Consider the following 57671-nt stretch of genomic DNA (forward strand, 5'->3'; position numbering starts at 1 on the left):
CGCCCGGTTACATTCCGAACCCGGAAGCTAAGCCTTTCAGCGCCGATGGTACTGCAGGGGGGACCCTGTGGGAGAGTAGGACGCCGCCGAACAATATTTCAGGACCCTTGGTCCCAGCGTTCATGCTGGGACCAAGGGTCCTTTTTGTTTTTCCGCTTTGTTTTGCCGAAGCGCGTCGGGCAGCCGACTGCGCGAGAATGACTGCAGTACCCGAAGACTAGGAGTCACGATGCCCACCAACTCTCCCGACGACCGTCCGGAGCGCGAGCCGCGCCGTCAGGACGGTGGCGACCGGGGCGGCTACCGCGGTGGTCGAGACGACCGTGGTCCGCGCCGCGACAACGACCGGGGCGGTTACGGCGGGCGTCGTGACGACAGTCGTGGTGGCTCCGCTGGTGGCGGCTACCCCCGCCGCGACGACCGCGGCGGTCGCCCCGCCGGCGGCGGCAGCTCGTTCGGCCGTCGTGATGACAGTCGTCCGGCTCCGCGTCGCGATGACGACCGCGGTGGCTCCTACGGCCGTCGTGATGACAGTCGTGGTGGGTCGTCCGGTGGCGGCTATGGCCGTCGTGACGACAACCGTGGCGGTGGCAGCTCGTACGGGCGTCGTGATGACAGTCGTCCGGCTCCGCGTCGCGACGATGACCGTGGTGGGTTCCGTCGTGATGACAGTCGTGGTGGGTCGTCCGGTGGCGGCTTTGGCCGTCGTGATGACAACCGCGGTGGCGGCGGCTCGTACGGGCGGCGTGACGATCGTCCGGCCACCCGTCGCGATGACGATCGTGGTGGGTTCCGTCGTGATGACAACCGCCCCGCCCCGCGCCGCGATGACGACCGCGGTGGGTTCCGTCGTGACGACAACCGTGGCGGCGGTGGCTTCCGTCGTGATGACAGTCGTCCGGCTCCGCGTCGCGATGACGACCGCGGTGGGTTCCGTCGTGACGACAGCCGTGGTGGGTCGTCCGGTGGCGGCTTTGGCCGTCGTGATGACAACCGCGGTGGCGGCAGCTCGTACGGCCGTCGTGACGATCGTCCGGCTCCGCGTCGCGACGATGACCGTGGTGGGTTCCGTCGTGATGACAGTCGTGGTGGGTCGTCCGGTGGCGGCTTTGGCCGTCGTGACGACAACCGCGGTGGCGGCAGCTCGTACGGCCGTCGTGACGACAGCCGTCCGGCTCCGCGTCGTGATGACGACCGTGGTGGGTTCCGTCGTGATGACAGTCGTGGTGGGTCGTCCGGTGGCGGCTTTGGCCGTCGTGACGACAACCGTGGCGGTGGCGGCTCGTACGGCCGTCGTGACGATCGTCCGGCCCCGCGTCGCGATGACGACCGTGGTGGCTTCCGTCGTGATGACAGTCGTCCGGCTCCCCGTCGCGATGACGACCGCGGTGGCTCCTACGGCCGTCGTGATGACAACCGTGGTGGCGGTGGCTCCTACGGGCGTCGTGATGACAGTCGTCCGGCCCCGCGTCGCGATGACGACCGCGGTGGGTTCCGTCGTGACGACAGCCGTCCGGCTCCCCGTCGCGATGACGACCGCGGTGGCTACCGGGGGCGTGACGACCGGGGTGACCGCGGTGGATACCGCGGGCGTGACGACCGGGGTGACCGTGGACGGGACGACCGCGGCGGCTACGGGCGTCGGGACGACCGGGACCGGGATCGTGACCGCGAGCCCATCAAGCGGCTCCCGATCGACGAGGACATCACCGGCGACGAGATCGACGCCGATGTACGCCAGGAGCTGATGAGCCTGCCCAAGGGTCTCGCGGAGGACGTCGCGAGCAACCTGGTCATGGTGGCGCGACTCATCGACGAGGACCCGGAGCAGGCCTACGCCTACTCCCGCATCGCGCTGCGGCTCGCCTCGCGCGTGGCCGCCGTTCGCGAGGCCGCAGGTTTCGCCGCGTACGCCACGCAGAAGTACTCGGAGGCGCTCGCGGAGTTCCGCGCCGCGCGGCGCATGACCGGCACGGTCGAGCTGTGGCCCGTCATGGCGGACTGCGAGCGTGGGCTCGGCCGTCCCGAGCGGGCGCTGGCCATGGCCGGCGAGCCCGAGGTGCAGAAGCTCGACAAGGCCGGGCAGGTGGAGATGCGCCTGGTAGCGGCCGGTGCGCGCCGGGACATGGGGCAGCTGGACGCCGCCATCGTGACCCTCCAGAGCCCCGAGCTCGCGTCGAACTCCGTACAGCCGTGGACCGCGCGACTTCGCTACGCCTACGCCGACGCGCTGCTGGCCGCCACGCGTGAGGACGAGGCCCGCGAGTGGTTCGCCAAGGCTCTTGAGGCGGACAAGGACGGTTCGACCGACGCCTCCGACCGGCTCGCGGAGCTGGACGGTGTCGACTTCGTCGACGCCATGGTCGACGACGAGGAGGACGGCGACCTCGACGCGCCGCGCGCCGACGTCGAGGACGAGCCCGACTTCGACGACGAGGGTGAGGAAGAGGACGACTTCGAGGGCGACGACACCGATGTCGTCCGCGCCGCGGAGATCGTCGACGCCGACCTCGTCGAGCCCGCGCCGGGCGAGGCCGAGGCCGCCCCGTCGACCGAGGCCGTTGCTCCGGCGGTCGAGTCCGTCGAGTCGGCAGAGCCGACTCCCTCGGGCGAGGCCGCTCCGGCGGGTGACGGCGAGAAGAACGCCTGACAGCTGTCGGTGTTTGTCAGCTGACCGCTGACCGCTGACCGCTGACCGCTGACCGCTGACCGTTGATTGCTGATAGTCGGCGGTCGGCGGCCAGCTGACGGCGGTCGGCCGTGGCCGTGGCCGTGCAAGAACAAGAGAGGCGGTGCCCCACTCGGGGCACCGCCTCTCTTTCGTTCCGCTCCCGCGTTCAGTTGACCGTCAGGCTGCGCAGGACCAGGCCCGTCGCCGGCTTCGGGCCGAAGGACGTCGACTTGCGGGGCATCGTCACGCCCTGGCGGGCCAGGTCCCGTACGACTTCCTCGCGTACCGGATGCATCAGGACCGCCGTCTTGTTGTGGCGCTCCGCCTGCTCGACCGCCGCCGCCGTGTCATGGATGTACGCGATGTCGTCGGGGGTGTCGGGCGTGTGCCAGATCTCGTCGAGCAGGGTCGAGTGCAGGACCGTCGCGTCCAGGGAGCGCCAGGCCTCGGGTCGGTCGGCGCGGATCGTGCGGGAGAGCAGGGCTTCGTCCGGGTGGTCCAGGAGGTGGAAGCGGCCGTCGCCCGCGAGGAGGAAGGCGTTGCCCTGCGGGGACGCCTCGGCGAGTGCCTCCAGGGCTTCGGCGAGCGGCACGTCGAGGGTGCGGACGCGGAACGCGCCGGACGCGGTGACCGCCGCGAGAGCCTTGGACACCGGGAGCCGGTGCAGGAGCCGGTGGATCGCGCGGACCCGCAGCGGATAGCGGGCCGTGTCCACCAGGAGGACGAGGCCGAAGTCCCAGGGTCCCGGCGACGTCTGTTCGTCGCGCAGCCGCAGATAGGTGGCCCACCGGTGGTGGCCGTCGGCGATCACCGCCTGGTGGGCCGCGAGGTCGGCCTGCGCCTCCGCGAGATCGGCCGGATCCGTGAGCGCCCAGAGCCGGTGGCGGAAACCGTCCTCCGTGGTGGTGCGCAGCAGCGGTTCGCGCAGGATGGTGCGGTCGATGACGGCGGTCGCGCCGGGCGGGGTGCTGCTGCCCTGGTACGTCAGGAGCAGCGGTTCGAGATGGGCGGCGGTGGTCCGCATGAGGGCCGCGCGGTCCTCGACGACGTGGGGCATCACGTCCTCGTGCGGCAGGACGATGCCCTCGGCGGGTTCGGAGAGGGCGAGCGCGCCGATCAGACCGCGCTGGAGGATGCCGTCGCCCTCCTGCTCGTACACGTAGAGGGCGGGCACCGGATCGGGCGCGAGGACGCCCTCGTCGAGCCAGTCGTCCAGGGTCAGGGCGGCCTTCTGGTTGCGGGCGGCCGGTGAGGACGCCTGCGGAAGGATCAGCCGGACGATGTTGTACGGGTCCGCCGACTCCAGGTGCAGCAGCCCGTCCGGGCGTACGACGACGTCGTACGGCGGCGAGGTCACCGCGGCGAGGCTGCCCACCCGCTCGGGAACGTAGCGCAGTCCGCGGAACGGCATCAGGCGCAGCCCGGGGTCCGCACGCCCAGTTGTGCTCATCTGTGCATCGTATGTGGGAGTCGGGTATGCGCGATGATCGGGGGCAGAGCACCGAAAGAGGAGTGGATGAGGATGAGCCAGACCGGCCGGATCATGACCAACGGCAGCGACCGGGCGCTGAGCGAGGCGTACGACACGGCGCTGCTGGATCTGGACGGGGTGGTGTATGCGGGCGGTGCGGCGATCGACCATGCCGTGGACGCGCTGGCCGAGGCGCGGGACGGCGGGATGCACCTCGCGTATGTGACGAACAACGCGCTGCGGACGCCGGACGCGGTGGCCGGGCATCTGACCGAGCTCGGGGTGCCCGCGGAGGCGGGGGATGTGATCACCTCGGCGCAAGCGGTGGCACGGCTGGTGTCCGATCAACTCCCGCAGGGATCAAAGGTGTTGCTCATCGGCGGTGAGGGGCTGCGGGTGGCTCTCGTCGAGCGCGGGCTCGTTCCGGTGGAGTCGGCGGACGACGATCCGGCCGCCGTCGTGCAGGGCTACGGTGGCCCGGACCTCGCGTGGTCGCGGTTCGCGGAGGCCTCCTACGCGGTGGCGCGTGGGGTGCCGTGGTTCGCCTCCAACACCGATCTGACCATTCCGAGCGGCCGGGGCATCGCGCCCGGCAACGGCGCCGCGGTGGAGGTGGTCCGCATCGCGACCGGGGCCGAGCCGCAGGTGGCGGGCAAGCCGCTGCCTCCGATGCACCGCGAGACGGTGCTGCGGACGGGCGCCAAGAAGCCGCTGGTGGTGGGCGACCGGCTGGACACGGACATCGAGGGCGCGTTCAACGGCAAGGTGGACTCGCTGCTGGTGCTGACCGGTGTGACGGACGGCGCGCAGCTCCTGGCCGCGCGGCCCGAGCACCGGCCCACCTACGTCGACGCCGATCTGCGCGGGCTGCTGACGGGGCAGCCCGAAGTGACCGGCGAGGACGGCCGGTTCGGGTGTGGTGGCTGGACCGCGTGCGTGCGGGACGGGGAGTTCGCGCTCGACGGGGACGGGGAGGCGCTGGACGGGCTGCGGGCGCTGTGCGCGGCCGCGTGGAGTCACGCCGGGGACGGGGTCTGTGACCTGGATGCGGCGAAGGTCCTGGAGCGACTGGGTCTTTGAGCCCGTAGCGCGGCGGCCGATTACGGGGAGCCGTCGCCGGCCGGGGCCGTCCCGCTGACGGGGGCACCATCGACAAAGTGCAGGGTAGGCTAACCTAACCTGCGTGTTGGTAGACAGCCCCTCTCAGCCGCGTGACGGAACCACGTCCGCGCCCCCGGCCCCGACCGCGAAGCGCCGCACCCTGCGCGCCGCGGGTCTGTTCGCATCCGTGGGCGTGCTCGCGCTCGTTGCCGTCGCCAGCATCGCGGTCGGCGCGAAACCCCTGCCGCTCGGTGATGTGTGGCACGGGCTCCTCCACTCCTCGGGCACCGCCGACGACGTGCTCATTCATGACGTACGAGTGCCGCGGACGCTGCTCGGGCTGCTGGTCGGGGCCGCGCTCGGGCTGGCCGGCGCGGTCATGCAGGCCCTCACCCGCAACCCGCTCGCCGAGCCCGGCATCCTCGGCGTCAACGCGGGAGCGGCCGCCGCGGTGGTGTCCGCCATCAGCTTCCTCGGGGTCAACTCCCTGACCGGATATGTGTGGTTCGCGTTCCTCGGCGCGGGTGTGGTGTCGACGGCGGTGTACCTCCTCGGTGGCAGCCGGGCGGCCACGCCCGTGCGGCTCGCGCTCGCCGGAACGGCCGCCAGCGCCGCGCTGTACGGCTACATCGACGCCGTACAGCTGACCGACTCCGCGGCCCTCAACCAGCTCCGGTTCTGGCAGGTCGGTTCGCTGGCCGCCGCGGACATGGCGACCGTCACCAAGGTCGCGCCGTTCATCCTGGTGGGAGTGGTCGTCGCGCTGCTGCTCGCACGGCCGCTGAACGCCATGGCCATGGGCGACGACACCGCCCGCGCGCTGGGCGCCCATCCGACCCGTACCCGCGTCCTGTCCATGGTCGTGATCACCCTGCTGTGCGGGGCCGCCACCGCCGCCTGCGGCCCAATCGTGTTCATCGGGCTCATGGTCCCGCACATCGTGCGCGCGATCACCGGTCCCGACCTGCGGTGGATCCTGCCGTACGCGGCCGTCCTCTCGCCCGTGCTGCTGCTCGGCTCCGACGTGGTCGGCCGGGTCGTCACGCGGCCCGCCGAGCTCCAGGTCGGCATCGTCACGGCGCTCATCGGCGGGCCTGTCTTCATCCATCTCGTACGGCGCAAGAGGATGGCCCAGCTGTGAAGGCGATACGCATCCCCGGCGGGCTCTCCTTCCGGGCCGAGCCGCGCGCGCTGGCGGTGGTCGGCGGGCTCGTGGTGCTGGCGCTCGCGGCGGCCGTGGTCCTGATCGGCACCGGCGACTTCACCATCGCGCCCGCCGATGTGATCAGCAGCCTGCTCGGCTCCGGCACGCCCGCGCAGGACTTCATCATCAACGAGCTGCGGCTGCCCCGTGTGCTCGTGGCGCTCCTGGTGGGTGCCTCGCTCGGCATCTCGGGGGCGCTGTTCCAGTCCATCTCCCGCAATCCGCTGGGCAGTCCGGACGTCATCGGCTTCGGCCAGGGGTCTTCGGTCGGCGCGCTCACCGTCATCGTGTTCTTCCACGGCGGCACGGTCGCCGTCTCCCTCGGGGCGCTCGTCGGCGGCCTCGCCACCGGCGTCGCCGTCTACCTCCTGGCGTGGAAGAAGGGCGTGCACGGCTACCGGCTCGTCCTCGTCGGCGTCGGCGCGGCCGCCATGCTCACCGCGTGCATCCACTACCTCCTCACCAAGTCCACCCTGGTGGACGCCACCCGCGCGATGGTCTGGCTCACCGGCTCCCTCGACGGGCGCGACTGGGCCCAGGTGTGGCCGCTGCTCGTGCTGTTCGTGGTGCTGCTTCCGGCGGTCCTCGTGTACGGGCGGCCGCTGCGGATGCTGGAGATGGGCGACGACGCGGCGTACGCGCTCGGCGTGCCGGTGCAGCGCACCCGTACCGTCCTGATGCTCTGTGCCGTGCTGCTCAACGCCTCGGCGACCGCGGCCGCCGGGCCCATCTCCTTCGTGGCGCTGACCGCGCCGCAGCTGGCCCGTCGGCTCACCCGGGCCACCGGGCCGAACATCCTCGCCTCGGCGTGCATGGGCGCGGCGCTCCTGGTCGTCGCCGACTGGGGTGCGCAGCGGCTGTTCGGCGAGAGCACGCTACCGGTGGGGGTCCTGACCGGCATGGTCGGCGGCGTCTACCTGCTGTGGCTCCTGGTCACCGAGCGCCGGGCGGGCCGGATATGAGCCGGCGTCCCGCGCCCGCCACCCCCCACTCCCTCACGCACAGCGGTTCTTCTGGCAGGAGTACGAGCATGCAGCGCCTCAGCGCGGAATCGGTCACCCTCGGCTACGACCAGCGGGTGATCGCCAAGGACCTGTCGGTCGAGATCCCGGACCGCTCCTTCACGGTGATCGTCGGGCCCAACGCCTGCGGCAAGTCCACGCTCCTTCGGGCCCTGTCCCGGATGCTCAAGCCGAGCGAGGGGCGGGTGCTGCTCGACGGGCAGGCCATTCACTCGCTGCCCGCGAAGAAGGTGGCGCGGACCCTCGGCCTGCTCCCGCAGTCGTCCATCGCCCCGGACGGGATCACGGTGGGCGACCTCGTGGCGCGCGGGCGCTATCCGCACCAGGGGCTGCTGCGGCAGTGGTCGCCCAAGGACGAGCGGATCGTCCAGGAGTCCATGGAGGCGACGGGGGTCGGCGGTCTGGGGGAGCGGTACGTCGACGAGTTGTCCGGCGGGCAGCGCCAGCGGGTCTGGATCGCCATGGCGCTGGCTCAGCAGACGCCGCTGCTGTTGCTCGACGAGCCGACGACGTTCCTGGACATCCAGCACCAGATCGAAGTGCTGGATCTCTGCGCGGAGCTGCACGCGGAGCAGGGGCGGACGTTGGTGGCCGTGCTCCACGATCTCAACCAGGCCGCGCGGTATGCCTCGCATCTCATCGCGATGCGGGACGGGGAGGTGGTGGCCGAGGGGGCGCCGGCCTCCGTGGTCACGGCGGAGTTGGTGGAGCGGGTGTTCGGGGTGCGGTGCCAGGTGATCCCGGATCCGGAGACGGGGACGCCGCTGGTGGTGCCGGCGGCGCCGCGGCGTTCCGCGCTGGTGGGCTGAGCCCGGCCTCCTGGTGGCCCGCCCCGGACCCCGTTCGCGCCTGGAGGGCGCTCGCCCTCAATCTCCCCCAAGGCCTTGAGGGCCAGGGGGACCAGGGGGACCAGGGGCCCCCATGACGGGCTGAAGCTGCACGGGCACCGGTACCGCCCAGGAGCGCGGGGAACTGCGCGGGCAACCACGCACGGCCGCAGGCGAACCGCAGCTCCCGGGGCCCGGTCAGAGCAGGGTGCGGAGACGGAGGAGGTCTCGGATGCCGGCCTCCAGGCGGACCCGGCCCGAGGCCCACGCCTTCGCGAAGTTGAGCTCGCCGGCGACCAGGGCGACCAGGTCGTCGCCCTTCATCGCCAGCCGGATCTGGGCCTTCGAGCGGGGCGGCCCCGGCTCCGCACCGAGGACCTCGATGCGCCCGTTTCGCAAGCGGCCCGGGAACGTGACGTCCAGGTCCGTGATGTGGCAGCTCAGCGAGCGGTCAAGGGCGGCCGCGGCCCGCACGTCACCGCGCGCGCCGGCCAGGTTGTCCGAAAGTTTGTCGAGTGCGCTGCGGCACTCCTCCATGGTCGCCATCGTGACCGACCGTACCCCAGGCCTTCGCGGTAGCGTCTTGGCATGAGCGACGCGATGCCGGACCCCGCTGCCGAACCCGAGGTGGAAGCCCGGACGGAACCCGAGGTGGAAGCCCGGACGGAACCCGAGGCAGAAGCCCGGACGGAATCCGAGGCGGGCGGGCCCGTTCCGCTGGGCGTGGCCCGTACGCCCAGCGGCGACCCCGACATCGACGCCCTCGTCGAGCGGCTCGGGGACGTGGATCACCTCGGTACGGACGGTCACCTGGAGGTGTACGAGGATGTACACCGAGGACTGCGCGACGCGCTGACCGCGCTGGACGCCGGCCAGGGGGGAACCTCCGGGCCGGTCCGGCCGTTGGCCGGGCAACGCCCCTGGCGGTCCGCCGGACCGCCGACGAACTACGACTACAGGAGCTGAACCGAACGTGGCAGGAGTGGCACGCCGCCGCCTCGACGCCGAGCTGGTGCGCCGGAAACTCGCGCGGTCGCGGGAGCACGCCGCCCAGCTGATCGCCGCGGGGCGGGTGAGCGTCGGCAAGACCGTCGCCACGAAGTCCGCCACGCAGGTCGAGACCGCTGCCGCCATCGTCGTCGTCGAGGACGACAGCGATCCGGACTATGTGTCGCGCGGCGGCCACAAGCTCGCCGGGGCGTTCGCGGCCTTCGTCCCGCAGGGCCTGAAGATCGAGGGCCGCCGGGCGCTCGACGCGGGCGCCTCCACGGGTGGCTTCACCGATGTGCTGCTGCGCGCCGGCGCCGGTCACGTGGTCGCCGTCGACGTCGGCTACGGACAGCTCGCCTGGTCCCTGCAGAGCGATGACCGGGTCACCGTGAAGGACCGTACGAACGTACGCGAGTTGACGCTGGACGACATCGACGGAGAGCCCGCCGACCTCGTCGTCGGCGACCTCTCCTTCATCGCGCTCGGGCTGGTCCTGCCCGCCCTGGTGCGCTGCTCGGCGCCCGACGCGGACCTGGTCCTCATGGTCAAGCCGCAGTTCGAGATCGGCAAGGAGCGGCTCGGCAGCGGCGGCGTCGTGCGCAGTCCCGAGCTGCGGGCCGAGACCGTGCGGACCGTGGCGGCCCAGGCGGCCGGGCTCGGCCTCGGCGTGGCCGGGGTGACCGCGAGCCCGCTGCCCGGGCCCTCCGGCAACGTCGAGTACTTTCTGTGGCTGCGGGCCGGGGCGCCCGCACTGGATCCCGCGGACGTGGAACGCGCAGTGGCGGAGGGACCTCGTTGAGCTCGTCGGAGAACACCTCGGAGATCACCCCGGAGGACGACCGGGAGAACCTCCCGGAGAACGGCACGGGAACGCGCACGGTGTTCCTGCTCGCGCACACCGGAAGACCCGCCGCCATCCGCAGTGCGGAGCTGGTCGTACGGGGGCTGCTGCGCAGCGGCCTCGGCGTACGGGTGCTGCGGGCGGAGGCGGCCGATCTGCCGCTGCCCGCCGAGGCGGACATCGTCGAGGACGCCACGCCCGAGTGCCTGGACGCCTGTGAGCTGCTCATCGTCCTAGGCGGCGACGGCACACTGCTGCGCGGCGCCGAGCTCGCGCGGGCGTCCGGCGTGCCGATGCTCGGGGTCAACCTGGGCCGGGTCGGCTTCCTCGCGGAGGCCGAGCGCGACGATCTGGACAAGGTCGTCGACCGGGTCGTGACCCGGGCCTACGAGGTCGAGGAGCGCATGACGCTCGACGTCGTCGTGCACAACAACGGCGATGTGCTGCACGAGGACTGGGCGCTCAACGAGGCCGCCGTCCAGAAGGTGTCGCCCGAGCGGATGCTGGAGGTCGTCCTGGAGATCGACGGCCGACCCGTCACCGGGTTCGGCTGCGACGGCATCGTGTGCGCCACCCCGACCGGCTCGACCGCGTACGCCTTCTCGGCCGGCGGGCCCGTGGTGTGGCCCGAGGTCGAGGCGCTGCTCATGGTGCCGATCAGCGCGCACGCCCTGTTCGCCAAGCCGCTGGTCACCTCGCCCGCCTCGGTCCTCGCGGTCGAGGTCCAGCCGGGCACCCCGCACGGCGTGCTGTGGTGCGACGGGCGCCGCACGGTCGAACTGCCGTCGGGCGCACGGGTGGAGGTGCGCCGCGGGGCCGTTCCGGTACGGCTCGCCCGGCTGCACCACGCCTCGTTCACCGACCGGCTCGTCGCCAAGTTCGCCCTGCCGGTGTCGGGTTGGCGCGGCGCGCCGCACTGACCGGTCCGCGCGCGGCGGGCCTCAGGACGTGGCCAGCGTCCTGATCGCCCGCCGGTGCAGCGCCGCGCGCACCGGGATGCCGGTGGCCAGCAGCGTCAGGGCCAGGGTGCCGCCGGTGACGGCGAGCGCGGCCGGCCACGGCAGGAACGGGATCCACGAGCCGAACGCGGCCACCAGCATCGGGGCGAGCGTCGCGAGCGCGACCGCCGCGCCGAGCACCAGGGCCGTGGCCGCGACGATGCCGGCCTCCCACGCGGCCATCGCGCGGACCTGGCGGGGCAGGGTGCCCACCACCCGGAGCAGGGCGATGTCCCGGCGCCGCTCGAAGGAGATCATCGCCAGGGTGTTGGCCGCCGCGATCGCGGCGAAGCCGGCGTACAGACCCGTACCGGAGTAGTCCAGCCAGACCTCGCCCGCGCTGCCCGCCGAGCCCGTGTGGTGGGCCGCCGTCGTACGCATGGCGATCTTGGTGAGGCCGAAGCCGGTGACCAGGACCAGCGGGAGGACGGCGGCCGCGAAGCGGCGCGGCTGCGAGCGGACGTTGAGCATCGCCAACCGCGCGCTGCCGCCGAACCGGCGGGCCGGTGCCGAGACGAGCCGGGCAGCCGGGCCCACCACCTTGGGGCCGAGCAGGCCCGTCCCGGCGCAGAACAGCAGCAGGACGAGGAACGAGGCCTGCGCGGCGTCGTCCGAGGACTGGTGGGCCAGCGCCAGCGACAGCGCGCCGCCGCCCGCGACCGCCAGCACGCCCAGCGGTGCCCGCACCTTCCCGAGCCCGCGCCGGCCCGCCGACGCCTCCGCCAGGGCCCGTGCCGGGCGCAGGACGGAGAAGCGCAGCGAGGCCAGGAACGCGGCGAGCCCCGAGGTGACCACGGCGACGGCCAGACAGACCGGCAGCGCCCACCAGGTGAAGCGGTACGGCACCTCGGCCGGGACCAGGCCGTGGTCGACGAGACCCGCGAACCAGACCCGGCTCAACAGGCCGCCGCCGAGCAGGAACCCGGCCCCCGCGGCCGGCACGGCGGCGGCGACCGCCTGGGCCACCACGGCCCGCCGCACCTGCCGGGGCCGGGCGCCGATGGCCCGTACCAGAGCGAACTCGCGGTGCTGCTGGGTTACCGCGGTGCCCATCGTCGAGGCGATCACGAAGATCGACATGTAGACGGAGCCGATGAGCATCACGACCGCCATGTCGCCTATGCCATGTGCCGACATCGCGGCGCGGGCCCGGGCGGAGAGGCCGTGTGCCGACGTGCTGAGGAGAAGGGTCATCGACGCGCTCACCACGGTCGCCGCGAACAGCGCCGCCACGAACGTGCCGACGAACGCCGGGCGGTGGCCGCGCAGGGCGGAACGGGCCAGTCCTGTACTCATGCGCCCAGGTTCGCGTCGGGGGTGATGCCGGGGCCATCCGGCGGGCCTCCCGATCCCGCTGGGGTTTTCCCCCGCACCGCCGGTCCGGGTACCACGAGGGGGCACCACGAGAGGTCCACGAGAGGGTGACGGTACGGGGGGCGTCGCACACAGGGCCCCGGACCTCGTAAGGTCGTGTCCGTGTTGGAGGAGATGCGGATACGGTCGCTCGGGGTCATCGACGACGCTGTCGTCGAGCTGTCACCCGGTTTCACCGCGGTGACCGGCGAGACGGGCGCCGGCAAGACCATGGTCGTCACCAGTCTGGGGCTGCTGCTCGGCGGGCGCGCCGACCCCGCCCTGGTGCGGATCGGCGCCAAGGCGGCGGTCGTCGAGGGCCGGATCGCGCTGCGCCCGGGCAGCTCCGCGGTGCTGCGGGCCGAGGAGGCCGGGGCCGAGCTGGACGAGGGCACGCTGCTCGTGAGCCGTACCGTTTCCGCCGAGGGCCGCTCACGCGCGTTCCTCGGCGGCCGGTCGGTGCCGGTCGGGCTGCTCGCCGAACTCGCCGACGAACTCGTCGCCGTGCACGGCCAGACCGACCAGCAGGGCCTGCTGCGCCCGGCCCGACAGCGCGAGGCGCTCGACCGGTACGCCGGTGACGCGGTCGCGGGCCCGCTCGCCAAGTACGCCGGGGCCTACCGGCGGCTGCGGGCCGTGGCCGTCGAGCTGGAGGAGCTGATCACGCGGGCGCGCGAGCGTGCCCAGGAGGCCGATCTGCTGCGGTTCGGTCTTGACGAGATCGCCGCCGTCGAGCCGCTGCCCGGCGAGGACGTCGAACTGGCGGCCGAGGCCGAACGGCTCGGGCACGCCGAGGCGCTCGCGTCGGCCGCCGCCCTGGCGCACTCGGCGCTCGCGGGGAACCCGGAGGACCCCGAGAGCGTGGACGGGGCGACCCTGGTGGCCGGTGCCCATCGGGCGCTGGAGAGCGTACGGTCGCACGACCCGGCGCTCGCGGCGCTCGCCGAACGCATCGGCGAGGTCGCGATCCTGCTCGGCGACGTGGCCGGTGAGCTTGCCGGGTACGCCGACGACCTGGACGCCGACCCGCTGCGGCTCGCCGCCGTGGAGGAGCGCCGGGCCGCCCTGACCGCTCTCACCCGCAAGTACGGCGAGGACATCACGGCCGTGCTCACCTGGGCGCAGGAGAGCGCGGAACGGCTGACCGAACTCGACGGAGACGACGACCGGATCGAGCAGCTGACCGCCGAGCGGGACGGGCTGCGCGGTGAACTGTCGGTCCTGGCACAGGAGTTGACGGATGCCCGCACCGAGGCCGCGGCCCGGTTCGCCGAGGCCGTCACCGCCGAACTCGCCTCCCTCGCGATGCCGCACGCGCGCGTCTCGTTCGCGGTCGGCCAGAGCGAGGACCCCGAGGGCGTGGAGGTGGGCGGGCGGACCGTGGCCTACGGGCCGACCGGCGCCGACGAGGTGGAGCTGCTGCTCGCCCCGCACCCGGGCGCCCCGGCCCGGCCCATCGCCAAGGGTGCCTCCGGAGGTGAGCTGTCGCGGGTGATGCTCGCCGTGGAGGTCGTCTTCGCGGGCACGGACCCGGTGCCGACCTACCTCTTCGACGAGGTCGACGCGGGCGTCGGCGGCAAGGCGGCGGTCGAGATCGGCCGCCGGCTCGCCAAGCTCGCCAAGTCCGCGCAGGTCGTGGTGGTGACGCATCTGCCGCAGGTGGCCGCGTTCGCCGATCGTCAGCTCCTGGTCGAGAAGACCAACGACGGCAGCGTCACACGCTCCGGCGTCACCGTCCTGGAGGGCGAGGACCGGGTGCGCGAGCTGTCGCGGATGCTGGCCGGCCAGGAGGACTCGGAGACGGCCCGGGCCCACGCGGAGGAGCTGCTCGCCACCGCGCGCGCGGACGGATAGCGCCCGGTTCGGGTCGCCCCTCGGCCCCTCGGGGGTGCCCCGGTGGCCGAACTGGCTTCCGGGGTCGGGGTGTTGGGGCGGTCGTCCCGCGTTCCGGCCCCGCCGTCGCATCGCCCGGGAGCTCCGAAGTTCACCCGTGGGGGTGTTTCCGGTGCGGTGATCCTCCCGGCGCGACACGGGAGGAACCCCCGGACGGCGCCGGAACGTCCGTACGGGCTGGCATCCTTGGCCGGGCAACACCGACCTCCACCCGCCGACTCGGCCGCCCCGGGAGCCTGTTCACGTGTCACAGCTGCGTACGGTGCAAGTGCTGGGCGGGGGCAGTGCGGGCAGCAGCGCGCATGTCAGGTCGCTCGCGGCCGGTCTGGTCGCCCGGGGCGTGCGCGTCACCGTCTGCGCCCCCGCGGAACTGGAGCGGGAGTACGACTTCCTCGCGGCGGGGGCCCGGTTCGTGGCGGTCTCGCGGCGCGGCGACCCGGCGGCCGTCGGCGCGCTGCGGGCCGCCTGCGCGGACGCGGACGTGGTGCACGCGCACGGGCTGCACGCGGCCGTCCGCGCCGCCCTCGCGCTGCGCGGCCGCCGCGGTGTCCCGCTGGTCGTCACCTGGCACACCCGCGCGCACGCCGAAGGCGCCCGCGGCCATGTCCTGCGGCTCCTGGAGCGCAGGGTCGCGCGGGCCGCCGCGGTGGTCCTCGCCACCTGTTCCGACCTCGTCGACCTGGCCCGCGGCCACGGCGCGCGCGACGCCCGGCTCGCCCCGGTCACGGTCCCCGCGCCCCGCCTCACCCCGGGCCTCGCCGACGGCAAGGCCCGGGCCGAACTCGGCGCCGTGGAACGGCCGTTGCTGATGGCGGTGGGCAGCCTGGTCGCCCACCGCGGCTACGAGGTGCTCCTGGACGCCGCCCGCACCTGGCGCGACCTCGACCCGGCGCCGCTGCTCGTCATCGCGGGGGAGGGGCCCGGCCGCGCCGGGCTCCAGCACCGCATCGAGGCGGAGGCCCTGCCGGTGCGCCTGGTCGGGCGGCGCGACGACATCACCGAGCTGCTCCGCGCCGCCGATGTCGCGGTGCTGCCCAGCCGCTGGGAGGCGCGCTCGCTGCTCGCGCAGGAGGCGCTGCGCCTGGGCGTGCCGCTGGTGGCGACGGCGGTGGGCGGGGTGCCCGAGCTGGTGGGGGACGCGGCGCTGCTCGTGCCGTACGGGAGCGCCGGGGCGCTGGCGGAGGCGGTGGTGGGCCTCCTCGACGACCCGGGGGCGCGCCGGGCGCTGGCCGAGGCGGGGCGGGTGCAGGCCGGGACCTGGCCCACGGAGGACGAGACGGTGGCCCAAGTCCTCGCCGTGTACGACGAGTTGGCCGGCGCCTGAGCCGGCCGGTACCCTCCGGGCGGGTGCCCGGGCGATGACCTTCGCTGCCGGGCGTCCCGATACGCTCCCGCCGGCTACTGACCGGCCGCGTGCCGGCGGGCCCGCAGGGCGAGGGAGAGCGCGAGGACCGTCTGCGGGTCGTCCAGGTCGGTGCCCAGGAGGTCCGCTATGCGGGCCAGGCGGTTGTACAGGGTCTGCCGGTTGAGGTGGAGCTCGCGGGCGGTCTCCGCCTTGCGGCCCGCGTGCGCGAGGTACGTCTCCAGGGTGGGCAGCAGCGGCGGCCGCGAGGCGCGGTCGTGCGCCTGGAGCGGGCCGATCGCCCGCTCCACGAACGCCGCGAGGTCGGGGTGTTCGCGCAGCCGCCACAGCAGGAGGTCGATGTCCAGGCGCCGGGCGTCGTACCAGGGCCGCTCCGGCAGGCCCTGGGCCGCGGCGGCCGTCTCGGCCGCGTGCCGCAGCCCGGCCCCGGCCGCCGCCCAGCCGCCCGCCATCCCGACCACGACCACCGGCTGGGTCCCGGCCCGCGCGCCCATGAGCCCGGCCCGCTCGACGCCGGCCCGCAGCGCGGCCGCGACCCGGTCGGCGACCGCGGTGCGCTCCGACTCCGAGCGGAGCCCGAGCAGCAGCGGCACCCGGCCCTCGACGGGGCGCACGCCGAGCAGGACCGGCACGCCGACCGAGGACAGCTCTTCGAGGACCGCCCGGGCGAGGACGGCCCAGTTGCCGGTCGGGGCGAGTTCCGAGGCGAGACGCATCACGACCGGCAGGAGCGGACCCTCGCCGGGCTTGAAGCCGAGCACCTTGGCCTGTGCCGGGGCGTCCTCGGGGGTGATGCGGCTCTCGGCGAGGTCGGTGAGGAAGTCGCCGCGCCCGCGCGCGGCCAGCTCCTCCTCCTGGCGGGCCTGCATGAGGACGACCGCGAGGATGCCCGCCGCCCGCTCGGCCGCCATCCGGTGCACCGGGAGCAGCGGCGGGCCGACCGCGAGCAGTGCGAGCCGGGCCCGTACCGCGCCCACGCCGTGGCCGCCGCCCGGCACGTCCACCAGGACCGCGCCGGCCGGCGGCCCCGACGCCCGGGCCTCGCGCTGGCCGCGCAGCCCCTCCCAGACCTGGAGCGGGTCGGCCGCCGCCTCGCCCGTATCGCACGCGGCGGCGTACAGGAGCTGGCCGTCGGGGGTTTCGAGGAAGACCGGGTTGGCGGTGAAGTCGGCCAGGATGCCGAGGACTTGGGGGATTCCGCCGCCGCCGAGCAGCGCGCCCGTGCAGCGCCGGTGGACTTCCTCGGCGCGCTGGAGGAGGGCGTAGTGGCCGTTGACGATCTCGGTGTGGATCTCTTCGGTCACCGTCACGAACGGCACCTCGCGGTGCAGCTGGACCAGCGGGAGCCCGGCCGCCCGAGCGGTCTCCACCAGGGTGGCCGGCAGGCGGGCGAAGCGCGGGCCGAGCTCCACGACGAGGGCCGCGATGCCCCGGTCCGCCAGCCGGCGCACGAAGGCGCGCTGCTCGGCGGGGCGGGTGCCGAGGCCGAGGCCGGTGGTCAGGAGCAGCTCGCCGCCCTTGAGCAGCGAGGCGATGTTGGGCACCTCGCCGGCGTGCACCCAGCGGACCGTGCGCTGGAGCCGCTCGGCGCCGGCGACGACCTCCGGGAGACCGCCGCGCAGGCCCGGCAGCTCCAGGGCCCGCTGCACGGTGATCCCGCCCTGCGTGTCCACTGCGCCCACCTCTCGTCCCGCGGTACCCGGGGCCGGACCCCGGGACGACACCGCATGCGGCGGACGCTACCTGCGGTTACGCCCCGAAATCCGCCCCTTGTGGCATACGTCACGCGGGGCGGACCGGACCCGTCAGCCGCCGTACGCGCCGGACCCGTCAGCCGCCGTACGCGCCGGACGCCGTCAGCCGCAGGGCGGTGTCGATCAGCGGGACGTGGCTGAAGGCCTGCGGGAAGTTGCCGACCTGGCGCTGCAGGTGCGGGTCCCACTCCTCGGCGAGCAGTCCGAGGTCGTTGCGCAGGGCGAGCAGCTTCTCGAAGAGCTTGCGGGCCTCGTCGACCCGGCCGATCATCGCGAGGTCGTCCGCCATCCAGAACGAGCAGGCCAGGAAGGCCCCTTCCTCGCCGAGCAGGCCGTCCAGGTTGTCCGAGTCGCCGCCCGTCGTCGGGTAGCGCAGGATGAACCCGTCCGGCGTGGACAGCTCGCGCTGGATCGCCTCGATCGTGCCGATCACCCGCTTGTCGTCCGGCGGCAGGAAGCCCATCTGCGGGATGAGCAGCAAGGACGCGTCCAGCTCTTGGGAGCCGTAGGACTGCGTGAAGGTGTTGCGTTCCTTGTCGTAGCCCTTCTCGCAGACGTCCCGGTGGATGTCGTCGCGCAGCTCGCGCCACTTGTCGAGCGGTCCGTCCGCGTCCCCGGACTCGATGAGCTTGATCGTGCGGTCCACGGCCACCCAGGCCATCACCTTGGAGTGCACGAAGTGGCGGCGCGGGCCGCGCACCTCCCAGATGCCCTCGTCCGGCTGGTCCCAGTGGCTCTCCAGGTAGCGGATCAGCTTCAGCTGGAGCAGCGACGCGTAGTCGTTGCGGGCCAGGCCCGTCATGTGCGCCAGGTGCAGCGCCTCGGTGACCTCGCCGTACACATCGAGCTGGAGCTGGTGCGCGGCGCCGTTCCCGGCCCGTACCGGGGTCGAGTTCTCGTACCCGGGCAGCCAGTCCAGCTCGGTCTCGCCGAGCTCGCGCTCCCCGGCGATCCCGTACATGATCTGGAGGTTCTCCGGGTCGCCCGCCACCGAGCGCAGCAGCCACTCGCGCCAGGCGCGGGCCTCCTCGCGGTAGCCGGTGCGCAGCAGCGAGGACAGGGTGATCGCCGCGTCCCGCAGCCAGGTGTAGCGGTAGTCCCAGTTGCGCTCGCCGCCGATGTGCTCGGGCAGCGACATGGTGGGGGCGGCCACGATGCCGCCGGTCGGCGCGTAGGTGAGCGCCTTGAGGGTGATCAGGGAGCGGACCACGGCCTCGCGGTAGGGCCCGTGGTAGGTGCAGTGGTCCACCCACTCGCGCCAGAACTCCTCGGTCGCCTCAAGGGACGCCTCGGGCTCGGGCAGCGCCGGCGGCTTCTGGTGCGAGGGCTGCCAGCTGATGGTGAAGGCGACGCGCTCGCCCGGCGAGACGGTGAAGTCGGAGTACGTCGTGAGGTTCTTGCCGTACGTCTCGGCCTCGGTGTCCAGCCAGACCGAGTCGGGGCCCGCGACGGCCACCGTGCGCGAGTCGACCTTGTGCACCCAGGGGGTGATCCGCCCGTAACTGAACCGCATGCGCAGCATGGAGCGCATCGGGACCCGGCCGCTGACGCCCTCCACGATGCGGATCAGCTGCGGGGCGCCGTCACGCGGCGGCATGAAGTCGGTCACCCGGACCGTGCCGCGCGGGGTGTCCCACTCCGATTCCAGGATGAGTGAGTCGCCCCGGTAGCGGCGCCGGTCGGCCGGCGGGGGCGGATCGTCGGTGCCGTGTGCCGGCCCGACCCGCCAGAAGCCGTGTTCCTCGGTGCCGAGCAGTCCGGCGAAGACGGCGTGCGAGTCGAAGCGGGGCAGGCAGAGCCAGTCCGCGGTGCCGTCCCGGCAGACCAGTGCGGCGGTCTGCATGTCTCCGATGAGTGCGTAATCCTCGATGCGCCCGGCCACGTGCAATCTCCAGTCGAACGGCCACGTCCGCCCCCTGGGGGCGCTTACAGCGACAGCGGTCAAGGGTTCGCCAACGAGCGCATGTTCCGGGTGACGGGCTGGGTGGTGCCGTGCTACCAGGCGGCTCGGCAAGCGAGTGTCCGAGCAGGATACGACGCACCTTGGTGATCCGCTTAAGCCTTCCTCGAACGCCACTGAGCCGAACGAGTGAGGCTCGCACTCAGGGCTGACCAGCGGCATACAGAGCGTGGCCGGGCGCGGTCTCCCGTTGTCGCTGATACCCTGGTAGCCCGTGGCCGGGTGCTGAAAAAAGCCCCGAACCGCAGCGACGGCACCCTCCGGAATCTCGCACAAGATCCACACAGGGTGACCGGTACGCACTCCAGACAGCGACCACGGGAGCCCCCTCTTGGCCATGCAGCCCACGGCTTTGCGAAACAGCGCAGCCACGACGACCAAGCACATCTTCGTCACCGGGGGTGTCGCCTCTTCCCTCGGCAAGGGTCTGACTGCCTCCAGCCTGGGTGCGCTCCTCAAGGCGCGGGGCCTTCGGGTCACGATGCAGAAGCTCGACCCGTACCTGAACGTCGACCCCGGCACGATGAACCCGTTCCAGCACGGTGAGGTGTTCGTCACCAACGACGGCGCCGAGACCGACCTGGACATCGGCCACTACGAGCGCTTCCTGGACGTGGACCTGGACGGGTCCGCCAACGTGACGACCGGCCAGGTCTACTCGCAGGTCATCGCCAAGGAGCGGCGCGGCGAGTACCTGGGCGACACCGTCCAGGTCATCCCGCACATCACCAACGAGATCAAGCACCGCATCCGCCGGATGGCGACCGACGACGTCGACGTCGTCATCACGGAGGTCGGCGGCACGGTCGGCGACATCGAGTCGCTGCCGTTCCTGGAGACCGTCCGCCAGGTCCGCCACGAGGTCGGCCGCGACAACGTCTTCGTCGTGCACATCTCGCTGCTGCCCTACATCGGCCCCTCGGGCGAGCTGAAGACCAAGCCGACCCAGCACTCGGTCGCCGCCCTGCGCAACATCGGCATCCAGCCCGACGCGATCGTGCTGCGCGCCGACCGCGAGGTGCCGCTGTCCATCAAGCGCAAGATCTCGCTGATGTGCGACGTGGACGAGGCGGCCGTGGTCGCCGCCATCGACGCCAAGTCGATCTACGACATCCCCAAGGTGCTGCACACCGAGGGCCTGGACGCCTATGTCGTCCGCAAGCTGGACCTGCCGTTCCGGGACGTGGACTGGACGCAGTGGGACGACCTGCTCGACCGGGTCCACAACCCGCTGCACGAGGTCACCGTCGCGCTGGTCGGCAAGTACATCGACCTGCCCGACGCCTACCTCTCGATCACCGAGGCCATGCGGGCCGGCGGTTTCGCCAACAAGGCCCGGGTCAAGGTCAAGTGGGTCACCTCGGACGACTGCAAGACCCCGGCCGGCGCCAAGAAGCACCTCGGTGACGTGGACGCGATCCTGGTCCCCGGCGGCTTCGGCGACCGCGGTGTGAACGGCAAGATCGGTGCGATCCAGTACGCCCGCGAGAACAAGGTGCCGCTGCTCGGCATCTGCCTGGGCCTCCAGTGCATCGTCATCGAGGCCGCCCGCAACCTGGCCGGCATCCCGGACGCCAACTCCACCGAGTTCGACGCCGCCACCGCCCACCCCGTCATCTCGACGATGGAGGAGCAGCTGGCCTACGTCGAGGGCGCGGGCGACCTGGGCGGCACGATGCGGCTCGGCCTGTACCCGGCCAAGCTCGCCGAGGGCTCGATCGTCCGTGAGGTCTACGACGACCAGCCCTACGTCGAGGAGCGCCACCGCCACCGCTACGAGGTGAACAACACCTACCGCGCGGAGCTGGAGAAGAAGGCGGGCCTCGTCTTCTCGGGCACCTCCCCGGACAACAAGCTCGTCGAGTACGTCGAGTACCCGCGCGAGGTGCACCCCTACCTGGTCGCCACGCAGGCGCACCCGGAGCTGCGCTCGCGCCCCACGCGCCCGCACCCGCTCTTCGCGGGCCTGGTCAAGGCCGCCGTGGAGCGCAAGACGGGCAAGCCCGTCAAGTAGTCGCGCATCGTCGCGCGCGCGTTAACGTTGCCGGGGTACGGGGTCCTCACCAGGGCCCGGTACCCCGGTTTCTGTTGTTGCGCGCGCACTGTGGGAGGACGCCGACATGGCCATCGAGGACACCGCCGAACAGTGGCAGGTCGTGGCGAGTACCACTCCCTTCACCGGCCACAAGACGAGCGTCCGCACCGACGACGTCGTGATGCCCGACGGCGCGGTCCACCAGCGCGACTACCAGGTCCACCCCGGCTCGGTGGCGATCTGCGCCCTCGACGACGAGGGCCGGGTCCTGGTGCTGCGCCAGTACCGCCACCCGGTGCGCCACAAGCTCTGGGAGATCCCGGCCGGGCTCCTGGACGTGCCCGGCGAGAACCCGCTGCACGCCGCCCAGCGCGAGCTGTACGAGGAGGCGCACGTCAAGGCCGAGCAGTGGCACGTCCTGACCGACGTGTACACCTCGCCCGGCGGCAGCGACGAAGCCGTACGCATCTTCCTGGCCCGCGATCTGTCCGAGGCGGACGGCGAGCGCTTCGAGGTCTCCGAGGAGGAGGCCGACATGGAGCTGGCCCGCGTCCCGCTCGACGAACTCGTGCGCGGCGCCCTCGCGGGGGAGCTGCACAACACCTGCCTGGTGATCGGCGCGCTCGCGCTCTCGGCCGTTCTGCGGGGCGACGGCGTGGACGCGCTGCGCCCGGCCGACGCGCCCTGGCCGGCCCGGCCCTTCGAGGTGTGACCCGGCTCTTCGAGGTGTGACCCGGCTCTTCGAGGAGTGACCCTGCCCTTCGAGGCGTGAGCGGGACCAGCGCCTTCGAGGGGTGGGACACGGCCTTCGACGCGTGGGCTCAGCCGTGTCTTCGGTCACATCCGATCGCACCCGGTCCCGTCCGATCTGAAAATCCGCTGATCCGATCGGGCGACATCCCCGCCGCGCTCCACCCAAACGGTCACGAAGCGTGAACTACGCTCGGACTGCCCGTGCGGAGACCCGCACGGTCCCCAGGTGCTCAGGCGGACGGAGCGTGGCCCGTGACGGATCAGGCGGTGGACGTGGGTGGCGCTGCCGCCGGGCAGTGCGTGGACCAATTCCTGGGCAGGCAGCGGGAGTTGAAGGAGCTCCGGGCCGACATCGAGCGGGCCGGACTTGACACTCTGTCAGGAAAGAAGTCGCCCCGGGCCAGGGTCCTGCTGATCGCGGGCCGCCCCGGATCGGGACGCAGCGCACTCGCCGACGAACTGGCCCGCACGGTGGCCGCCGACTACCCCGACGGGGTGCTGCGCGCCGCGCTCACCGAGCCCGGCGGCGCCCGGGTCCCCGTCGACCGGGTCGCCCGCGACCTGCTGGACGCCCTGGACGTCCCGGCGCCGCCGGGGGCCGGCGAGGACGAGCTGACCCAGCTGGTCCGCGGGGCGTTCGCGGGCCGCCGGGCGGTCGTGCTGCTCGACGACGCGGCCGATGCCGAACAGGTCGGCCCGCTGCTTCCCGACACCTCCCGGTGCCTGATCGTGGCGACCGCCCGGGGCCCGCTCACCGGGATCCCCGACGTCCGCCCCTGCACCCTCGGCGGCCTCGACGTGAAGTCGGCCGTCGAACTCCTGGAGGGCTACACCGGATCGGTGCGCGTCACGGTCGACCCGCGCGCCGCCGAGACCCTCGTCGAGGTCTGCGGGGGACAGCCCGCCGCCCTCGTCCTGGTCGGCGGCTGGCTCGCGGCCCGCCCCAAGGCCGCCGTCGCCGACGTGGCCAAGCAGTTGCGCGCCATGGGCGACGACGAGGACGAAGTCCCGGACGCCACAAGGCCGTTGGCCCGTTCCTTCCGGCTGGTGTACGAGTCCCTCTCGCAGCCGGCCGCCCGGATACTGCGACTGCTCGCGCTCGCTCCCGCCGGGATCGCCGACGCGCACACCGCCTCCGCGCTGGCCGGCTGCTCGGTCTCGGGCGCCCAGACCGCGCTCGCCGACTTCGTGCGGTACGGGCTGCTGCGCCGCGACCCCGGAGTCCCCGAGCAGTACCGGGTGCCGGGCGCGCTCGCGCCGCTGTTCCGGGCGCTCTGCGAGCGGGTCGACCGGCCCGGCGAGGTGCAGCTGGCCCGCGCCCGCATGCTGGAGCGGACGGTACGGCTGCTCCAGTCCTGCCGCGCGGTCACCGAGCCCGAAGGCTCGCCCGCCCGCCGGAAGCTCGCCGGCCTTCCGCGCGCCCTGCGCTTCCCCAGCGCCGCCGTCGCGGACGCCTGGCTCAGCACTCGCCGGCCCGCGCTGCTCGCCTCGGCCCGGCTCGCCGTCGCGGACGGCGAGCTCGACACGCTGGCCCGCCGCCTGGTGGCCGCCCTGGTCCGCGCGCTCGCCGCCCACCGGGGTGCCGAGGCCGCCGCCCCCGAGCTGTACGGCCTGCACCAGCTGGTCCTGGACGTCGCCGAGCGCCGCGAGCTGCACCGCGAGAAGGCCGCGGCCCTGCTCAACCTGGGCGACCTGGACGCCGGCACCGGGCGCACGGCCGAGGCGCTGGCCCGCTACCGGCTCGCCCTGGACGCCGGACGGGCCGCGAACGACCCGTACGCGACCGGCCGCGCGATGGAATCCGTAGGCGGCGCCCACCAGGAGCTGGGGGACTGGCAGCGTGCCTCCGACTGGTACGGGCGCGCGCTGTCCCAGCGGCTCGCACGCGGCGAGCGCCCCGACGAGGCCCGGCTGTACGGGCGGCTCGCCACCGTGCACACGTACGCGGGCCGCTACGGCGAGGCGCTGCGCTGCTGGCGCGCGGCGGTGGCCGGATACCGGCGGCTCGGCGATCTCCCAAGCCAGGCAAGGGCGTTGAGCGAGGCGGCCCGGGTCCAGGAGTACGCCGGGCGCCCCGAGGAGTCGCTGCGAACCTGCCGCGAGGCCGTGGAGCTGGCCCGCACGGCCGGTGATCTGCGACTCCAGGCCGCGCTCCAGCTCAGGCTGGCCGACACCCTCGACCGGCTCGGCGACCCCGCGGCCGCGCGATTGCACCGCGCGACGGCCGACCGGCTTCTGGAAGATGAGGCCACAGCCCCGGGGGACCTGCGAAATCCGTAGCGCTTCAGCCAAAGATTGAAGCTTTGTAAGGGTAGACAGCGAGAAAACCTTCATTAGACTGGCTCTGCCGCAACGTCCTGCGGTACCTCCCGGTGTGCCGTCGTGCTTCCGGGTATGTATGGCATTGCCCCCCTTTTTTCCCTGAGCCAAGGACCGTGATCGACGTGAAGGTCGGTATCCCCCGCGAGGTCAAGAACAACGAGTTCCGGGTGGCCATCACCCCCGCCGGCGTGCACGAGCTGGTGCGCCACGGCCACCAGGTCTTCGTCGAGCAGAACGCCGGCGTCGGCTCGTCGATCACGGACGCCGAGTACGTCTCCGCCGGCGCGGAGATCCTCGGCAGCGCCGACGAGGTCTGGGCCACCGCCGACCTGCTGCTGAAGGTCAAGGAGCCGATCGCGGAGGAGTACCACCGCCTCCGCAAGGACCAGACGCTCTTCACCTACCTGCACCTCGCCGCCTCCCGCGAGTGCACGGACGCCCTCCTGGAGTCCGGCACCACCGCGATCGCGTACGAGACGGTCGAGACGGCCAACCGCCAGCTGCCGCTGCTCGCCCCGATGTCCGAGGTCGCGGGCCGGCTGGCCCCGCAGGTCGGCGCCTACCACCTGATGCGCTCGGCCGGCGGCCGCGGCGTGCTGCCCGGTGGCGTCCCCGGCACCCACGCCGGCAAGGCGGTCGTCATCGGCGGCGGCGTCTCCGGCTGGAACGCGGCGCAGATCGCCGTCGGCATGGGCTTCCACGTGACCCTGCTCGACAAGGACATCAACAAGCTCCGCGAGGCCGACAAGATCTTCGGCACCAAGGTGCAGACGATCGTCTCCAACGCCTACGAGCTGGAGAAGGCCGTCATCGAGGCCGACCTCGTCATCGGCGCGGTGCTCATCCCCGGCGCCAAGGCCCCGAAGCTGGTCACCAACGAGCTCGTCGCCAAGATGAAGCCCGGAAGTGTTCTTGTCGACATTGCGATCGACCAGGGCGGCTGCTTCGAGGACTCGCGTCCGACCACCCACGCCGAGCCGACCTTCATGGTCCACAACTCGGTCTTCTACTGCGTCGCCAACATGCCGGGCGCCGTGCCGAACACCTCCACCTACGCCCTCACCAACGCCACGCTGCCCTACATCGTGTCGCTGGCGAACAACGGCTGGGCCGAGGCGCTGCGCCGCGACGCCGCCCTCGCCCTGGGCCTCAACACCCATGACGGCCAGGTCGTTTACGGCCCCGTCGCCGAGGCGCACGGCCTGGAGCAGGTCGACCTGCACACGCTCATCGGCTAGTCAAAAGCCGGTTCGTCAACCCGGACCGTCAACCTCGTACATCCGGCCGGACCTTGTCGACCAAGGTCCGGCCGGATGTGTGTCGCGACACTTCCGCCCCCCTGCGCCGGGCTTGCTCAACTCGCCTCGAACGTAACCCTTTAACCGTTTCGCGCACTGGTGAAACGTGTGCCTGAGTGCCTGTACGCCCTTGACAGAGGGGTGTTCGGTTGCCGACACATCGGGCCGGGTCCGGCGGATTGTGTTGCTGCGGACCGGTGACACGCCATAGAGTCGCCAACCGTCGGCATGGTGCCACGCTGACCTATCGATAAAGTTTCCTGGTCACGTCCAAGGAGGTAAGACGACTTGTGAATGAGTCGACATTTACTCCCGGAGGTGGTCAGTCTGGATTCCCTGCGGGGACGTCCGTACGGGGCCAGAGCCCTTCGGGGCCCGAGGCTGTCGGCTCCGTCGCGGTCCGCACCTTCGAAACCACCCAGCACATGACGACAGCCCCACGGATGATGGACGGCCTACACGTGAACGCCACGGCCGGCAACGAGAGCGGCCGGGACACCGCCGCTCTCGCCGACTTTGACGAGGTGCCCCAGGGGCACTTCTACGACCCCGACGCCGAGTACGAGCCCGACCCCGAGTACGCGGCCACCCTCGCCCCCGACGCCGCCCGCCAGCGCCGCGAGCGGATCGGCCCGACCGGACGGCCGCTGCCGTACTTCCCGATCCCGGGTCCGCTGACCGACCACGGTCCCGCGAAGATCATCGCGATGTGCAACCAGAAGGGCGGCGTGGGCAAGACCACGTCGACCATCAACCTGGGTGCCGCGCTCGCGGAGTACGGACGGCGCGTGCTGCTCGTCGACTTCGACCCGCAGGGAGCCCTGTCGGTCGGCCTCGGCGTGAACCCGATGGAACTCGACCTCACCGTCTACAACCTGCTCATGGAGCGGGGCATGTCGGCCGACGAGGTGCTGCTCAAGACCGCGGTCCCCAACATGGACCTGCTGCCGAGCAACATCGACCTGTCCGCCGCCGAGGTGCAGTTGGTGAGCGAGGTCGCGCGCGAGTCCACGCTCCAGCGGGCGCTCAAGCCGCTGATGCAGGACTACGACTACATCGTGATCGACTGTCAGCCCTCGCTCGGCCTGCTCACCGTGAACGCCCTGACGGCGGCTCACAAGGTGATCGTGCCGCTGGAGTGCGAGTTCTTCGCGCTGCGCGGTGTCGCGCTGCTCACCGAGACGATCGAGAAGGTCCAGGAACGCCTCAACCCCGACCTGGAGTTGGACGGCATCCTCGCCACGATGTACGACTCCCGCACGGTGCACAGCCGTGAGGTCCTGGCCCGTGTGGTCGAGGCCTTCGACGACCACGTCTACCACACGGTCATCGGCCGGACCGTGCGCTTCCCGGAGACCACGGTCGCCGGTGAGCCGATCACGACGTACGCCTCCAACTCCGTCGGCGCGGCCGCCTACCGTCAGCTCGCCAGGGAGGTGCTCGCCCGGTGTCACGCCGAGTGAGTCTGCCCGGGGCCGACGAACTGTTCCGTACGACCGGGGGGATGGCGCTCTCGCCGTCCGCCCCGCGCAGGGGGGCCAACGGCGAGGCACGGGTGCCGGCCCCGGCGGGCGAGAGCGACTCCGTCGCCGCCGAGCCCGCCGAGGCGGAGCACACCGCCGCGGACGAGGACTCCGGCTCCGGAGAGCCGCGCAGCCGGGGTGCCGCGGAGGAGGCCGCCAAGGCCCGTCGGGCACCGGCCCAGGGCTCCGGCACGGGGTCCGGCTCCGGTTCCGGCACCGCGCAGCAGCGGCGCCGCCAGCGGGCGGCCAACCGGCGGCCCAGCGGGCGGGAGCGGCACGACGAGAAGATCACGGTGTACGTCTCCGCCGAGGAGCTCATGGACCTGGAGCACGCGCGCCTGGTCCTGCGCGGAGAGCACGGGCTCGCGGTCGACCGCGGGCGGATCGTCCGCGAGGCGGTCGCGGTCGTCCTCGCCGACCTGGAGTCGCGGGGCGACGCGAGCATTCTCGTGCGGCGTCTTCGGGGGCGGTAGCCGTTAGCCTGCGGCGGAGCCCTCTCGCCCCGCCCGCCCGCCCTTTCCTCCCCTGGACCACCCTTGTCGACTGCTGACGAACCCCCCGTCTCCGCTGCGCGTGCGGCGCGGCGTGCGCTGGGGCGGGGGCCGGGGGGGACTTCCCCCACCCCGCCCCTTCCCGAGCCCCTCCGGGGGGTGGATCCGGGTGCGGGTGCGGGTGAGCGGGTGGAGCCGGGGCCCGCGGCGGGGCCACTGATGAGGACAGCGCCCCCCGGCCCCCGTTCCCCGAACTCCCCCGAGGACTTCGTCCAGGAGGGACCTCCAGAAGCTGGATTTGCGCCCCCCGAAGCCGAAGCCGGATCCGAAGCCGGAGCCGGAGCCGGATCCGAAGCCGGATCCGAGCCCGAGCCCGAGGCCGAAGCCGAGCCCGAGGCCGGCGGTGACCCCGAGCCCGGTGACGGGCGGTTCACCGTTCGGTTGGCCAACTTCGAGGGGCCCTTCGACCTTCTCCTCCAGCTCATCTCCAAGCACAAGATGGACGTCACCGAGGTCGCCCTCTCCAAGGTGACCGACGAGTTCATGGCGCACATCCGGGGCATGGGGCCGGACTGGGACCTGGACCAGACCACCGAGTTCCTCGTCGTCGCGGCCACTCTGCTCGACCTCAAGGCGGCCCGGCTGCTGCCCGCCGCCGAGGTGGAGGACGAGGCCGACCTCGCGCTCCTGGAGGCCCGGGACCTGCTGTTCGCGCGACTGCTCCAGTACCGGGCGTACAAGCGGATCGCGGACATCTTCAGCGAGCGGCTCGACACCGAGGCGCGCCGGTATCCGCGCACCGTCGGCCTGGAGGCGCACCTCGCCGAGCTGCTGCCCGACGTCGTCATCAGCATCGGCGCCGAGGGCTTCGCGAAGCTGGCCGTCAAGGCCATGCAGCCCAGGGCCAAGCCGCAGGTGTACGTCGATCACATCCACGCCCCGCTCGTCTCGGTGCGGGAGCAGGCCGAGATCGTGGTGGCCCGGCTGCGGGAGGCGGGCGAGGCCAGCTTCCGGGTGCTCGCCGAGGACGCCCCGGACACCCTGACCGTGGTGGCCCGGTTCCTGGCCCTCCTGGAGCTGTACCGCGAGAAGGCCGTCGCCCTGGACCAGGACGAGGCGCTGGGGGAGCTGATGGTGCGCTGGAGCGGGGGCGAGGGCGACGGGGTGCCGACGGTGACCGACGAGTTCGACCGGGTCGTGACGGAGGAGAAGGCGTGAGTGAGGGCGTGAGCGAGGGCCCGCGGGAAGAGCTGGAGCTGAAACCGGCCCTGGAAGCCGTCCTCATGGTCGTCGACGAGCCCGCCACCGAGGAACACCTCGCCAAGGTTCTGGAGCGGCCCAGACGGGCCGTGGCGGACGCCCTGCGGGAGCTGGCGGACGAGTACACCGTCCAGGGCCGCGGGTTCGAGCTGAGGCTGGTGGCGGGCGGCTGGCGGTTCTACAGCCGGGCCGCCTACGCGGACGCCGTCGAGGGCTTCGTCCTGGACGGCCAGCACGCCCGGCTCACCCAGGCGGCCCTGGAGACCCTGGCGGTGGTCGCCTACCGCCAGCCGGTGAGCCGCTCGCGGGTCTCCGCGGTGCGCGGAGTCAACTGCGACGGGGTCATGCGGACCCTGCTCCAGCGGGGTCTGGTCGACGAGGCGGGCACGGAACCCGAAACAGGTGCGATCCTGTACAGGACGACGAACTACTTTCTGGAGCGGATGGGCCTGCGCGGCCTGGACGAGCTCCCGGAGCTGGCGCCCTTCCTCCCCGAGGCGGACGCCATCGAGGCCGAGACGCTGGAGGGTGTTCCGTCGTTCGATCCGGACGCGCCTGACGCCCCGGAGACCCCCGCAGACGACAAGACGGAAATGTGATGCGAAGCAGCAGCGGCAGGAACAGCAGCGGAAACAACGGCGGGAGCCGTGGTGGCAACAGCGGCGGCCGCGGCAGCAGCAGTGGTGGCGGCCGGGGCGGTTCCGGCGGTGGCCGGGACGGCCAGCGCCAGGGCGGCGGCCCGCGCCAGAGCGGCAGCGGCAAGCAGCGGCCCCCGCGCCCCGAGGAGCGCACCTACGACGTGGGCAACGACGCCCCCCGCAGCGGCCGCGGGGCCGCCGCGCGCGGCGGCGCCAAGGGCGGCCCCAAGTCGCCGCAGGGCGGCACCCCGGTGCGCCGCGGCCCGCACGGCCAGCGCCTGGGCCAGGCCCGCCCGCGCGAGCTCGACGCCAAGATCGAGCAGCGCAACCGCGACCGGTACGCGGACAAGCCGGACGTGAAGACGCCCAAGACCTTCCCGGGTGCCGAGCAGGAGGGCGAGCGGCTCCAGAAGGTCCTCGCCCGGGCCGGCATGGGTTCGCGCCGCGCCTGCGAGGAGCTGATCGAGCAGGCCCGCGTCGAGGTCAACGGCGAGATCGTGCTCGAACAGGGCAAGCGCGTCGACCCCGAGAAGGACGAGATCAAGGTGGACGGCCTGACCGTCGCCACCCAGTCGTACCTGTTCTTCGCGCTCAACAAGCCGGCCGGCGTCGTCTCCACCATGGAGGACCCGGACGGCCGTCAGTGCCTCGGTGACTACGTCACCAACCGCGAGACCCGGCTCTTCCACGTCGGCCGGCTCGACACCGAGACCGAGGGCATCATCCTGCTCACCAACCACGGCGAGCTGGCCCACCGTCTCACCCACCCCAAGTACGGCGTGAAGAAGACCTACCTGGCCGCCATCACGGGCCCGCTGCCGCGCGAGATCGGCAAGCGGCTCAAGGAGGGCATCCAGCTGGAGGACGGATACGCGCGGGCCGACGCCTTCCGGGTCGTCCAGCAGACCGGCAAGAACTACCTCGTCGAGATCGAGCTGCACGAGGGCCGCAAGCACATCGTGCGCCGCATGATGGCCGAGGCGGGCTTCCCGGTGGAGAAGCTGGTCCGCGTCGCCTTCGGCCCGATCGGGCTCGGCGACCAGAAGTCCGGCTGGCTGCGCCGCCTCACCAACACCGAGGTCGGCATGCTGATGCGCGAGGTCGACCTCTAGGCGTCCCGCACACCCGGCGAAGAGCCCGGTTCCCCCGTCTCGCGGGGGAGCCGGGCTCTTTTCTCGTGTGCGCCCCCCGAGGCCCCGTGCGCCCCCGAAGGCCTGCGCGCCCGCCGGAACGGCCTTGTGCACCCGGCCCGAACGCCTTTATAGTCACAGTGACCATTAAGGGGGTACGGCGATGAGCATCACCGGGACCGGGGCCCTCGGCTCCGCCGGGTACGGCCCGCGGACCTGGGCCCACGGGGGTGGACCAGGTCCGGGCGCCGGCCCGGCGCGGCTCGCGGGGCGACGATGACCGCGAACGGCCCCCGGCCCCAGGAGCGGGGAGCCCGGGGCACCGTCCCCGCGGGATACGACCCGCACGCCTTCGAGCCGTTCGCCGTTACCGTCGACCTCGCGGTCTTCACCGTGCGCGAGGGCGTCCTGCACGCCCTGCTCATCCGGCGCGGCCAGGAGCCGTACGCGGGGGCGTGGGCGCTGCCCGGCGGATTCGTGCTGCCGCGCGAGTCCACCGAGCTCGCGGCCCGGCGCGAACTGGCCGAGGAGACCGGCCTGCCCGACGACCTGGTGGCCGGGCTCCATCTGGAACAGCTGCGCACCTACAGCGACCCGGACCGCGACCCGAGGATGCGGGTCGTGTCGGTGGCGTACACCGCGCTCGTGCCCGACCTGCCCGAACCGCACGGCGGCGGCGACGCGGCGCACGCCGAGTGGGTCGCCTTCGGCAGCTACGGACAACTCGCCTTCGACCACGCCGAGATCCTCGCCGACGCCCGTGAACGCATCGGCGCCAAGCTCGAATACACCTGCCTGGCCACGTCGTTCTGCCCGCCCGAGTTCACCCTCGGCGAGCTCCAGCAGGTGTACGAGACGGTCTGGGGCACCGTCCTCGACCGCCCCAACTTCCGCCGCAAGGTCCTTGCCACGCCCGGCTTCGTCGAGCAGGTGGCAGGCGCCTCACGGCTGACCGGTGGCCGGGGCAAGCCGGCCGCGCTCCACCGGGCGGGTCCGGCGACCGCGCTGCACCCGCCCCTTCTGCGCCCGGAGGGACGACAGACATGAACCGTGCTGCCCAACAGACGGCGACCGGCGCCTTGATCGGTCTCGCGCTGGGGGACGCCCTCGGCTTCCCCACCGAGTTCAACGACGTACCCGCGATCCTCGCCAAGTGCGGGCCGTGGCGCGAGATGGCGCTGCCGACCCCGGCGATCGTCACCGACGACACCCAGATGACGCTCGCGCTCGGCCGGGGCATCCGTACCGCCATGGACCGTGGACTGCTCGGCCCCGAGCGGCTCGAAGGGCCGCTCCGCGCCGAGTTCGTCGACTGGTACCACTCGCCCGAGAACAACCGGGCCCCCGGCCGGACCTGCCTGGTGGCCTGCGCCAAGCTGGACAGCGGGCTGCCCTGGCGGCAGGCCAGCCAGCACGACTCCAAGGGCTGCGGTGCCAACATGCGGGTCGCGCCCGTCGGCCTGGTACCGGGCCTGAGCGAGGAACAGCGGGCGGGCGCCGCCCAGTTGCAGTCCGCGCTCACCCACGGCCACCCCACCGCGCTCGCCGCGTCCGACCTCACCGCGCGTGCGGTGTTCCTGCTCGCCCAGGGCGCCGACCCGACGGGCCTGGTCGGCCAGCTGCGCTCGTACGCCTATGAGAACCGCACCCGCTACCACGACCGCTGGCTCGGCGACCTGTGGACGCACGCGCAGGACCCGACGCCCGGCCACTTCATCGCGCGCGGCTGGGACGAGTGCCTGGACGTCCTCGACCGGGTGCTCAAGGCGCTGCGCGACCCCTCGCCCGAGACCGATCCCTGCCTGGAGACCGGCGACGGCTGGATCGCCGAAGAGGCCTTCGCGACCGCCCTGTTGTGCTTCCTGCTCTTCCCGGACGAGCCGCTCACCGCACTGCGCCGGGCCGCCTGCACCCAGGGCGACTCGGACTCCATAGCCTGCCTGGCCGGGGCGTTCGCGGGCGCCCACCTGGGGGCCGCCGCCTGGCCCAAGGAGTGGGCCGAGCGCATCGAGTACCGCAGCGAACTCCTGACCCTGGGGGCGCTCTGGGACGCTTGAGCCATGATCGACCTGGATACCACCGACCTCGCGCCCGTGATCGCCGAACAGCCCGACCCGCTGCTGTTCGCCACGGTCTCGGGCGCCCACCTCTACGGCTTCCCCTCCCGGGACTCCGACATCGACCTGCGCGGCGTCCACATCCTGCCCACCGAGGCCCTGGTGGGCCTGCGCGAGCCGGAGGAGACACGGTCGAGGATGTGGGTGGACGACGGGGTCGAGATGGATCTCGTCACGCACGACCTGCGCAAGTTCGTCCGCCTGATGCTGCGCCGCAACGGTTACGTCCTGGAGCAGCTGCTCTCGCCGCTGGTCGTGCACACGACGGACGCGCACGCCGAGCTCGTCGCGCTCGCCCCGTCGGTGCTGACCTCGCACCACGCCCACCACTACCGGGGGTTCGCCACCACGCAGTGGCGTCTGTTCGAGAAGACCGGTGAACTCAAGCCGCTGCTCTACGCGTTCAGGGTGCTGCTCACCGGGATCCACCTCATGCGCAGCGGGCAGGTGCGGGCCGACCTGACGGCGCTCGTCGAAGAGGTGGCCGCGCCCGGCTATCTGCCCGAGCTGATCGCCGCCAAGGCGGAGGCCGAGCACGGCGCCGCGAGCGGGCCCGGCCGGGAGCGCCTCGCCGCCGACATCGAGGCGCTGCACGCGGTCCTCGACGAGGCGCAGGCCGCCTCGCTACTGCCCGGGGCCGCCGCCGGGCACGACGCGCTGCACGACTTCGTCGTACGCGTCCGCCTTCAGGGCTGACGCCCGGCGCACCCGGTACAGGAAGTCGGCGACCCGGGCCCGGTCGGGCCCGGCCGGCAGGGGAGAGGCGGACGCCGCCTCGTCGGACTCGGCGGCGAGGCGGGCCATCCAGGACTCCACCTCCGGCCAGGAGACCTCGCCGCGCCTGACCGCGAGGAGCCGTTCGCGCTCGGCACCGACGTCGATGGTGAGCACGCCCGTGCGCAGCAGATCGCGGCAGCTCGTCAGCAGCCGCAGCAGATGCATGGCGTGCTTCCAGCGGGGCGCGCCGTGCTGGCGTACGTCGGCGTCGAGCTTTTTGCGCTGGCCGAGCGCGTAGCGCGCGAAGGTCTCGTGGGCCCGGCGGGACAGGAACGCCCCACGCAGGGAGAGGAGTTCACGCCCGGTGTCGTCGAGCTGCTCGACCAGCGGGGAGTGCAGGCATTCCAGGATGTTCGGATTGGCACGCAGGGCCAGCTCGCAAAAGCGCTCCAGCTCCCAGCTGAACTGTTCGTCGGCAGGACCCTCGATGTGGGTCGGGGGCTTCTCGAAGCGCCAGAACAGCCGGGTCGGCGCGAGGTAGATCCCGCGTACGTCGGTGTCGCTGCCCTCGGTCGCGAGGCCGAAGGCGCGCGAGCCCACGACGCAGGAGTACACGGTGTGGTCTGCGATCAGCTCCTCGGGCGTCATGGCGGTCAGTGTGGCCGGTCAGGGCAGCAGGATCGAATCCTTATCGACGGTGATCCGCCGGGCCGGCAGCGGGCGCGTGGCCGGGCCGTTGGCCACCGAGGCGTCCGCGATCCGGTACTTGCTGCCGTGGCAGGGGCAGTCGATGGTGCCGTCCGCGACGGTGGAGACCGTGCAGCCCTGGTGGGTGCAGATCGCCGAGAAGCCCTTGAAGGTGCCGGCCGTGGGCTGGGTCACGACGACCTTCTGCTCCGCGAAGATCTTGCCGCCGCCGATCGGGATGTCCGAGACCTTGGCGAGGACCTGGCCGGCCTGCGCGGGCGGGCTCGACTGACCGGAGGCCGCAGGCTGGCTCGACGCGCCCGGGGTGGCGGACGCGCTGCCGCTCGGGGCGCTGGGGGTTGGGGTCGGCGACGAACTGCCGCCACCACCGGAGTTCGAGCAGCCGGCGAGGGCCGCCGCCCCCGCCGCCGCCACGAGTACCGTCCTGCGGCTGTTGACTGCGTCCACCCTGTGCTCCTCAGGTCGTCGTCACGCCGGACGCGGAACCGTCACGCCGTACGTGAAGTCGTCGGGCCGGGCGTCCGGACGACGCGCGGCCAGGAGCATCCTGGCGCCCCAGGGTCCCGGGACGAAGCACCGACGGGTCGCATGTCCCCCGTGCCGGAGCGCGCCCGGGGCGCACCGGGTTCGAGCGGTGTCACCTGCGGGGCGTACCGGGCCCGAGGCGTGTCACGTCCGGGGCGCGAGGCCCAGGGCGCGGCCCTCGGCGTCCCGGCGCACATCGAGCACCGCCGTCACGGCCGCCCGCTCGACGGGCCCGTACACATGGGGGAACAGCACGTCGCCCGTGCCCTCCCAGCGGACCTCGGCCGCCAGCGCCGACTCCTCGACGCACAGCACTACGAGCGGGCCCGGCACATCCCGGTAGCGGGCGTCGGCGACGGCCAGGGCCGAGGCCTCGTCGGCCGAGCAGTGCACGAAGCCCTCGGCGGCGAGCGAGGGCGGGCGGTAGGGGTGTCCGGGCCGGGCCGACCACTCGACCAGGGGAACCACATGCAGGATCATCCGTCGGTTCTACACCGGGCCCGCCCCCAGCGCGCCCGGCAGGGGGCGGTTCCCCCAGGTGGCGGAGGTGTCCCCGCCGGGTGAGATTGGCCCTGTTCTCCTGCGGACCCCCATCCGAAAGGCACGACAATGGCGGGAAATGACCTGGGCAGCCTTCTGGGCGGCCTCCTCGGCGGCAGCGGCAGCGGAGCCTCGGGCTCCGGCGGCGCCGGGAACATCCTCGGCGCGCTGCTCGGCGCCCTCGGCGGCAGTGGCAGCGGCGGCCAGAGCAACGGCGGCAACCCGCTCGGCGGCCTCATGGACGCGCTCACCAAGTCCGGGCTCGTAGACCAGGCCAAGTCCTGGGTCGGCAACGGCGACAACCAGCCGGTGAGCGGCGCCCAGATCGCCGAGGCGCTGCCGAACGACGCGCTCCAGCAGGCCGCACAGCAGGCGGGAGTCTCCCCGGAGGAGGCGGCGAACCAGATCGCGCAGCACCTGCCGGAGGCCGTCGACAAGCTGACCCCGGGCGGCGAGCTGCCGCAGGCGGGCACCTCCCTGGAGGACCTGATCAAGCAGCAGAACCTGTAACGAGCACCGCACGCGGCGGCCGTCCTCGTCCGGAGGGCGGCCGCCGCGTACGTCCGCCGTCGGCGCTGACTACGCTGAACGGGAACGAAGACCAAGGCTAGGAGCACGTCGTGGCGGTACGAGCGGTCCGGGGGGCAGTCCAGCTGGAGCGGGACGAGGCCGGACACATGGACGAGCAGGTCGGCGCGCTGCTCACCGAGATCCTGGAGCGCAACGGCCTCACGCCGGACGACCTCATCAGCATCTGGTTCACCGCCACCCCCGATCTGCACAGCGACTTCCCGGCCGCCGCCGCGCGCGGCCTCGGCATCACCGACGTACCCCTGATCTGCGCGCAGGAGCTCGACATAGCCGGGGCCATGCCCCGCGTGGTGCGGATCCTCGCGCACGTCGAGACCTATCTCGACCGCTCCGAGATCGCCCATGTCTACCTCGGCTCCGCCGCCGCCCTGCGCAAGGACATCGCCCAGTGAGAACCGCCCTCGTCATCGGTACCGGACTCATCGGGACCTCCGCCGCCCTGGCCCTCAGCGGCCGGGGCGTCACCGTTCACCTCGCCGACCACGACCCGGGCCAGGCCCGCACCGCCGCGGCCCTCGGCGCCGGCACCGACGAGGCTCCCGAGGGGCGGGTCGACCTCGCCGTCGTCGCCGTGCCGCCCGCGCACGTCGCCGCGACCCTGGCCGGGGCGATCCGCGGCGGCGTGGCCCGCGCGTACATCGACGTGGCCAGCGTCAAGGGCGGGCCGCGCCGCGAGCTGCTCGCGCTCGGCTGCGACCTGGGCTCCTACATCGGCACGCACCCCATGGCGGGCAAGGAGCGCTCCGGCCCGCTCGCGGCCACCGCCGACCTCTTCGAGGGCCGGCCCTGGGTGCTCACGCCGACCCGGGACACCGACACCGAGGTGCTCAACCTGGCACTCGAACTCGTCGCGCTGTGCCGGGCCGTGCCGGTCGTCATGGACGCCGACGCCCACGACCGGGCCGTCGCGCTCGTCTCGCACACCCCGCAGCTGGTCTCCTCCATGGTCGCCGCCCGCCTCGAAGAGGCCGACGAGACGGCGGTACGGCTGTGCGGCCAGGGCATCCGGGACGTGACGCGCATCGCTGCCTCCGACCCCCGGATGTGGGTGGAGATCCTCTCCGCCAACCCGGGCCCGGTCGCCGACGTGCTGTCCGGGATCGCCGCCGACCTCGACGAGACCGTGCGCGCGCTGCGCTCGATGGAGTCCGCCGACGAGGACAAGCGGCGCGGCGGCGCGGCCGGCATCGAGGACGTGCTGCGGCGCGGCAACGCGGGCCGGGTCCGGGTGCCCGGCAAGCACGGGGCGGCGCCCGCCACGTACGAGATCGTCGCCGTGCTGCTCAGCGACGAGCCGGGCGGCCTCGCGCGGCTGTTCGCGGACGCGGGCCGGGCCGGGGTCAACATCGAGGACGTCCGCATCGAGCACGCCACCGGCCAGCAGGCGGGCCTGGTCCAGCTGATGGTCGAGCCTGCCTCGGCCCCGGGGCTGACCGCGGCGCTGCGGGAGCAGGGTTGGTCGATCCGGCAGTGACGGCGATCCGGGAGTGACGGCGATCCGGGAGTGACGCGGTCGTTCCGACCGGGCGGGACGGGGGGCTCGCACGAGCCAGTAACCTTGTGGGGGGCGGATTTGCGCCCCGAGCATCCCCGCCCCGTACCAGGAAGGTGTCCGTCACCGTGGAAACCGCCGCCCGGACCGCTCCGGCAGCAGTGATTGTCGCCATCGACGGCCCCTCCGGCACCGGCAAGTCCAGCACTTCCAAGGCCGTGGCCGCCAAGCTGGGCCTGAGCTACCTGGACACCGGCGCCCAGTACCGGGCGATCACCTGGTGGATGATCGGCAACGGGATCGACATCGACGACCCGGCGGAGATCGCCGTCGCGGCCGCCAAGCCCGTGATCGTCTCCGGCACGGACCCGTCCGCGCCGACGATCACGGTCGACGGCGAGGACGCCTCGGGCCCGATCCGCAGCCAGGAGGTCACCTCCAGGGTCAGCGCGGTCAGCGCGGTCCCCGAGGTGCGGGCCCTGATCACCCAGCTCCAGCGCGACATCGCGGCGGCCGCCGTGCTCGGCATCGTGGTCGAGGGCCGTGACATCGGCACCACCGTGCTGCCCGACGCCGACCTGAAGGTGTTCCTCACCGCGTCCCCCGAGGCGCGCGCCGCCCGCCGCAGCGGCGAGGTCAAGGGCTCCGACGTGGCGGCCACCAGGGAAGCCCTGATCAAGCGGGACGCGGCCGACTCCGGCCGCAAGACGTCCCCGCTGGCCAAGGCGGACGACGCGGTCGAGGTGGACACCACCGAGCTCACCCTGGACCAGGTCATCGAGTGCGTCGTCACCCTCGTCGAGGAGAAGCGGGCCGCCAAGTGACAGCAGTTCCTGTCTCCGGGCGGGGCGCGGAGATCGGGCGCCGCATCGGTGTCGGCCTGATGTACGGCCTGTGGCGGCCGCGCGTGCTGGGCTCCTGGCGGGTTCCGGCGGCCGGCCCGGTGATCCTCGCCGTGAACCACTCGCACAACATCGACGGACCCATGGTCATGGGCACCGCCCCGCGCGGCACCCACTTCCTGATCAAGAAGGAAGCCTTCGTCGGGCCGCTCGGCCCGTTCCTCGAAGGCATCGGCCAGCTCAAGGTGGACCGGGCGGTCGCCGACCGCACCGCGATCACCGACGCGCTCGCCGTGCTCGACGGCGGCGGCGTCCTCGGGATCTTCCCGGAGGGCACCCGGGGCGACGGCGACTTCGCCTCGCTGCGGGCGGGCCTCGCCTACTTCGCCGTACGGTCGGGGGCGCCGATCGTGCCGGTGGCGGTCCTGGGAAGCACCGAGCGCCGCGGCCGGTTGATAAAGGCGCTGCCGCCGCTGCGCAGCCGGGTGGACGTCGTGTTCGGCGACCCCTTCGAAGCGGGCGACGGCAGCGGCAGACGCACCCGCAAAGCCCTGGACGAGTCCACCGTCCGCATCCAGGACCGGCTCACCGGCCACCTGGAGACCGCCAGGCGCCTGACCGGGCGCTAGGCCAGACTTTCAGTAGTGGACCGCTCGATCGCGATCCACCGATCACCACGATGAACGAGGTACGGACTTCATGAACGACCAGCACGAACACGGAGCGCTCGGCGACGCCGAGTACGCGGAGTTCATGGAGCTCGCCGCCGAAGAGGGCTTCGACGTCGAGGACGTCGAGGAGGCCCTCGGCGAAGCGGGCCACGGCCCGCTGCCGGCCCTCGCCGTCGTCGGCCGCCCCAACGTCGGCAAGTCGACCCTGGTGAACCGCATCATCGGCCGCCGCGAGGCCGTGGTCCAGGACAAGCCCGGCGTCACCCGCGACCGCGTGACCTACGAGGCCGAGTGGGCGGGCCGGCGCTTCAAGGTCGTCGACACCGGCGGTTGGGAGCAGGACGTCCTCGGTCTCGACGCCTCCGTCGCCGCCCAGGCCGAGTACGCCATCGAGGCCGCCGACGCCGTGGTCTTCGTCGTCGACGCCACCGTGGGCGCCACCGACACCGACGAGGCCGTCGTCCGGCTCCTCCGCCGGGCCGGCAAGCCCGTCGTGCTCGCCGCCAACAAGGTCGACGGCATGTCCGGCGAGTCCGACGCCGCCGCCCTGTGGTCGCTCGGTCTCGGCGAGCCCTTCCCGATCTCGGCGCTGCACGGCCGCGGCACCGGCGACCTGCTCGACGAGATCCTCAAGGCCCTGCCCGAGGCCCCGCCGCAGCGCTTCGGCACCTCGGTGGGCGGCCCCCGCCGCATCGCCCTCATCGGCCGTCCGAACGTGGGCAAGTCCTCGCTCCTGAACCAGGTGGCCAAGGAGGACCGGGTCGTCGTCAACGCCCAGTCCGGCACCACCCGCGACCCGGTCGACGAGCTCATCGAACTCGGCGGCATCACCTGGAAGTTCGTCGACACGGCCGGCATCCGCCGCCGCGTCCACCTCCAGGAGGGCGCCGACTACTACGCCTCGCTGCGTACCGCCGCCGCCGTCGAGAAGGCGGAGGTCGCGGTCGTCCTCATCGACACCAGCGAGTCGATCTCCGTACAGGACCAGCGCATCATCACGATGGCCGTGGACGCCGGGCGCGCGCTCGTCATCGCGTACAACAAGTGGGACACCCTCGACGAGGAGCGGCGCTACTACCTGGAGCGCGAGATCGAGACCGAGATGCAGCAGGTCGCCTGGGCGCCCCGGGTCAACGTCTCCGCGCTGACCGGCCGCCACATGGAGAAGCTGGTCCCGGCGATCGAGACCGCGCTGGCGGGCTGGGAGACCCGCGTCCCCACCGGGCGCCTCAACGCCTTCCTCGGCGAGCTCGTGGCCGGCCACCCGCACCCGATCCGCGGCGGCAAGCAGCCGCGCATCCTGTTCGGCACCCAGGCGGGCACCAAGCCGCCGCGGTTCGTCCTCTTCGCCTCCGGCTTCATCGAGGCCGGCTACCGGCGCTTCATCGAGCGCCGGCTGCGCGAGGAGTTCGGCTTCGAGGGGACCCCGATCCACATCTCGGTGCGGGTGCGCGAGAAGCGCGGACGCAACCCCAAGAAGTAACTCCCAGCCGGGAGCCGGGAGCCGGAAGCCGGAAGCCGGGAGTCCGTGGGGGAGCAACTCCCTTGCGGAAGCGGGTTCAGAGCCCCCTGCGGGGGCCGGGCGGCAGAGCCGCCGGGAGCTGGTGCTGCCCGGCGTACTGCCGCCCGTTCGCGTTCATCGCGGGGTGCACATGCCAGTTCCCGGCGTAGGTGGCCGGGAAGTGCTGGGTCTGGTGGCCCGTCTGGTACCCGGTGCGGGTGCCGTGTGTCCCCGTCCCGAACCCGCCGATGACGCCGAACCCGGTGAAGCCGAGATCCTCCTCGCCGGACCGGTCACCGGGCAGGGCGCGGAAGGACCGGAGGTACTCCGAGTACAGCGCGTCGTAGATCGGCGTGGGGGAGTGGGCTCCCGAGGCCTCGCCCGAGGGGCGCATGGCGGGGATCTGGGACTGGTACGGCTGGCGCGAAGGGTCGTATGTGTGCACGTATGTGCCAACGACCCCGTACGCCCGGGGATGCGGGGTGTTCCGGCTTATCGGTAGCGCGCCGCCCGGCGCCCCACGCCCCTTCCGCGCCCGCCCCGGACCTGCCGGGACGGGCGCGCGGGAACCGTCAGGTGCCGGCCAGCGGCATGGCCGCGGCCACCAGCCGGCCGTTGGCGGCAGCCTTCTCCAGCGCGTCCCTGAGCAGGTCCTCGCGCGGCTGCTGGCCGATCATGCCGACCGGGGCCGCGAAGACCAGGACGCGCTGGGACTTGTTGGCGGCGGCGCGCCAGCCCTCCGTCACCTGGAGCGGCTGGTGGGCCTGCCACCACGACACCGAGCCGCTGCCGCCGCCGGTCCCGGGCTGAAGGACGGCGTGCAGCTGGCCCATGGCGAGCAGCACGGACCAGCCCGGCAGCACGGCGGGCAGCCGGCCCATGTCGGTCACCGGGGCGAAGCCCTGCTCGATGAGGAGCGGCAGGAATTCATCGGTGCTGCCGCCCGAGCCGGCCCGGGCGATCGGACCGGTCGGCTCGACGACGAGCGCCGGATGCAGATCGCCCTCGATCAGGACCAGGCCGCTGGTGATGCCGAGCACGGCCTGCTCGGGCGAACCGCCGACCACCGCCGGGTCCTCGCCGGTGATGGAACGTACGGCGCCCTGGAGCTGCTCCTCGGCGACCTGGACGACCTGGGAGGGGATGCAGCTGGCGTGGGCGAAGGCGAGCACGGCCGTTTCCTCGCCGACGAACAGGACGGTGCTGGTGCGCTCCTGCTCGGAGTCGCCCGGCGTGCGGCAGGAGGTGCAGTCGTAGCTGCCCGGGGCGTTCTCGCCGGCGAGCAGCCGCTCGGCTTCTTCGTCGCCGATCTCGGCGCGGACGTCCTCACTGACGTCGAGCATGCGCGGCACGGGTGGCTCCTAGGAACTGAGTGGATGCGCCGGGCGGTTCCCGGCTTCTCTCGTACAAACGACAACGGGTGATCTGTGGCCGGAGTCACGCGCGACGCCGGACGGAATCGAACCGCCGCCAGCGGAGGGTGAATTCGCCCCCGGAACCCCTCACTCCCTGTCAACGGATGCGGGGGACACGGAAGTTGGGGCGGTGAGCTGACTCACAGATCACTTCACCGACAGGTCGACAAATCCTGAAATCGAGTGATTCAGTGGGTGACCGGAAAGCGCCGCTACTGCCGGTAACGGGCAACTGGCCTTGCCGGACGGGCCGTTGGTTGATGCCGGAGCCCGCAAGTCCCTAGATTCCAGCGCCGTGTGCATCGAGCACCGCCCGGGAACGCCCGCCGGCCGCACAGCCAGCACGACCTTCCGGCGGGCGGGGCAGCACGGATCGAGGTGCCGGACGCGCCGAGAGCCGGACCGCCCAGGGGGACCCCGGGTCCTTCGAGAGGGATTTCATGTCCGTTGGTACCAGTGGTTCCAGCTCCTCACGCAGGCGTGGCACGGCAGCGTTGATCGGAGCCGCGATCGCGGCCCCGGTCGCCCTGGCCGGCGTCACCACCGGCCCGGCCGCCGCGGCGGACGCGGGTGTGTGGGACCGCATCGCGCAGTGCGAGAGCGGCGGAAACTGGCACATCAACACCGGGAACGGCTACTACGGCGGGCTCCAGTTCGACGCCGGGACCTGGCGGGCGCACGGCGGCGGGGCCTACGCCGCCACCGCCGACCGGGCCAGCCGGGCCGAGCAGATCGCCGTGGCCACCAAGGTCAAGGACGCGCAGGGCTGGGGGGCCTGGCCGGTCTGCTCGCGCCGGGCGGGCGCGTCCGGCAGCGCCCCCGGGGCGGGAGCACCGGCCCGCCCGAAGAAGCAGGCCGAGCGCCCCCGCCAGGTGGCGCCGAAGCCGTACAAGGCGCCGGCGCCGCAGCAGCGGGCGAAGGCCGAGCAGCGGTCCGTCGCGCCGTTGCGCGCCGAGCGCGCCTCCGCCGGCTCCTACACGGTCCGGGGCGGGGACACCCTGTCCGCCATCGCCGCGGCCCACGGCGTGGGATGGGAGGCGCTGTACGCGGCCAACCGGGCCGTCATCGGAGCCGACCCGGATCTCATCCTGCCCGGCCAGCAGCTGCGGATCTGACGGGCCGGGGCCCCGTCCGGCCGCCCGGCCGGGGCCCCGTCGCCGCCCCGCACCGCCGCGCGCCCCCGTTCCTCCCCGGGCGGACCAGTGGTGGCCCGCTCCTGGAGCAGGGGCGATCCGCCCCTGGAGTACAGGCGATCCGCTCCTGGAGTACGGATGACGGACACGCCAAGTACAGTCCGTATCTGTCCGAAGGATTTCGGTCTTCACCCGTCCGGATGGTCAAATGATCAAGACCACGATCGGCTGACCGATCGCACGACCAAGGGATGCCTGGCCCATGCACATCTCGTTCCTGCTGCACAACGCGTACAGCCTGGGTGGCACCATACGGTCGACCTTCAACCTCGCGGGCGAGCTCGCCCGGCGGCACGACGTCGAGATCGTCTCCGTCTTCCGCCACCACGACGAGCCCACGCTGCCCGCCCCCGAGGGCGTCCGGCTCAGGCACCTCGTCGACCTCCGCAAGAACAGCCCCGGATACGAGGGCGACCACCCCGATCACCAGCGGCCGGCCAAGGTCTTCCCGCGCGGCGACGGCCGCCACAGCCAGTACAGCCGCCTCACCGACGCCCGGATCGGCGCCCACCTCGTGGCGGTCGAGGCCGACATCGTCATCGGCACCCGGCCCGGCCTGAACGTCCACATCGCGCGCGAGACCCGCCCCGGCGTGGTCCGCGTCGGCCAGGAACACCTGACCCTGACCGGGCACAGCTACCGGCTGCGCAGCGAGATAGCCCACTCCTATCCGCAGCTCGACGCGATCACCACGGTGACCCGGGCCGACGCCGACGCCTACCGGGCCCTGCGCCTGCGCGGCGTCCGCCTGGACGCGGTGCCCAACTCGGTGCCCGCGCCCCGCGTGGAGCCCGCCACCGGCGAGAGCAAGCTGGTGGTGGCGGCCGGACGGCTCACCCCGGTCAAGCGGTACGACCTCCTGGTGCGGGCCTTCGCGCAGGTGGTCGCCGTCCGGCCGGACTGGCGGCTGCGGATCCACGGCGCCGGCGACGCCTTCGGCAACGAGCGCGGCGCCCTGCGCAACCTCATCGACGATCTCGGCCTCTACAACCATGTGTTCCTCATGGGTGTGGCCGGTGACCTCGACGGCGAGTGGATCAAGGGATCCCTCGCGGCCGTCACCTCCAGCCACGAGTCCTTCGGCATGACCATCGTCGAGGCCATGCGCTGTGGCCTCCCGGTCGTCTCGACCGACTGCCCCCAGGGACCGCGCGAGATCATCGACGACGGAGTGGACGGCCGGCTCGTCGAGACGGGCAATGTCGACGCGGTGGCCGCGGGCCTGCTCGAACTGATCCAGGACGACGCGCTGCGCCTGCGCATGGCCAAGGCGGCCCTGGACAGCTCCCGGCGCTTCGACCCGGCCTCGATCGCCGAACGGCACGAGGCGATCTTCGGCGAACTGCGCGCCCGCGGCGCCGGCAGCCGCTCCGCAGGGGCGCTGCGCGACGGTCTCCACCGGGCCCGCAGCACGGCCCTCGACGGGGCCTACGCCCTGCGCCACAAGGCCGCCTCCGTGCTCCGGAAAGGGCAGACCGCATGACCACCACAGCCGCGTCACCGGACACCGGCAGCGCTCCCGCCGCGCCGCGCGTCGACTGCATAGCCGACTCCGCGGGCGGGGTGACCTTCGACGTCATCGCGACCGCGGAGACGGACGCCACGCTCGTCCTGCGCCGCCACGGCGCCAACCCCGGCGCCGATGTGCGGCTGCCGCTCACCCCGGCCGCCGCGGGACTCCTGCGGGCGGTGCTGCCCAGCACGGTCGACCTCGCGGAGGGCGTCTGGGACGCCTGGCTCTGCTCCGGCGAGGGCGCCGAGCAGCGCCTGGAGCCGGGCGTACGGGACCTGCGCGCGCTGGTCGACCGGGCGCCGGGGCCGGACGCGGAGCGGATCGCGGTCCGCATCCCCTACCCGGCGGCCTCCGGCGCGCTCGTGGTCCGCAGCTGGCTGCGCAGGCCGCACGCCGAGACCGGCACCATCGGCTTCGACGGGGCCTCGGTCACCGTCCAGGGCCGTCTGTACGGCACGGAACTCGGCCCCGACGCGGCCGTCGAGGCACGCCTGCGGGGCGGCAGCGGCCGCGTCCACCGGGTCGCGGCGAGCGCCGAGGGCGAGAGCGGGGGATTCACCTTCACGCTGCCGTACGCGCCGCTCGCCGAGGGGCTCGACGCCAAGGAGTGGCTCTGGGACCTGTGGCTGCTGCCCGGCCCGGACGGCCCCGCCGTCCGGCTCGCCCGCATCCTCGACGACGTCCCGCTGAAGCAGGCGATCTTCGTGTACCCGGGGACGAAGGCCGGCTCCGCCGTGGTGCGCCCGTACTACACCGGGGCGAACGACCTGAGCGTGCGGGTCGACGCGGTCCGGACCTGACCGTGCCCCCGGGGGCTCGCTCGGTCGGCCCGGGTGGGTCCGCGCCGGCTAGGGCTCCGGCCGGACCCTCGGCCCCTCCGGTCCCGGCACGGCCGCCGGCTCGGCCGCCTGCTCAAGGTCGTCGCGGAACGGCGCGAACTCGGGGTGGTGCAGGTCGAACGCCGGGGACTCGGTGCGGATGCGCGGGATGGTCACGAAGTTGTGCCGGGGCGGCGGGCAGGAGGTCGCCCACTCCAGCGAGCGGCCGAACCCCCACGGGTCGTCGACCTCCACCTTCCTGCCGTACTTCGCCGTCTTCCAGACGTTGTAGAAGAACGGCAGCGTGGACAGGCCGAGCAGGAAGGCGCCGATCGACGAGATCGTGTTGAGCGCCGTGAAGCCGTCCGCCGCCAGATAGTCCGCGTACCGCCGCGGCATGCCCTCCGCGCCCAGCCAGTGCTGGACCAGGAACGTGGTGTGGAAGCCGATGAAGAGCGTCCAGAAATGCATCTTGCCGAGCCGCTCGTCGAGCATCCGGCCGGTCAGTTTCGGCCACCAGAAGTAGAAGCCGCCGAAGGTCGCGAAGACCACCGTGCCGAACACCACGTAGTGGAAGTGGGCCACCACGAAGTACGAGTCCGTGACGTGGAAGTCCAGCGGCGGCGAGGCCAGGATCACGCCGGTGAGGCCGCCGAACAGGAAGCTCACCAGGAATCCGATCGCCCACAGCATCGGGGTCTCGAAGCTCAGTGAGCCCCTCAGCATCGTGCCGGTCCAGTTGAAGAACTTCACTCCGGTGGGCACCGCGATCAGGAACGACATGAACGAGAAGAACGGCAGCAGCACCGCCCCGGTCGCGAACATGTGGTGCGCCCACACCACGACGGAGAGCCCGGTGATGGCCGCCGTCGCTCCGATCAGGGTCGTGTAGCCGAAGACCGGCTTGCGCGAGAAGACCGGGATGATCTCCGTGATGATGCCGAAGAACGGCAGCGCGATGATGTAGACCTCGGGATGGCCGAAGAACCAGAAGAGGTGCTGCCACAGCAGCGCGCCTCCGTACTGGGCCTCGAAGACCACCGAACCCAACCTGCGGTCCGCCTCCAGGACCAGCAGCGCCGCCGCGAGCACCGGGAACGCGATGAGCACCAGGACCGAGGTGAACAGGACGTTCCAGGTGAAGACCGGCATCCGGAACATCGTCATGCCGGGCGCGCGCATCCCGATGATGGTGGTCACGAAGTTCACCGCGCCCAGGATGGTGCCGAAGCCGGAGAGCGCCAGGCCCATGATCCAGAGGTCGGCGCCCGCGCCGGGGGAGCGGGTCAGCGAGTTGAGCGGCGCGTAGGCGAACCAGCCGAAGCTCGCGGGCCCCGTCGGCAGCAGCACCGAGCCGAGCACGATGAGACCGCCGAACAGGAACAGCCAGTACGCGAGCATGTTCAGGCGCGGGAAGGCCACGTCGGGGGAGCCGATCTGCAACGGCATGATCGCGTTGGCGAACCCGGCGAACGTGGGCGTCGCGAAGAGCAGCAGCATGATCGTGCCGTGCATCGTGAAGAGCTGGTTGTACTCCTCGTTGCTCATCAGCTGGAGCCCGGGGCGGGCCAGTTCGGCGCGCATCAGGAGCGCCATCAGACCGGCGATCAGGAAGAAGACGAACGAGGTGATCAGGTAGAGGTGCCCGATCTTCTTGTGGTCCGTGGTGGTCAGCCAGTCGACGATCACCGCACCCGGCCGGCCGTCCCGTGCGGGTTTCGCCGCCGGGGTCACCGTCTCCGTTCCCATCGCACCCCCAGAGGTGTCTGGCGTCAGGCCAGGGCACATGATGCTCGCGCTCCGGGCCGCCGCAACAGAGGGCGTACGTCATCCGGCCGAGCCCCATGCCGGTACGGACACGGAGGCCGGAAGTAGGGATCGCGTAAGGGTGTGGTGAATTCCCAACGCCTTGTCAATTTCGCCCGCAGCGCCGCCGCATGAGAATTGATCCAGGGTCCGTCAGGCGAATGGAATCAATTCACTAAATGCGTTCGAGTGGCTGGAACCGTGGTGTGCGATAACTGGGCAAGGGGTCAGGAACTGCCCGTACGAGTGACGGAGTTCGAGGGGAACTCGACCCCCGATCCTGTGACAGAAGTGTGACTGGTGGGGTACTGGGGGCGGACAACCAGCGGCTTCGTCCGGGCCTCGCGGGCCGCCCGGCCCCCCGCTTCCGTCCGTGCCGCGGCCCGCCTACGGTGGGGTGCATGGCACCCATACCGTCCCACTCCGCCCATCCCGACGACGCCCCCGAGTCCTATGTCGGTCTCGACGCCGAGGACGCCGAGCGCCTTGCCAGGTCACGCGGCTGGTCCACCGTCAGGTCGCTGCCGCCGGGCTCGATCATCACCATGGAGTATCTGGCGGGCCGGCTGAACTTCGAGGTCGACAACGGCAGCGTGCGGCGCTGCTGGCACGGCTGAGGTATCCCCGGCCGCCGCTCCGGCCCCCGGAGCCGAGCCCTCCTCCCGCCCGCAACTCCGCCCGGCAGGGCCCGGCGGAGGCCCGCACGGACACGACGAGGGCCCGCGCGAACACGGCGAAGGCTCGCACGGACACGGCGAAGGCCCCTCGGCCACGACGAAGGCCCCCGGCGAGCTGCCGGGGGCCTTCGTGCCGCGTGCGTACCGCCGCGCGTCGCCGGTCAGCCGCCCAGGGGGCGGGCCGGGGCGGTGCGCGGCGAGCGCTCGGTGTGCGGGGGGCGCCGGGTGCCCGCGGGGACGACCGGGGGCCGCTCCGAACGGGCCGGCTGGTACGGCCGGGCCGGGAGGGGCCGGCCGGAACCGCGCCCGCTGGCCGCGCCGACCGGCTCGCGCACCGGGACGTCGTCCTCGTCGTGGCCGCGCTGGGGCACCATCGCGGGCGCCGCGGGGGCGGGCACCGGGGCCGGCGCGGTGGCGGCGCTGCGGCGTCGGCGCTCGCGCACCTTCGCGCGCACGGCGAAGACGAAGGCCTCGGCGCGGGCGATGAGCGGCTCGAACCAGGGCAGGGCCAGCAGGATGAGCAGTCCGGCCGCCCAGCCGAGGAGCACATCGCTCACCCAGTGGGTGCCCAGGTAGACGGTGGTCGCCCCGACTCCCAGGGCGACCATGGCCGAAATGACCGAGAGCCAGCGTCTGGCGCGTGGGGTGGTGGCGAGGTAGGCGAGGATGCCCCAGGTCACGACCGCGTTGGCGGTGTGCCCCGAGGGGAATATGTCGCCGCCGGCGAAGAGCTCGGCGGACCCTATCTGCGTGGCGTAGTGCGGCCCGAGGCGTCCCAGGCCGAGCTTGACCGAACCGACCGTCATGTTGAGCAGCAGAAGGGCCGCCCCGAGGGTCAGGAGCGGCCGCAGTGTGTGCTGGCGCCAGGAGCGCCAGCCCAGCCAGGCCATCACCATCACCGCGGTGGGACCGCGCTGGCCGAGTACCACGAAGTAGTCCAGGAAGGCGTGCAGCTGCGGCCACTGCTCGTACGGCCGGTACAGCATGACCTTCCAGTCCAGCTCGACGAGCCAGGAGGAGCCCAGCACGGCGACGACGATGGCGAGGTAGAACGCCATCGTCGCCCCGAAGAGGACCACGCGGTGACGGCTCATCCGCGGGATCTCTATCTTCGGTGGCTCGGGCTCCCGGTCCAGGCGGGCGAAGATTCGGTCAGTACGCACTCAATCGACGTTACAGCGAGTGAGTGACGGCCCAGGCCGATCCCCGGTCTTTGTGATGTCGCCGTGATGTGGAGTATGTCTCACGACCCGCTTTATTCCCGGGCCCTCGCGAATACCCCGGTCCTTCTCCTCTATTCATTCGACTCACCTCCTGAAGGCGTGTTTCTATCCGGCGTAATTCCGTTGGCCGGGCGGGTGAACGGAATTCACGCTTCGGTAACCGGACCGGCACGGAGCGTAAAGATCACCCCATGGCCTGCCCGGGCGTGGCGCACACCACACCCGGGCCGGCTGCGCGGTGAGAGGTGGACCACGCGCCACGGGGGCGAACTCGCGTACGCTGACGAACCACTCGCCCGTCGATGCCGGGCCTTCGGGGACCCCGATCAGGGCTGGTCACTGGTCCACCGGGCCCGCCGACCGCGAGAGTGGTGACGGCACGGTCCGTCCAGACCGCACCGTCCCGGACCCCCTGGGTCCGCAGTACTGGGAGGTACGTACATGACAGGGACGACCATGACCGGCGCGGCACCGCGCGCCCACGCCGGCGGCGCCAACCGCTGGGTCATCCTCGTCGTCCTGTGCGTGAGCCTGCTCTTCGTGGCGCTCGACGCCACCGTCCTGCACGTCGCGATCCCCTCGGTCACCGAGGACCTGCGGCCGGGGCCCGTGGAACTCCTGTGGATCGTCGACGCCTACCCGCTGGTCTGCGCCGCCCTCCTCATCCTCTTCGGCACCCTCGGCGACCGGGTCGGCCGCCGCCGGGTCCTGCTGCTCGGCTACGCGATCTTCGGCGCCGCCTCCGCGGTCGCCGCGCTCGCCGAGTCGGCGCCGGTGCTCATCGCGGCCCGCGCGCTGCTCGGCATCGGCGGCGCGATGATCATGCCCGCCACGCTCTCCATCCTGCGCGTCGTCTTCCCCGACCGGCGCGAGCGGGCCACCGCCATCGGCATCTGGACGGCGGTCGCGGCGATCGGCGCGGCCACCGGCCCCGTGCTCGGCGGCTTCCTCGTGCAGCACTTCTGGTGGGGCTCGGTCTTCCTCATCAACATCCCGCTGATGGCGCTGATGCTGCCCCTGGGCCGCTGGATCCTGCCCGAGTCCAAGGGCAGCTCCGACGGACCCTGGGACGTGCTCGGCGCGCTGATGGCGGCCGGGGGCATACTCGCGGTGGTCTTCGGCGTGAAGCGCCTCGGCACCGGAGTCGGCCTCCTCGACGGCCGCGCCCTCGCCGCCCTCTGTATCGGCGCCGCCCTGTTCATCCTGTTCGTCCGCAGGCAGCGCCGCCGCGAGCATCCCCTCATCGACATGGGAATGTTCTCCCGGCCCGCCTTCTCCACCTCGGTCGGCTGCATCATCGTCGCGATGCTGGCGCTCGTCGGCCTGGAGCTCATAGCGGTCCAGTACCTCCAGCTCGTCCTCGGCCTCTCCCCGCTCCAGACCGGTCTGCGCATGCTGCCGCTCACCTTCGCCGCGATGGCGGCCGGCGCCACGGGGTCGTACACCATTCGGTGGCTGGGCCCGCGCCGCATGGTCTGTACGGGCTTCGTGCTGACCGCCGGCGCCGTGCTCCTCCTCGTCCTGATGGGCCAGACCGACTGGCCGGCCCTGATGCTCGTCTCGTTCGTCATGCTCGGCTTCGGACTCCAGACCACCCTGTTCGCCGCGTACGAGTCGATGCTCAGCGAGGCCCCGCCCGAGCGGGCCGGCGGCGCGGCCGCCATCGGGGAGACCTCCTACCAGCTCGGCGCCGGCATGGGCATCGCGCTGCTCGGCAGCGTCATGAACGCCGCCTACGCGCCCGGGCTCGCCTCGGTGCGCGGGGTCCCCGCCACGTCCTCGGCCGCCGCCTCCCATTCGCTCGGCGAGGCCTACGACGTCGCCGGACACCTCGGCGGCCCGGCCGGTCAGGCGCTGCGCGCCGCGGCCCGCGCCTCCTTCGTGCACGGGGTGCACGTCACGCTGTTCGTCAGCGCCGCGCTGCTGCTGCTCGGCGCGGTGGCCGGCCTCCGGCTGCCGCGGATCATGGACTGCTCGGTCGCGGAGCAGGACCGGGACGCCGAGCCGGAGCCCGTCCGCGAGGAGCGGGCGCGCCAGGGCCGGCAGCACGCCGTGAAGGTGCCCGCCCCGGCCCGGCCGGGCGATGTGGCGACCGTGGAGTCTGGACGCACGGGACACTGACCCGTAACGTCAGCGCTCAGGTAATAACTAACACTGCTAGTTTTAGTTGAGCGAGAGCCGCGGAGGCGCCCCCATGTCCGCTCCTTCCTCCAAGCTGCCCCCCTTCGACCCGGCCGACCCGATCGGCATCGACGACCTGCTGGGCCCCGAGGACCTCGCGGTCCGCGACACCGTGCGCTCCTGGGCCGCCGACCGGGTGCTGCCCCACATCGCCGAGTGGTACGAGAACGGCGAACTGCCCGGCATCCGTGAACTGGCCCGCGAACTCGGCTCGATCGGTGCGCTCGGCATGTCCCTCACCGGCTACGGCTGCGCGGGCGCCAGCGCCGTCCAGTACGGGCTCGCCTGTCTGGAGCTGGAGGCCGCGGACTCCGGAATCCGCTCGCTCGTCTCCGTGCAGGGCTCGCTCGCCATGTACGCGATCTGGCGGTTCGGCTCCGAGGAGCAGAAGCGGCGCTGGCTGCCGGGCATGGCGGCCGGCGAGATCATCGGCTGCTTCGGCCTCACCGAGCCCGACCACGGCTCCGACCCGGCCGGCATGCGCACCTACGCCAAGAAGGACGGCACCGACTGGGTCCTGAACGGCCGCAAGATGTGGATCACCAACGGTTCGGTGGCGGGCGTCGCCGTGGTGTGGGCCCAGACCGACGACGGCATCCGCGGCTTCGCCGTGCCGACCGACACCCCCGGCTTCTCGGCCCCCGAGATCAAGCACAAGTGGTCGCTGCGGGCCAGCGTCACCAGCGAATTGGTCCTGGACGAGGTGCGGCTGCCCGCCGACGCCGTGCTCCCGGAGGTCACCGGGCTCAAGGGCCCGCTCAGCTGCCTCTCGCACGCGCGGTACGGAATCGTGTGGGGCGCGATGGGCGCGGCCCGGGCCTCCTTCGAGGCGGCGGTCGACTACGCCAAGACCCGCGAGCAGTTCGGCAGGCCCATCGGCGGCTTCCAGCTCACCCAGGCCAAGCTCGCCGACATGGCCCTCGAACTGCACAAGGGGATCCTGCTCGCCCACCACCTGGGGCGCCGCATGGATGCGGGGCGGCTGCGGCCGGAGCAGGTCAGCTTCGGCAAGCTCAACAACGTGCGCGAGGCGATCGAGATCTGCCGCACCTCACGCACGATCCTCGGCGCGAACGGGATCTCGCTCGAATACCCGGTGATGCGGCACGCCACCAACCTCGAATCGGTGCTCACCTACGAGGGCACCGTGGAGATGCACCAGCTGGTGCTCGGCAAGGCGCTCACCGGACTCGACGCGTTCCGCTAGGAACACCCGGGCCCGGCGCTCGCCCGCCCTCCCCGGGGGACAAGGTCCCCCGGGCCCCGGCCGGAACGCGCCGGGGGTTCGGCTCTGGGTGCCGCATTCCCCGGGGGACGGCCCCCGGACCCCCCACCCGAACGCACCGGGCGTCAGCTCTGGTTGAAGAAGCCACCGGTCTGGCGGCCCGCGGCCTCGCCGCTGACGATCTGGGTGTCGGCCGGGGTCAGCAGGAAGACTCTCGTCGCCACGCGCTCGATGGAGCCCCGCAGCCCGAAGGTGAGCCCGGCCGCGAAGTCGACCACGCGCTTGGCGTCGCCGGCATCCATGGACGTGAGGTTCACGATCACCGGGACGCCCTCGCGGAACAGCTCACCGATGCCCCGCGCGTCCCGGAAGCCGTCCGGAGTGACGGTGGCGATCCGGCGGCCCTGCTCCTCGGCCGACTCGGAGGCCACCCGCACCCGCGGGTCGGTCACCCAGGCCTCGCCGGACTCGGCGGCACCCTCGGTGTACTCGTCGTCGTAGTAGCGGTCGTCGTTGTCCTCGACAAGCCCCAGCCAGGCACTGGCCTTGCGCACCGATCCCATGGACGCCTCCTCTCACTGCGGTCAGCTTCTTGCTGCTTCTTCAGTTCCCTATCCCTATGGTCGTCCATGATGCGGATACCGCGCCAAGTGGATAGTCGCCGCGCAGGTGATTCGTGACGGTACTGGCACAGATCATGTGGCGATTCGTCAGGAATCCTCTGGGATACGCCCGGTACGTGAAGCCCGGAGTAACAAAATTATGTATGTCCCTCCACATGAGTGACACAGGGGTCGTACGGGTGAACGGATGGCTCGATACGGTGCCTGCCGTACTGAAGAACGAGGGGTCGGTCGGGCTCCCGGCGGGCCCCCTGGTCCCCAGAGCGGCCTGCCCGCCGCGGTCCTGACGGGGCCTCAGACCCGTGAGCGCGGGTCCGGAAACGGGCGAGGGTGCCCCGGCCGGCCGCGCGAGCGGCCGAAAGGCACCCCCAATCCGTCCCCGCGAAACGCTACTTGTGCTCGGGCGGGGAGATCTGGGACTGCTCGATGCCCGAGCCCGCGGTGCCCCACTTCGCCAGGATCCTGTCGTACGTGCCGTCCTTCTTGAGCCGGTTCACCGCGGCCTGGAAGGCCGGCGCCAGCGGGGTCCCCTTCTTGAAGGCGAAGCCCACGTCGAGGCGGTGGTACTCGTTGAGGAACTTCAGACCCTCCTGCTGCCCGACGGCGTACCGCAGCCCGTTGATGGTCGACATGACGACATCGCTGCGGCCCTGCTGGAGCGAGATCCACAGGGCGCCCGTGTCGCTGTAGCTCTGCACCGCGTACGGCTTCTTGCCCGCGGCCTCGCACTTGGCCTTGTTCTGTTCCAGGGTCGCCTCGAACGTGGTGCCCGCCGCGCTGGCCACGTTCAGTCCGCAGAGCTGCGTGAGGTCGGTGACCGCGGTCAGCTTGCTGTCCTTGCGGACGGCGAAGCCCTGGCCGTCGTTGATGTACGTCACGAAGTCGATGGTCTTGCGACGGGCGTCGGTGACGCCGAAGTTGCCGGTGCCCAGGTCGTACTTGCCGCTGTCGAGCGCGGGCAGGATCACCTCGAACGCGGCCACCTCGCGCTTCAGCTTCAGGCCGAGCACCTTGGCGGCGGCGTCCGCGAAGTCGATGTCCTGGCCGACGACCGTCTTCCCGTCCGGCAGATAGGCCGCCCCCGGCGGGGTGCCCACGCTGGTGGCGATGGTGAGGGTGCCCGAGGCGCGGACGTCCGCGGGCAGCAGCGCCGCCGCGGCCTCGTCCTTCCGCACGGCCGACACCACATCGGTGGTGGGGATCCTCCCCTTCTGCCCGGCGGCCGGCGCGGCGCCCGCCGCGTCCGCGGCGCCCGGGTCCCCGGACCCGCAGGCGGTCAGACCGAGGGCCGCGGCGGTGATCAGGGCGAACGCGGCGAGGTTGCGCGATCTGCTCAGGCTTCGGGACCGGCTCATGACGGGGTGTGCTCCAGGGTTTTCGGGCAGGCCGAACGGCCAGGTGCGGGGCGGGTGCCGAGGGAGAACGGCGGCAGCGCGACGGGTGCGTCGCGGTGCGTGACAGTGCGAGGGGAGGGGAGGGGTGCGCGTGTGAGCGAAGATGTGAAGGCGTGCGGAGAACGGCGCGAAGGCGCACGAAGGACGCGGGGCGCGCTGGGCGCGCGGGACGCGGGGGAGACCGCGCAGGGAGTCAGCTCAACAGGAAGAGGACCACACTCGACCGAAGTCGATGTGGGAGCGCGTGACCAGCCACTGCTGCGGATGCATGGCCCAAGTGGAACAGGCATCCGTTTCCGCGTCAACTGCCCTGAGACGCAACGCTCAGAGTATGGACAAGCTTGACAACCTCCAGCATGCACCGCATAGCCTCGGGACCGGAAACCGTGCTGAGGGGCTCGGTTCCGCACCACCCGCGCCCTGTGTCCGTGAAGGCATTTCCCGTGTTCGATCCCCGCATCCACGGAGCCTTCGCATGTCCCTCACCCTCCCCGAACGCCCGTCCGCGGCGTCGGCCGACGCCGTCCCCGAAGCCCCGCGCATCGTCCCCGCACGCCGAACCGGCCAGCGGATCACGGCAGTTGTGGTCCTGGTGCTGCTCGGCCTCGCGCTCAACTCCGTCGTGCGCAACGACGCCTTCCAGTGGGGCGTGGTCGCCGACTACTTCGCCACCACCGCCGTCCTGCGGGGCCTCTGGCTCACCGTGTGGCTCACCGCCGTCGTCATGGCCCTCGGCTTCGCGCTCGGCACGCTCCTCGCGGTCATGCGGCTCTCCGCCAACCCCGTTCTGCGGGCGGTGAGTTGGGGGTACGTCTGGCTGTTCCGGTCGACGCCGATCCTGGTGCAGCTGCTCTTCTGGTTCAACATCGGGGCGCTGTACCCGCGCATCCTCGGGGTGCGGACCGTCGATCTGATGGGCCCGGTCACCGTCGCCGTCGTCGGGCTCACCCTGCACGAGGCCGCCTACGCCGCCGAAGTGGTGCGCGGCGGCATCCTCTCGGTGCCGCGCGGACAGCTGGAGGCCGCCCAGTCGCTCGGCCTGAGCCGGCTGCGCAGGCTGCGCCGGATCGTGCTGCCGCAGGCCATGCGCTCCATCGTGCCGCCCGCCGGGAACATGCTGATCGGCACCCTCAAGGGCACCTCGATCGTCTCCATCATCGCCGTCAACGACCTTCTGTACTCGACCCAGTTGATCTACCACCGCACCTACCAGGTGGTCCCGCTGCTGCTCGTCGCCACGCTCTGGTACGTCGTGGTGACCTCGCTCCTCTCGGTGGTCCAGTACTACGTCGAGCGCTACTACGCGCGCGGCTCGGCGGACGCCCGGTGAACGCCTCCCTCGTCGTGGTCGGAGCGGGACCCCGCGGCACCGGGTTCCTGGAGCGGCTCGCCGCCAGCCTGCCCCTGCTGTACGGGGACGAGCCCCTGGACGTCCATCTGGTGGACCCGCATCCCGCGGGCGCCGGGCGGATCTGGCGGGCCGACCAGTCGTCGCTGCTGTGGATGAACTCCATGGCCGAGGACGTCACCATGTTCACCGACGACACCGTCCAGCAGGAGGGCCCGGTCCGCCCCGGCCCCACCCTCGCCGAGTGGTCCGGCCTGGACGCCCGGACCTTCCCCAGCCGCCGGGACCAGGGCGCGTACCTGCGCTGGGTGTACGAGGGTGCCGTGGCCGCACTGCCGCCGAACGTCACCGTGCACGAGCACCGCACCCGCGCCACCCGGGTCGGCGGCCCGCGCACGGGCCGGCAGCAGGTGTGGCTCGAAGGCCGCACCGAGCCGCTCGTCGCCGACCTGGTCGTCCTCGCCCTCGGGCACCTGGACGCCGAACTCGACGCAGAACAGCGCCAGTTGGCGGACTTCGCCGAGCGGCACGGTCTGCTGCACCTGCCGCCGGCCTTCACCGCCGACAGCGACCTGTCGGCCGTGCGCCCCGGCGAGACGGTCATCGTGCGGGGCTTCGGTCTCGCCTTCGTCGACCTCATGGCGCTGCTCACCGAAGGGCGCGGCGGCCGCTACGCCGCGGACGGCAGCTACCGCCCCTCGGGCCGTGAACCCGTCCTCTACGTCGGGTCCCGACGCGGAGTGCCCTACCACTCCAAGATCGGCTACACCTGGACCGGCGAACGGCCGCCGCTGCCGCGCTTCTTCGGCCCCGCCGAGGTCGACGCCCTGCTGAGCCGCCCGCACCGGCCCGACTTCCGCCGCGACATCTGGCCCCTGATCGACAAGGAACTGGGCTTCGCCCACTACCACCGCCTCTTCCACGCCCACCCCGAGCGCACCGCAGTCGGCTGGTCCGAGTTCGAGGAGAAGTACGCCGCGGCCCACCCCGGCAGCCCCGAGCTCCCCGCCCTGGTCGCGGCCTCCGTCCCCGACCCCGCCGACCGGCTGGACCTCGAAGCCCTGGACCACCCCCTGGACGGGCTGCGCTTCGAGTCGTACGCGAGCCTCCAGGACGGGCTGCGGACGTACATCCAGGACGATCTGACACGACGTCATGACCACGCGCACAGCGTCGACTTGGCGGTGTTCCTCGGACTGCTCTCGGTCTACGGGCAGCTCCAGCGGATCGGCGACGTCGGCGGCTGGTGGCACAGCTTCTTCAGCTTCCTCGCCTCCGGGCCGCCCGGGCCCCGGCTGCGGCAGCTGCTCGCGCTGTCCGAGGCGGGCGTGGTGCGGTTCCTCGGCGCGGGTGTCACCGTCGAGGCGGACGAGGCGGCCGGCGTCTTCCGGGCGGGCAGCGCCAGCGTGCCCGGGCAGTGGATCGAGGCGGCGACCCTCATCGAGGCCCGCCTTCCCGAACCCACGGCGGAGCGCCCCGGCAGCCCCCTGCTGCGCGCGCTGTACGAGGAGGGGGCGGCCGCCGCCGAAACCGGCCTGCTCCAGGTCGACCCCGCCGACGGCCGGGTCGTGGGACGCGACGGACAGCCCCATCCGCGCCGCTTCGCGCTGGGCCCCTTCACCGTCGCCCGGGCCGCGGGGGCGTTCACCCGGC

General features: G+C 72.4%; 50 protein-coding genes, 1 rRNA gene and 1 pseudogene (1 of these 52 running past the window's edge). 38 read left to right on the forward strand and 14 right to left on the reverse strand.

The window, feature by feature from the left end:
* The 3 genes from rrf to ACFYNP_RS29895 all read left to right on the forward strand — a co-directional run.
* A 5S ribosomal RNA gene (gene rrf / locus ACFYNP_RS29885) occupies positions 1–92 on the forward strand; the annotation flags it as partial.
* 276 nt (positions 93–368) lie between these two features.
* The gene (locus tag ACFYNP_RS29890; protein WP_388789806.1) at positions 369–1748 is read left to right on the forward strand and encodes a hypothetical protein; all 1380 of its coding nucleotides are present in this window, start codon (positions 369–371) and stop codon (positions 1746–1748) included.
* Positions 1748–2650 carry a hypothetical protein gene (locus ACFYNP_RS29895; RefSeq protein WP_388789809.1) on the forward strand — a complete coding sequence of 301 codons (903 nt, stop codon included), beginning with the start codon at positions 1748–1750 and terminating at the stop codon, positions 2648–2650. Before ACFYNP_RS29890 ends, ACFYNP_RS29895 begins: the two co-directional genes overlap by 1 nt.
* Before the next feature lie 187 nt (positions 2651–2837).
* On the opposite strand, the gene ACFYNP_RS29900 is transcribed toward ACFYNP_RS29895, so the two are convergent.
* Positions 2838–4121 carry a DUF1015 domain-containing protein gene (locus ACFYNP_RS29900; protein ID WP_388789812.1) on the reverse strand — a complete coding sequence of 428 codons (1284 nt, stop codon included), beginning with the start codon at positions 4119–4121 and terminating at the stop codon, positions 2838–2840.
* 72 nt (positions 4122–4193) lie between these two features.
* On the opposite strand from ACFYNP_RS29900, the gene ACFYNP_RS29905 reads away from it, so the two are divergent.
* The 4 genes from ACFYNP_RS29905 to ACFYNP_RS29920 all read left to right on the forward strand — a co-directional run bounded on the left by ACFYNP_RS29905 (position 4194) and on the right by ACFYNP_RS29920 (position 8278).
* Complete coding sequence (locus ACFYNP_RS29905) at positions 4194–5222, forward strand: HAD hydrolase-like protein (RefSeq protein WP_388789814.1); 1029 nt, start codon at positions 4194–4196, stop codon at positions 5220–5222.
* Positions 5223–5325: 103 nt separating this feature from the next.
* Positions 5326–6384, forward strand: coding sequence for an iron chelate uptake ABC transporter family permease subunit (locus ACFYNP_RS29910; RefSeq protein WP_388410932.1), 1059 nt, complete (start codon positions 5326–5328; stop codon positions 6382–6384).
* Entirely contained in the window at positions 6381–7409 is a 1029-nt protein-coding gene (locus ACFYNP_RS29915; protein ID WP_388410935.1) for a FecCD family ABC transporter permease, read from the forward strand. The genes ACFYNP_RS29910 and ACFYNP_RS29915 overlap by 4 nt, the downstream gene beginning before the upstream one ends.
* A gap of 68 nt (positions 7410–7477) precedes the next feature.
* Positions 7478–8278, forward strand: coding sequence for an ABC transporter ATP-binding protein (locus tag ACFYNP_RS29920; protein ID WP_388410937.1), 801 nt, complete (start codon positions 7478–7480; stop codon positions 8276–8278).
* A 216-nt stretch (positions 8279–8494) separates the two neighbouring features.
* Here the strand turns inward: ACFYNP_RS29920 and ACFYNP_RS29925 are convergent, their stop codons facing one another.
* Positions 8495–8842, reverse strand: coding sequence for an alkyl sulfatase C-terminal domain-containing protein (locus tag ACFYNP_RS29925; protein ID WP_388789817.1), 348 nt, complete (start codon positions 8840–8842; stop codon positions 8495–8497).
* 42 nt (positions 8843–8884) lie between these two features.
* On the opposite strand from ACFYNP_RS29925, the gene ACFYNP_RS29930 reads away from it, so the two are divergent.
* Genes ACFYNP_RS29930 through ACFYNP_RS29940 form a run of 3 tightly spaced genes read left to right on the forward strand, consistent with a single transcriptional unit; the run spans position 8885 to position 11047 of the window.
* Complete coding sequence (locus ACFYNP_RS29930; protein WP_388789820.1) at positions 8885–9262, forward strand: hypothetical protein; 378 nt, start codon at positions 8885–8887, stop codon at positions 9260–9262.
* A 7-nt stretch (positions 9263–9269) separates the two neighbouring features.
* Entirely contained in the window at positions 9270–10085 is an 816-nt protein-coding gene (locus tag ACFYNP_RS29935; RefSeq protein ID WP_388789822.1) for a TlyA family RNA methyltransferase, read from the forward strand.
* Positions 10086–10108: 23 nt separating this feature from the next.
* The gene (locus ACFYNP_RS29940; RefSeq protein WP_388411767.1) at positions 10109–11047 is read left to right on the forward strand and encodes an NAD kinase; all 939 of its coding nucleotides are present in this window, start codon (positions 10109–10111) and stop codon (positions 11045–11047) included.
* Between the two features lie 21 nt (positions 11048–11068).
* Here ACFYNP_RS29940 and ACFYNP_RS29945 read toward each other — a convergent pair whose 3' ends face one another.
* Positions 11069–12421, reverse strand: coding sequence for an FtsX-like permease family protein (locus tag ACFYNP_RS29945; protein WP_388789825.1), 1353 nt, complete (start codon positions 12419–12421; stop codon positions 11069–11071).
* A 192-nt stretch (positions 12422–12613) separates the two neighbouring features.
* On the opposite strand from ACFYNP_RS29945, the gene recN reads away from it, so the two are divergent.
* Positions 12614–14332: a DNA repair protein RecN gene (gene recN, locus ACFYNP_RS29950; RefSeq protein ID WP_388790039.1), complete on the forward strand. Its 1719-nt coding sequence runs from the start codon at positions 12614–12616 to the stop codon at positions 14330–14332.
* A 283-nt stretch (positions 14333–14615) separates the two neighbouring features.
* Entirely contained in the window at positions 14616–15695 is a 1080-nt protein-coding gene (locus tag ACFYNP_RS29955; RefSeq protein ID WP_388789828.1) for a glycosyltransferase family 4 protein, read from the forward strand.
* A 74-nt stretch (positions 15696–15769) separates the two neighbouring features.
* Here ACFYNP_RS29955 and ACFYNP_RS29960 read toward each other — a convergent pair whose 3' ends face one another.
* A complete protein-coding gene (locus ACFYNP_RS29960; protein ID WP_388789831.1) occupies positions 15770–17407 on the reverse strand; it encodes a PucR family transcriptional regulator in 1638 nt (545 codons plus the stop codon).
* Positions 17408–17564: 157 nt separating this feature from the next.
* Positions 17565–19370: a glycoside hydrolase family 15 protein gene (locus ACFYNP_RS29965; RefSeq protein ID WP_388410954.1), complete on the reverse strand. Its 1806-nt coding sequence runs from the start codon at positions 19368–19370 to the stop codon at positions 17565–17567.
* A 415-nt stretch (positions 19371–19785) separates the two neighbouring features.
* Between ACFYNP_RS29965 and ACFYNP_RS29970 the strand changes: the two genes are divergently transcribed.
* The 12 genes from ACFYNP_RS29970 to ACFYNP_RS30025 all read left to right on the forward strand — a co-directional run bounded on the left by ACFYNP_RS29970 (position 19786) and on the right by ACFYNP_RS30025 (position 33711).
* Complete coding sequence (locus tag ACFYNP_RS29970) at positions 19786–21462, forward strand: CTP synthase (protein WP_161249810.1); 1677 nt, start codon at positions 19786–19788, stop codon at positions 21460–21462.
* 106 nt (positions 21463–21568) lie between these two features.
* On the forward strand, positions 21569–22195 hold the full coding sequence (locus tag ACFYNP_RS29975; RefSeq protein WP_388410957.1) for an NUDIX domain-containing protein: 627 nt from the start codon (positions 21569–21571) through the stop codon (positions 22193–22195).
* 293 nt (positions 22196–22488) lie between these two features.
* Positions 22489–24516 carry a tetratricopeptide repeat protein gene (locus tag ACFYNP_RS29980; protein ID WP_388789834.1) on the forward strand — a complete coding sequence of 676 codons (2028 nt, stop codon included), beginning with the start codon at positions 22489–22491 and terminating at the stop codon, positions 24514–24516.
* Positions 24517–24680: 164 nt separating this feature from the next.
* Entirely contained in the window at positions 24681–25796 is a 1116-nt protein-coding gene (ald, locus tag ACFYNP_RS29985; protein ID WP_388411772.1) for an alanine dehydrogenase, read from the forward strand.
* A 485-nt stretch (positions 25797–26281) separates the two neighbouring features.
* The gene (locus tag ACFYNP_RS29990; RefSeq protein ID WP_384903682.1) at positions 26282–27319 is read left to right on the forward strand and encodes a ParA family protein; all 1038 of its coding nucleotides are present in this window, start codon (positions 26282–26284) and stop codon (positions 27317–27319) included.
* Positions 27304–27852, forward strand: a complete 549-nt coding sequence (locus ACFYNP_RS29995; protein ID WP_388410963.1) for a hypothetical protein — start codon at positions 27304–27306, stop codon at positions 27850–27852. Before ACFYNP_RS29990 ends, ACFYNP_RS29995 begins: the two co-directional genes overlap by 16 nt.
* A 63-nt stretch (positions 27853–27915) precedes the next feature.
* Positions 27916–29088 (forward strand): segregation and condensation protein A, encoded by a 1173-nt coding sequence (locus ACFYNP_RS30000; protein ID WP_388789836.1) that lies wholly within the window; start codon positions 27916–27918, stop codon positions 29086–29088.
* Positions 29085–29729 carry an SMC-Scp complex subunit ScpB gene (gene scpB, locus ACFYNP_RS30005; RefSeq protein ID WP_388789838.1) on the forward strand — a complete coding sequence of 215 codons (645 nt, stop codon included), beginning with the start codon at positions 29085–29087 and terminating at the stop codon, positions 29727–29729. The genes ACFYNP_RS30000 and scpB overlap by 4 nt, the downstream gene beginning before the upstream one ends.
* Entirely contained in the window at positions 29729–30880 is a 1152-nt protein-coding gene (locus ACFYNP_RS30010) for a pseudouridine synthase (protein WP_388410972.1), read from the forward strand. The genes scpB and ACFYNP_RS30010 overlap by 1 nt, the downstream gene beginning before the upstream one ends.
* Positions 30881–31174: 294 nt before the next feature.
* Positions 31175–31945 carry an NUDIX domain-containing protein gene (locus ACFYNP_RS30015; protein WP_388789841.1) on the forward strand — a complete coding sequence of 257 codons (771 nt, stop codon included), beginning with the start codon at positions 31175–31177 and terminating at the stop codon, positions 31943–31945.
* The gene (locus tag ACFYNP_RS30020; protein ID WP_388410977.1) at positions 31942–32955 is read left to right on the forward strand and encodes an ADP-ribosylglycohydrolase family protein; all 1014 of its coding nucleotides are present in this window, start codon (positions 31942–31944) and stop codon (positions 32953–32955) included. The genes ACFYNP_RS30015 and ACFYNP_RS30020 overlap by 4 nt, the downstream gene beginning before the upstream one ends.
* 3 nt (positions 32956–32958) lie before the next feature.
* Positions 32959–33711, forward strand: coding sequence for a DNA polymerase beta superfamily protein (locus ACFYNP_RS30025; RefSeq protein ID WP_388410980.1), 753 nt, complete (start codon positions 32959–32961; stop codon positions 33709–33711).
* On the opposite strand, the gene ACFYNP_RS30030 is transcribed toward ACFYNP_RS30025, so the two are convergent.
* The 3 genes from ACFYNP_RS30030 to ACFYNP_RS30040 form a co-directional block, all read right to left on the reverse strand.
* Entirely contained in the window at positions 33640–34380 is a 741-nt protein-coding gene (locus ACFYNP_RS30030; RefSeq protein ID WP_388789844.1) for a DNA polymerase beta superfamily protein, read from the reverse strand. The two genes, ACFYNP_RS30025 and ACFYNP_RS30030, sit on opposite strands and share 72 nt — an antisense overlap.
* Before the next feature lie 18 nt (positions 34381–34398).
* Entirely contained in the window at positions 34399–34887 is a 489-nt protein-coding gene (locus tag ACFYNP_RS30035) for a Rieske (2Fe-2S) protein (RefSeq protein WP_388789847.1), read from the reverse strand.
* 222 nt (positions 34888–35109) lie between these two features.
* On the reverse strand, positions 35110–35445 hold the full coding sequence (locus ACFYNP_RS30040) for a DUF952 domain-containing protein (protein ID WP_388410990.1): 336 nt from the start codon (positions 35443–35445) through the stop codon (positions 35110–35112).
* A gap of 126 nt (positions 35446–35571) precedes the next feature.
* Between ACFYNP_RS30040 and ACFYNP_RS30045 the strand changes: the two are divergent.
* The 6 genes and pseudogenes from ACFYNP_RS30045 to der form a co-directional block, all read left to right on the forward strand.
* Positions 35572–36015, forward strand: a pseudogene (locus ACFYNP_RS30045) (YidB family protein); the annotation flags it as partial.
* Positions 36016–36125: 110 nt separating this feature from the next.
* Positions 36126–36488, forward strand: coding sequence for a chorismate mutase (gene aroH / locus ACFYNP_RS30050; protein ID WP_161256284.1), 363 nt, complete (start codon positions 36126–36128; stop codon positions 36486–36488).
* Positions 36485–37570: a prephenate dehydrogenase gene (locus tag ACFYNP_RS30055; RefSeq protein WP_388789850.1), complete on the forward strand. Its 1086-nt coding sequence runs from the start codon at positions 36485–36487 to the stop codon at positions 37568–37570. The genes aroH and ACFYNP_RS30055 overlap by 4 nt, the downstream gene beginning before the upstream one ends.
* 134 nt (positions 37571–37704) lie before the next feature.
* On the forward strand, positions 37705–38412 hold the full coding sequence (gene cmk, locus ACFYNP_RS30060; RefSeq protein ID WP_388410996.1) for a (d)CMP kinase: 708 nt from the start codon (positions 37705–37707) through the stop codon (positions 38410–38412).
* Positions 38370–39059, forward strand: a complete 690-nt coding sequence (locus ACFYNP_RS30065; protein WP_388789852.1) for a lysophospholipid acyltransferase family protein — start codon at positions 38370–38372, stop codon at positions 39057–39059. The genes cmk and ACFYNP_RS30065 overlap by 43 nt, the downstream gene beginning before the upstream one ends.
* A gap of 70 nt (positions 39060–39129) precedes the next feature.
* Entirely contained in the window at positions 39130–40584 is a 1455-nt protein-coding gene (gene der, locus ACFYNP_RS30070; protein ID WP_388789855.1) for a ribosome biogenesis GTPase Der, read from the forward strand.
* A gap of 76 nt (positions 40585–40660) precedes the next feature.
* Here der and ACFYNP_RS30075 read toward each other — a convergent pair whose 3' ends face one another.
* Positions 40661–41047, reverse strand: coding sequence for a hypothetical protein (locus ACFYNP_RS30075; RefSeq protein ID WP_388411003.1), 387 nt, complete (start codon positions 41045–41047; stop codon positions 40661–40663).
* 127 nt (positions 41048–41174) lie between these two features.
* Positions 41175–41954 carry a hypothetical protein gene (locus ACFYNP_RS30080; RefSeq protein ID WP_388411005.1) on the reverse strand — a complete coding sequence of 260 codons (780 nt, stop codon included), beginning with the start codon at positions 41952–41954 and terminating at the stop codon, positions 41175–41177.
* A gap of 503 nt (positions 41955–42457) precedes the next feature.
* Between ACFYNP_RS30080 and ACFYNP_RS30085 the strand changes: the two genes are divergently transcribed.
* From ACFYNP_RS30085 to ACFYNP_RS30095, 3 genes are all read left to right on the forward strand, one after another.
* The gene (locus tag ACFYNP_RS30085) at positions 42458–43132 is read left to right on the forward strand and encodes a transglycosylase family protein (protein WP_388411007.1); all 675 of its coding nucleotides are present in this window, start codon (positions 42458–42460) and stop codon (positions 43130–43132) included.
* Between the two features lie 280 nt (positions 43133–43412).
* Complete coding sequence (locus ACFYNP_RS30090) at positions 43413–44693, forward strand: glycosyltransferase family 4 protein (protein WP_388789858.1); 1281 nt, start codon at positions 43413–43415, stop codon at positions 44691–44693.
* Entirely contained in the window at positions 44690–45523 is an 834-nt protein-coding gene (locus ACFYNP_RS30095; protein WP_388789861.1) for a transferase, read from the forward strand. Before ACFYNP_RS30090 ends, ACFYNP_RS30095 begins: the two co-directional genes overlap by 4 nt.
* Before the next feature lie 48 nt (positions 45524–45571).
* Here ACFYNP_RS30095 and ctaD read toward each other — a convergent pair whose 3' ends face one another.
* Positions 45572–47290 carry a cytochrome c oxidase subunit I gene (ctaD, locus tag ACFYNP_RS30100; RefSeq protein WP_388411013.1) on the reverse strand — a complete coding sequence of 573 codons (1719 nt, stop codon included), beginning with the start codon at positions 47288–47290 and terminating at the stop codon, positions 45572–45574.
* A gap of 458 nt (positions 47291–47748) precedes the next feature.
* Here ctaD and ACFYNP_RS30105 point away from each other — a divergent pair, with 458 nt between their 5' ends.
* On the forward strand, positions 47749–47964 hold the full coding sequence (locus tag ACFYNP_RS30105) for an I78 family peptidase inhibitor (protein ID WP_388411016.1): 216 nt from the start codon (positions 47749–47751) through the stop codon (positions 47962–47964).
* Positions 47965–48185: 221 nt separating this feature from the next.
* On the opposite strand, the gene ACFYNP_RS30110 is transcribed toward ACFYNP_RS30105, so the two are convergent.
* A complete protein-coding gene (locus tag ACFYNP_RS30110; protein WP_388411017.1) occupies positions 48186–49187 on the reverse strand; it encodes a phosphatase PAP2 family protein in 1002 nt (333 codons plus the stop codon).
* Positions 49188–49688: 501 nt separating this feature from the next.
* Here ACFYNP_RS30110 and ACFYNP_RS30115 point away from each other — a divergent pair.
* Together ACFYNP_RS30115 and ACFYNP_RS30120 are read left to right on the forward strand one after the other, a co-directional pair.
* Positions 49689–51368, forward strand: a complete 1680-nt coding sequence (locus ACFYNP_RS30115; RefSeq protein WP_388789864.1) for an MFS transporter — start codon at positions 49689–49691, stop codon at positions 51366–51368.
* A 73-nt stretch (positions 51369–51441) separates the two neighbouring features.
* Positions 51442–52635, forward strand: coding sequence for an acyl-CoA dehydrogenase family protein (locus ACFYNP_RS30120; RefSeq protein ID WP_388789866.1), 1194 nt, complete (start codon positions 51442–51444; stop codon positions 52633–52635).
* A gap of 143 nt (positions 52636–52778) precedes the next feature.
* Here ACFYNP_RS30120 and ACFYNP_RS30125 read toward each other — a convergent pair whose 3' ends face one another.
* On the reverse strand, positions 52779–53216 hold the full coding sequence (locus tag ACFYNP_RS30125) for a cell division protein SepF (RefSeq protein ID WP_161249792.1): 438 nt from the start codon (positions 53214–53216) through the stop codon (positions 52779–52781).
* A gap of 449 nt (positions 53217–53665) precedes the next feature.
* Positions 53666–54631, reverse strand: a complete 966-nt coding sequence (locus ACFYNP_RS30130; protein WP_388411025.1) for an ABC transporter substrate-binding protein — start codon at positions 54629–54631, stop codon at positions 53666–53668.
* A gap of 514 nt (positions 54632–55145) precedes the next feature.
* Between ACFYNP_RS30130 and ACFYNP_RS30135 the strand changes: the two genes are divergently transcribed.
* Positions 55146–56000, forward strand: coding sequence for an amino acid ABC transporter permease (locus ACFYNP_RS30135; RefSeq protein ID WP_388789869.1), 855 nt, complete (start codon positions 55146–55148; stop codon positions 55998–56000).
* On the forward strand, positions 55997–57671 hold the 5' portion of the coding sequence (locus tag ACFYNP_RS30140; RefSeq protein WP_388789872.1) for an FAD/NAD(P)-binding protein. 98 nt of this gene lie beyond the right edge of the window; 1675 of the gene's 1773 nt are visible here — the first part of the coding sequence; it begins with the start codon at positions 55997–55999; the stop codon falls past the right edge of the window. Before ACFYNP_RS30135 ends, ACFYNP_RS30140 begins: the two co-directional genes overlap by 4 nt.

Source organism: Streptomyces sp. NPDC006691, assembly GCF_042869955.1.
Classification (GTDB): domain Bacteria; phylum Actinomycetota; class Actinomycetes; order Streptomycetales; family Streptomycetaceae; genus Streptomyces.

What these genes read in the sequence shown, in the direction of transcription:
- ACFYNP_RS29895 (WP_388789809.1), top strand. Translation starts at nt 1,748, where the DNA reads ATGAGCCTGCCCAAGGGTCTCGCGGAGGACGTCGCGAGCAACCTGGTC.
- ACFYNP_RS29900 (WP_388789812.1), bottom strand. Translation starts at nt 4,121, where the DNA reads ATGAGCACAACTGGGCGTGCGGACCCCGGGCTGCGCCTGATGCCGTTC.
- ACFYNP_RS29905 (WP_388789814.1), top strand. Translation starts at nt 4,194, where the DNA reads ATGAGCCAGACCGGCCGGATCATGACCAACGGCAGCGACCGGGCGCTG.
- ACFYNP_RS29920 (WP_388410937.1), top strand. Translation starts at nt 7,478, where the DNA reads ATGCAGCGCCTCAGCGCGGAATCGGTCACCCTCGGCTACGACCAGCGG.
- ACFYNP_RS29925 (WP_388789817.1), bottom strand. Translation starts at nt 8,842, where the DNA reads ATGGCGACCATGGAGGAGTGCCGCAGCGCACTCGACAAACTTTCGGAC.
- ACFYNP_RS29930 (WP_388789820.1), top strand. Translation starts at nt 8,885, where the DNA reads ATGAGCGACGCGATGCCGGACCCCGCTGCCGAACCCGAGGTGGAAGCC.
- ACFYNP_RS29945 (WP_388789825.1), bottom strand. Translation starts at nt 12,421, where the DNA reads ATGAGTACAGGACTGGCCCGTTCCGCCCTGCGCGGCCACCGCCCGGCG.
- recN (WP_388790039.1), top strand. Translation starts at nt 12,614, where the DNA reads ATGCGGATACGGTCGCTCGGGGTCATCGACGACGCTGTCGTCGAGCTG.
- ACFYNP_RS29970 (WP_161249810.1), top strand. Translation starts at nt 19,786, where the DNA reads ATGCAGCCCACGGCTTTGCGAAACAGCGCAGCCACGACGACCAAGCAC.
- ACFYNP_RS29975 (WP_388410957.1), top strand. Translation starts at nt 21,569, where the DNA reads ATGGCCATCGAGGACACCGCCGAACAGTGGCAGGTCGTGGCGAGTACC.
- ACFYNP_RS29990 (WP_384903682.1), top strand. Translation starts at nt 26,282, where the DNA reads ATGACGACAGCCCCACGGATGATGGACGGCCTACACGTGAACGCCACG.
- ACFYNP_RS30010 (WP_388410972.1), top strand. Translation starts at nt 29,729, where the DNA reads ATGCGAAGCAGCAGCGGCAGGAACAGCAGCGGAAACAACGGCGGGAGC.
- ACFYNP_RS30015 (WP_388789841.1), top strand. Translation starts at nt 31,175, where the DNA reads ATGACCGCGAACGGCCCCCGGCCCCAGGAGCGGGGAGCCCGGGGCACC.
- ACFYNP_RS30020 (WP_388410977.1), top strand. Translation starts at nt 31,942, where the DNA reads ATGAACCGTGCTGCCCAACAGACGGCGACCGGCGCCTTGATCGGTCTC.
- ACFYNP_RS30025 (WP_388410980.1), top strand. Translation starts at nt 32,959, where the DNA reads ATGATCGACCTGGATACCACCGACCTCGCGCCCGTGATCGCCGAACAG.
- ACFYNP_RS30030 (WP_388789844.1), bottom strand. Translation starts at nt 34,380, where the DNA reads ATGACGCCCGAGGAGCTGATCGCAGACCACACCGTGTACTCCTGCGTC.
- ACFYNP_RS30040 (WP_388410990.1), bottom strand. Translation starts at nt 35,445, where the DNA reads ATGATCCTGCATGTGGTTCCCCTGGTCGAGTGGTCGGCCCGGCCCGGA.
- der (WP_388789855.1), top strand. Translation starts at nt 39,130, where the DNA reads ATGAACGACCAGCACGAACACGGAGCGCTCGGCGACGCCGAGTACGCG.
- ACFYNP_RS30085 (WP_388411007.1), top strand. Translation starts at nt 42,458, where the DNA reads ATGTCCGTTGGTACCAGTGGTTCCAGCTCCTCACGCAGGCGTGGCACG.
- ACFYNP_RS30090 (WP_388789858.1), top strand. Translation starts at nt 43,413, where the DNA reads ATGCACATCTCGTTCCTGCTGCACAACGCGTACAGCCTGGGTGGCACC.
- ACFYNP_RS30095 (WP_388789861.1), top strand. Translation starts at nt 44,690, where the DNA reads ATGACCACCACAGCCGCGTCACCGGACACCGGCAGCGCTCCCGCCGCG.
- ctaD (WP_388411013.1), bottom strand. Translation starts at nt 47,290, where the DNA reads ATGGGAACGGAGACGGTGACCCCGGCGGCGAAACCCGCACGGGACGGC.
- ACFYNP_RS30105 (WP_388411016.1), top strand. Translation starts at nt 47,749, where the DNA reads ATGGCACCCATACCGTCCCACTCCGCCCATCCCGACGACGCCCCCGAG.
- ACFYNP_RS30115 (WP_388789864.1), top strand. Translation starts at nt 49,689, where the DNA reads ATGACAGGGACGACCATGACCGGCGCGGCACCGCGCGCCCACGCCGGC.
- ACFYNP_RS30120 (WP_388789866.1), top strand. Translation starts at nt 51,442, where the DNA reads ATGTCCGCTCCTTCCTCCAAGCTGCCCCCCTTCGACCCGGCCGACCCG.
- ACFYNP_RS30125 (WP_161249792.1), bottom strand. Translation starts at nt 53,216, where the DNA reads ATGGGATCGGTGCGCAAGGCCAGTGCCTGGCTGGGGCTTGTCGAGGAC.
- ACFYNP_RS30130 (WP_388411025.1), bottom strand. Translation starts at nt 54,631, where the DNA reads ATGAGCCGGTCCCGAAGCCTGAGCAGATCGCGCAACCTCGCCGCGTTC.
- ACFYNP_RS30135 (WP_388789869.1), top strand. Translation starts at nt 55,146, where the DNA reads ATGTCCCTCACCCTCCCCGAACGCCCGTCCGCGGCGTCGGCCGACGCC.